The organism is Delftia sp. K82 (assembly GCF_002193035.1).
Classification (GTDB): Bacteria; Pseudomonadota; Gammaproteobacteria; order Burkholderiales; family Burkholderiaceae_C; genus Comamonas; species Comamonas acidovorans.
The window spans coordinates 1-55,935 of sequence record NZ_MYFL01000008.1 but is presented as its reverse complement, the minus strand read 5'-3'; the positions used below and the strand labels follow the sequence as shown (position 1 = coordinate 55,935).

65 protein-coding genes (1 of these 65 only partly in view) are annotated in these 55,935 nt (G+C 57.5%); 40 read left to right on the top strand and 25 right to left on the bottom strand.

What is annotated here, in order from left to right:
• From traC to KDK82_RS29980, 15 genes are all read right to left on the bottom strand, one after another.
• Positions 1-934, bottom strand: partial view of a type IV secretion system protein TraC gene (traC, locus tag KDK82_RS30050; protein ID WP_179218008.1) — the start only. Its footprint begins 1,508 nt before the window's first position; only the first 934 of its 2,442 coding nucleotides appear in the window; its start codon is at positions 932-934; its stop codon lies off the left edge, out of view.
• Between the two features lie 29 nt (positions 935-963).
• Positions 964-1,332, bottom strand: a complete 369-nt coding sequence (gene traA, locus KDK82_RS30045; protein ID WP_179218007.1) for a TraA family conjugative transfer protein — start codon at positions 1,330-1,332, stop codon at positions 964-966.
• Positions 1,333-1,369: 37 nt separating this feature from the next.
• Positions 1,370-1,858, bottom strand: coding sequence for a TraV family lipoprotein (locus KDK82_RS30040; protein WP_082138155.1), 489 nt, complete (start codon positions 1,856-1,858; stop codon positions 1,370-1,372).
• A gap of 3 nt (positions 1,859-1,861) precedes the next feature.
• Positions 1,862-3,361 carry a TraB/VirB10 family protein gene (locus KDK82_RS30035; RefSeq protein ID WP_256974582.1) on the bottom strand — a complete coding sequence of 500 codons (1,500 nt, stop codon included), beginning with the start codon at positions 3,359-3,361 and terminating at the stop codon, positions 1,862-1,864.
• On the bottom strand, positions 3,358-4,467 hold the full coding sequence (locus tag KDK82_RS30030; protein WP_047219460.1) for a type-F conjugative transfer system secretin TraK: 1,110 nt from the start codon (positions 4,465-4,467) through the stop codon (positions 3,358-3,360). Before KDK82_RS30030 ends, KDK82_RS30035 begins: the two co-directional genes overlap by 4 nt.
• Positions 4,467-5,291, bottom strand: coding sequence for a TraE/TraK family type IV conjugative transfer system protein (locus KDK82_RS30025; protein WP_082138156.1), 825 nt, complete (start codon positions 5,289-5,291; stop codon positions 4,467-4,469). Before KDK82_RS30025 ends, KDK82_RS30030 begins: the two co-directional genes overlap by 1 nt.
• Complete coding sequence (gene traL, locus KDK82_RS30020; protein ID WP_046988358.1) at positions 5,288-5,566, bottom strand: type IV conjugative transfer system protein TraL; 279 nt, start codon at positions 5,564-5,566, stop codon at positions 5,288-5,290. Before traL ends, KDK82_RS30025 begins: the two co-directional genes overlap by 4 nt.
• A complete protein-coding gene (locus KDK82_RS32425) occupies positions 5,566-6,117 on the bottom strand; it encodes a hypothetical protein (RefSeq protein ID WP_143343554.1) in 552 nt (183 codons plus the stop codon). Before KDK82_RS32425 ends, traL begins: the two co-directional genes overlap by 1 nt.
• A 195-nt stretch (positions 6,118-6,312) precedes the next feature.
• Entirely contained in the window at positions 6,313-10,065 is a 3,753-nt protein-coding gene (locus KDK82_RS33315; protein WP_256974581.1) for a hypothetical protein, read from the bottom strand.
• Positions 10,066-10,096: 31 nt separating this feature from the next.
• On the bottom strand, positions 10,097-10,519 hold the full coding sequence (locus KDK82_RS30005) for a lytic transglycosylase domain-containing protein (protein ID WP_088167047.1): 423 nt from the start codon (positions 10,517-10,519) through the stop codon (positions 10,097-10,099).
• A gap of 280 nt (positions 10,520-10,799) precedes the next feature.
• Entirely contained in the window at positions 10,800-11,486 is a 687-nt protein-coding gene (locus tag KDK82_RS30000; protein ID WP_088167046.1) for an EAL domain-containing protein, read from the bottom strand.
• Positions 11,487-11,488: 2 nt separating this feature from the next.
• Complete coding sequence (locus tag KDK82_RS29995; protein ID WP_088167045.1) at positions 11,489-12,100, bottom strand: DUF4400 domain-containing protein; 612 nt, start codon at positions 12,098-12,100, stop codon at positions 11,489-11,491.
• 2 nt (positions 12,101-12,102) lie between these two features.
• Positions 12,103-14,016 carry a conjugative transfer system coupling protein TraD gene (traD, locus tag KDK82_RS29990; protein WP_088167044.1) on the bottom strand — a complete coding sequence of 638 codons (1,914 nt, stop codon included), beginning with the start codon at positions 14,014-14,016 and terminating at the stop codon, positions 12,103-12,105.
• 17 nt (positions 14,017-14,033) lie between these two features.
• Positions 14,034-14,453, bottom strand: a complete 420-nt coding sequence (locus KDK82_RS29985; protein ID WP_074921742.1) for a hypothetical protein — start codon at positions 14,451-14,453, stop codon at positions 14,034-14,036.
• A gap of 200 nt (positions 14,454-14,653) precedes the next feature.
• Positions 14,654-14,986 carry an H-NS family nucleoid-associated regulatory protein gene (locus tag KDK82_RS29980; protein ID WP_047219468.1) on the bottom strand — a complete coding sequence of 111 codons (333 nt, stop codon included), beginning with the start codon at positions 14,984-14,986 and terminating at the stop codon, positions 14,654-14,656.
• Positions 14,987-15,514: 528 nt separating this feature from the next.
• Between KDK82_RS29980 and KDK82_RS29975 the strand changes: the two genes are divergently transcribed.
• From KDK82_RS29975 to KDK82_RS29950, 5 genes are all read left to right on the top strand, one after another.
• Complete coding sequence (locus KDK82_RS29975) at positions 15,515-16,672, top strand: AAA family ATPase (protein ID WP_088167043.1); 1,158 nt, start codon at positions 15,515-15,517, stop codon at positions 16,670-16,672.
• A complete protein-coding gene (locus KDK82_RS29970) occupies positions 16,659-17,942 on the top strand; it encodes a hypothetical protein (RefSeq protein ID WP_143343553.1) in 1,284 nt (427 codons plus the stop codon). The genes KDK82_RS29975 and KDK82_RS29970 overlap by 14 nt, the downstream gene beginning before the upstream one ends.
• 1,386 nt (positions 17,943-19,328) lie before the next feature.
• Positions 19,329-20,264 (top strand): hypothetical protein, encoded by a 936-nt coding sequence (locus KDK82_RS32420; RefSeq protein ID WP_143343552.1) that lies wholly within the window; start codon positions 19,329-19,331, stop codon positions 20,262-20,264.
• A gap of 1,072 nt (positions 20,265-21,336) precedes the next feature.
• Positions 21,337-22,236, top strand: a complete 900-nt coding sequence (locus tag KDK82_RS29960) for a hypothetical protein (RefSeq protein ID WP_143343551.1) — start codon at positions 21,337-21,339, stop codon at positions 22,234-22,236.
• A gap of 1,008 nt (positions 22,237-23,244) precedes the next feature.
• The gene (locus KDK82_RS29950; protein ID WP_088167039.1) at positions 23,245-23,436 is read left to right on the top strand and encodes a hypothetical protein; all 192 of its coding nucleotides are present in this window, start codon (positions 23,245-23,247) and stop codon (positions 23,434-23,436) included.
• A gap of 184 nt (positions 23,437-23,620) precedes the next feature.
• Here KDK82_RS29950 and KDK82_RS29945 read toward each other — a convergent pair whose 3' ends face one another.
• Entirely contained in the window at positions 23,621-24,325 is a 705-nt protein-coding gene (locus KDK82_RS29945) for a hypothetical protein (protein WP_143343550.1), read from the bottom strand.
• Positions 24,326-25,012: 687 nt separating this feature from the next.
• Here KDK82_RS29945 and KDK82_RS29940 point away from each other — a divergent pair.
• From KDK82_RS29940 to KDK82_RS32415, 3 genes are all read left to right on the top strand, one after another.
• Positions 25,013-25,984 carry an IS481 family transposase gene (locus tag KDK82_RS29940; protein WP_088167037.1) on the top strand — a complete coding sequence of 324 codons (972 nt, stop codon included), beginning with the start codon at positions 25,013-25,015 and terminating at the stop codon, positions 25,982-25,984.
• A 347-nt stretch (positions 25,985-26,331) separates the two neighbouring features.
• A complete protein-coding gene (locus KDK82_RS29935; protein ID WP_088167036.1) occupies positions 26,332-26,673 on the top strand; it encodes a hypothetical protein in 342 nt (113 codons plus the stop codon).
• 285 nt (positions 26,674-26,958) lie between these two features.
• Entirely contained in the window at positions 26,959-27,711 is a 753-nt protein-coding gene (locus KDK82_RS32415) for a hypothetical protein (protein WP_143343549.1), read from the top strand.
• Between the two features lie 347 nt (positions 27,712-28,058).
• Here the strand turns inward: KDK82_RS32415 and KDK82_RS32410 are convergent, their stop codons facing one another.
• Positions 28,059-28,271, bottom strand: coding sequence for a hypothetical protein (locus tag KDK82_RS32410; RefSeq protein ID WP_143343548.1), 213 nt, complete (start codon positions 28,269-28,271; stop codon positions 28,059-28,061).
• A 119-nt stretch (positions 28,272-28,390) separates the two neighbouring features.
• Here KDK82_RS32410 and KDK82_RS29930 point away from each other — a divergent pair, with 119 nt between their 5' ends.
• Positions 28,391-29,143 carry a hypothetical protein gene (locus KDK82_RS29930; RefSeq protein WP_088167035.1) on the top strand — a complete coding sequence of 251 codons (753 nt, stop codon included), beginning with the start codon at positions 28,391-28,393 and terminating at the stop codon, positions 29,141-29,143.
• 120 nt (positions 29,144-29,263) lie between these two features.
• Here the strand turns inward: KDK82_RS29930 and KDK82_RS29925 are convergent, their stop codons facing one another.
• Together KDK82_RS29925 and KDK82_RS29920 are read right to left on the bottom strand one after the other, a co-directional pair.
• Positions 29,264-30,049, bottom strand: a complete 786-nt coding sequence (locus KDK82_RS29925; protein ID WP_179218006.1) for a competence protein CoiA family protein — start codon at positions 30,047-30,049, stop codon at positions 29,264-29,266.
• A 46-nt stretch (positions 30,050-30,095) separates the two neighbouring features.
• Entirely contained in the window at positions 30,096-32,621 is a 2,526-nt protein-coding gene (locus tag KDK82_RS29920; protein WP_126313138.1) for a hypothetical protein, read from the bottom strand.
• Positions 32,622-32,724: 103 nt separating this feature from the next.
• Here KDK82_RS29920 and KDK82_RS29915 point away from each other — a divergent pair, with 103 nt between their 5' ends.
• From KDK82_RS29915 to KDK82_RS32385, 17 genes are all read left to right on the top strand, one after another.
• The gene (locus KDK82_RS29915) at positions 32,725-33,384 is read left to right on the top strand and encodes a site-specific integrase (protein ID WP_088167032.1); all 660 of its coding nucleotides are present in this window, start codon (positions 32,725-32,727) and stop codon (positions 33,382-33,384) included.
• Entirely contained in the window at positions 33,384-33,878 is a 495-nt protein-coding gene (locus tag KDK82_RS33025) for a hypothetical protein (protein ID WP_218827105.1), read from the top strand. The genes KDK82_RS29915 and KDK82_RS33025 overlap by 1 nt, the downstream gene beginning before the upstream one ends.
• Before the next feature lie 13 nt (positions 33,879-33,891).
• Positions 33,892-34,188 (top strand): hypothetical protein, encoded by a 297-nt coding sequence (locus tag KDK82_RS29905; protein ID WP_088167031.1) that lies wholly within the window; start codon positions 33,892-33,894, stop codon positions 34,186-34,188.
• A gap of 15 nt (positions 34,189-34,203) precedes the next feature.
• Positions 34,204-34,458 (top strand): hypothetical protein, encoded by a 255-nt coding sequence (locus tag KDK82_RS29900; RefSeq protein WP_088167030.1) that lies wholly within the window; start codon positions 34,204-34,206, stop codon positions 34,456-34,458.
• A gap of 22 nt (positions 34,459-34,480) precedes the next feature.
• A complete protein-coding gene (locus tag KDK82_RS32405; protein WP_126313139.1) occupies positions 34,481-34,717 on the top strand; it encodes a hypothetical protein in 237 nt (78 codons plus the stop codon).
• Between the two features lie 115 nt (positions 34,718-34,832).
• A complete protein-coding gene (locus KDK82_RS29895; RefSeq protein ID WP_011137959.1) occupies positions 34,833-35,804 on the top strand; it encodes an IS481 family transposase in 972 nt (323 codons plus the stop codon).
• 595 nt (positions 35,805-36,399) lie between these two features.
• Positions 36,400-36,945: a M48 family metalloprotease gene (locus KDK82_RS29890; protein ID WP_088167029.1), complete on the top strand. Its 546-nt coding sequence runs from the start codon at positions 36,400-36,402 to the stop codon at positions 36,943-36,945.
• Positions 36,942-37,415 carry a hypothetical protein gene (locus KDK82_RS29885; protein WP_088167028.1) on the top strand — a complete coding sequence of 158 codons (474 nt, stop codon included), beginning with the start codon at positions 36,942-36,944 and terminating at the stop codon, positions 37,413-37,415. Before KDK82_RS29890 ends, KDK82_RS29885 begins: the two co-directional genes overlap by 4 nt.
• A gap of 248 nt (positions 37,416-37,663) precedes the next feature.
• Positions 37,664-37,897 (top strand): hypothetical protein, encoded by a 234-nt coding sequence (locus KDK82_RS32400; RefSeq protein WP_143343547.1) that lies wholly within the window; start codon positions 37,664-37,666, stop codon positions 37,895-37,897.
• Positions 37,898-37,950: 53 nt separating this feature from the next.
• Positions 37,951-38,181, top strand: a complete 231-nt coding sequence (locus tag KDK82_RS29880; RefSeq protein ID WP_143343546.1) for a hypothetical protein — start codon at positions 37,951-37,953, stop codon at positions 38,179-38,181.
• Positions 38,182-38,196: 15 nt separating this feature from the next.
• Positions 38,197-38,457 (top strand): hypothetical protein, encoded by a 261-nt coding sequence (locus tag KDK82_RS29875; protein WP_088167026.1) that lies wholly within the window; start codon positions 38,197-38,199, stop codon positions 38,455-38,457.
• A gap of 14 nt (positions 38,458-38,471) precedes the next feature.
• Complete coding sequence (locus tag KDK82_RS29870) at positions 38,472-39,098, top strand: hypothetical protein (protein WP_143343545.1); 627 nt, start codon at positions 38,472-38,474, stop codon at positions 39,096-39,098.
• 12 nt (positions 39,099-39,110) lie between these two features.
• Positions 39,111-39,356 carry a hypothetical protein gene (locus KDK82_RS32395; RefSeq protein WP_143343544.1) on the top strand — a complete coding sequence of 82 codons (246 nt, stop codon included), beginning with the start codon at positions 39,111-39,113 and terminating at the stop codon, positions 39,354-39,356.
• Between the two features lies 1 nt (position 39,357).
• Positions 39,358-39,648 carry a hypothetical protein gene (locus KDK82_RS32390; RefSeq protein WP_143343543.1) on the top strand — a complete coding sequence of 97 codons (291 nt, stop codon included), beginning with the start codon at positions 39,358-39,360 and terminating at the stop codon, positions 39,646-39,648.
• Between the two features lie 15 nt (positions 39,649-39,663).
• Positions 39,664-39,990, top strand: coding sequence for a DUF6283 family protein (locus tag KDK82_RS29865; RefSeq protein WP_088167024.1), 327 nt, complete (start codon positions 39,664-39,666; stop codon positions 39,988-39,990).
• Positions 39,991-39,998: 8 nt separating this feature from the next.
• Complete coding sequence (locus tag KDK82_RS32900; protein WP_179218005.1) at positions 39,999-40,145, top strand: hypothetical protein; 147 nt, start codon at positions 39,999-40,001, stop codon at positions 40,143-40,145.
• Between the two features lie 18 nt (positions 40,146-40,163).
• Entirely contained in the window at positions 40,164-40,358 is a 195-nt protein-coding gene (locus KDK82_RS32385; protein ID WP_139093314.1) for a hypothetical protein, read from the top strand.
• 180 nt (positions 40,359-40,538) lie between these two features.
• Here KDK82_RS32385 and KDK82_RS29860 read toward each other — a convergent pair whose 3' ends face one another.
• Positions 40,539-40,754, bottom strand: a complete 216-nt coding sequence (locus KDK82_RS29860; RefSeq protein ID WP_088167023.1) for a hypothetical protein — start codon at positions 40,752-40,754, stop codon at positions 40,539-40,541.
• A 571-nt stretch (positions 40,755-41,325) separates the two neighbouring features.
• Positions 41,326-42,509, bottom strand: a protein-coding gene (locus KDK82_RS29850; RefSeq protein ID WP_088165044.1) for an IS3 family transposase whose coding sequence is annotated in 2 segments (ribosomal slippage) — positions 41,326-42,218 and positions 42,218-42,509 — 1,185 coding nt in all. Because the reading frame shifts where the segments join, the coding sequence is not laid out codon by codon here.
• A 34-nt stretch (positions 42,510-42,543) separates the two neighbouring features.
• Here KDK82_RS29850 and KDK82_RS32895 point away from each other — a divergent pair.
• The 13 genes from KDK82_RS32895 (at position 42,544) to KDK82_RS29810 (ending at position 51,207) form a co-directional block, all read left to right on the top strand.
• On the top strand, positions 42,544-42,711 hold the full coding sequence (locus KDK82_RS32895; protein ID WP_179218004.1) for a hypothetical protein: 168 nt from the start codon (positions 42,544-42,546) through the stop codon (positions 42,709-42,711).
• 18 nt (positions 42,712-42,729) lie between these two features.
• On the top strand, positions 42,730-43,164 hold the full coding sequence (locus tag KDK82_RS29845) for an HD domain-containing protein (protein ID WP_065345161.1): 435 nt from the start codon (positions 42,730-42,732) through the stop codon (positions 43,162-43,164).
• Between the two features lie 214 nt (positions 43,165-43,378).
• On the top strand, positions 43,379-43,732 hold the full coding sequence (locus tag KDK82_RS29840; protein ID WP_179218003.1) for a hypothetical protein: 354 nt from the start codon (positions 43,379-43,381) through the stop codon (positions 43,730-43,732).
• A 232-nt stretch (positions 43,733-43,964) separates the two neighbouring features.
• A complete protein-coding gene (locus tag KDK82_RS32380; protein WP_143343541.1) occupies positions 43,965-44,198 on the top strand; it encodes a hypothetical protein in 234 nt (77 codons plus the stop codon).
• Positions 44,199-45,024: 826 nt separating this feature from the next.
• Positions 45,025-45,513 carry a hypothetical protein gene (locus KDK82_RS29835; protein ID WP_088167021.1) on the top strand — a complete coding sequence of 163 codons (489 nt, stop codon included), beginning with the start codon at positions 45,025-45,027 and terminating at the stop codon, positions 45,511-45,513.
• A gap of 16 nt (positions 45,514-45,529) precedes the next feature.
• Positions 45,530-45,748 carry a hypothetical protein gene (locus tag KDK82_RS32375; protein WP_143343540.1) on the top strand — a complete coding sequence of 73 codons (219 nt, stop codon included), beginning with the start codon at positions 45,530-45,532 and terminating at the stop codon, positions 45,746-45,748.
• Positions 45,749-45,869: 121 nt separating this feature from the next.
• Positions 45,870-46,052 carry a hypothetical protein gene (locus KDK82_RS32370; RefSeq protein WP_143343539.1) on the top strand — a complete coding sequence of 61 codons (183 nt, stop codon included), beginning with the start codon at positions 45,870-45,872 and terminating at the stop codon, positions 46,050-46,052.
• Positions 46,053-46,065: 13 nt separating this feature from the next.
• Positions 46,066-46,215 (top strand): hypothetical protein, encoded by a 150-nt coding sequence (locus KDK82_RS32890; protein WP_179218002.1) that lies wholly within the window; start codon positions 46,066-46,068, stop codon positions 46,213-46,215.
• Between the two features lie 1,082 nt (positions 46,216-47,297).
• Positions 47,298-47,444 carry a hypothetical protein gene (locus KDK82_RS32885; protein ID WP_179218001.1) on the top strand — a complete coding sequence of 49 codons (147 nt, stop codon included), beginning with the start codon at positions 47,298-47,300 and terminating at the stop codon, positions 47,442-47,444.
• A 1,310-nt stretch (positions 47,445-48,754) separates the two neighbouring features.
• Complete coding sequence (locus KDK82_RS29830; protein WP_088167020.1) at positions 48,755-49,048, top strand: hypothetical protein; 294 nt, start codon at positions 48,755-48,757, stop codon at positions 49,046-49,048.
• Between the two features lie 342 nt (positions 49,049-49,390).
• Positions 49,391-49,813: a hypothetical protein gene (locus KDK82_RS33020; protein ID WP_218827104.1), complete on the top strand. Its 423-nt coding sequence runs from the start codon at positions 49,391-49,393 to the stop codon at positions 49,811-49,813.
• Between the two features lie 158 nt (positions 49,814-49,971).
• On the top strand, positions 49,972-50,400 hold the full coding sequence (locus KDK82_RS29815; RefSeq protein WP_088167018.1) for a hypothetical protein: 429 nt from the start codon (positions 49,972-49,974) through the stop codon (positions 50,398-50,400).
• Positions 50,401-50,571: 171 nt separating this feature from the next.
• Positions 50,572-51,207, top strand: a complete 636-nt coding sequence (locus KDK82_RS29810) for a hypothetical protein (RefSeq protein ID WP_143343538.1) — start codon at positions 50,572-50,574, stop codon at positions 51,205-51,207.
• Between the two features lie 1,720 nt (positions 51,208-52,927).
• Here the strand turns inward: KDK82_RS29810 and KDK82_RS32365 are convergent.
• From KDK82_RS32365 to KDK82_RS29795, 4 genes are all read right to left on the bottom strand, one after another.
• Positions 52,928-53,446: a hypothetical protein gene (locus tag KDK82_RS32365; RefSeq protein ID WP_143343537.1), complete on the bottom strand. Its 519-nt coding sequence runs from the start codon at positions 53,444-53,446 to the stop codon at positions 52,928-52,930.
• Positions 53,447-53,543: 97 nt separating this feature from the next.
• A complete protein-coding gene (locus KDK82_RS29805; protein ID WP_143343536.1) occupies positions 53,544-54,023 on the bottom strand; it encodes a hypothetical protein in 480 nt (159 codons plus the stop codon).
• 23 nt (positions 54,024-54,046) lie between these two features.
• On the bottom strand, positions 54,047-54,391 hold the full coding sequence (locus KDK82_RS29800) for a hypothetical protein (protein WP_143343535.1): 345 nt from the start codon (positions 54,389-54,391) through the stop codon (positions 54,047-54,049).
• Between the two features lie 192 nt (positions 54,392-54,583).
• Positions 54,584-55,069 (bottom strand): hypothetical protein, encoded by a 486-nt coding sequence (locus KDK82_RS29795; protein WP_088167014.1) that lies wholly within the window; start codon positions 55,067-55,069, stop codon positions 54,584-54,586.
• On the opposite strand from KDK82_RS29795, the gene KDK82_RS29790 reads away from it, so the two are divergent.
• Positions 55,064-55,783: a phospholipase D-like domain-containing protein gene (locus tag KDK82_RS29790; protein ID WP_256974580.1), complete on the top strand. Its 720-nt coding sequence runs from the start codon at positions 55,064-55,066 to the stop codon at positions 55,781-55,783. The two genes, KDK82_RS29795 and KDK82_RS29790, sit on opposite strands and share 6 nt — an antisense overlap.
• Positions 55,784-55,935 lie beyond the last annotated feature (152 nt).

Sequence of the window (55,935 nt, the reverse complement as noted above, 5' to 3'; positions counted from 1 at the left end):
AGCGAAGCAGCGGGCCGAACGCCTGGTAGTTGATCCAGCCAGCCTTTTGTTTGAGGCTAGTGCTCTTGCTGTACTGGTCTGGGTAGTGCAGGGTCAAATTGATGTGGTACGGCAGCTTGAGCTGGTTGTTCGCACCAAGCGGGTCACCGATGATGAAAGCCATGGTGCTCAGTGGGTTCCTCTCGGGCCAGCGGCTCACACCAAGCATGTGCGCAAAGGTGTTGTCGGAGAGCACCAATGCGTCCTTTTCCACATCGAAGCTCTCGCCCACATCGAATACCTGGGACTTGAGAAATTCGTCGGACCGCGCCGAATCAGTTTTTGGCGGATCGTAAGGGTGCGTGAGGCGATATGCAACGCGCAGATACTCGTCCTCAGTCATTCTCTTCGTCATCAAGCCGACGGTCTGGAGTGACTCAGACAGCTTCGCGCCAGACTCGGCGATGAGGTCAACATCCTCTTCTTCGGGCTTGTCACCCTTGAACGGGATCTTGATAGAAACGACCACAAGCCGGTCCAGCAATTTCACCCCGATCTGGGGCAAATTTGATTCCATGCGCGAGGCGCTGAGGTAGTGGGCTCTGCGCTCGGAATACGCAGTCAAGGCTTCACGAGCAAGCGGACTCTGGATCCGGCCCATGCCATTTTCACGACGCGCCCGGTACAGGGCCAGCGGCAAGTCAATGTCGGGCATTCCGAGCAGCGACACCTGGACAAAGCTGCCAGCGGGGAGCGACAGGGACAATGCCCCCTTGAGCATGTCCACTGTCGAGTCGTCGGCGCCCCGGATCGGACTGCCCCAGTAGCACACCCCCAGGTGGCCATCGTCGCATAGGAAGATCCCGTTCTCTTCCATGTACGCTAGCGTAGGAATGTACTCGTCAGGCGTGAAACGCTTACTCGCTTGACTCAGAGCTTGATGAACTGCCGACATTCAACCCCCCTTTTGCTTTTTTTGACGGCTTAGATCGGGGTGGTGATGGCCATGCCCGTGCTGATCACACCGTCGATCACGCCAGGGCCAAAACCTGCCGTCAGCGCCATGGCGATGCCGACGACGGCGGCAATCACGCTTTGCTTGATCACGCCAACGCCCAGGCCAACGAGCAGCGCGGCGATACCCAGCACCTTGCCGAGCGTGCCGTTGGACCACCCGGTCAGTTGGTCATAGACCTGGGTGAACTCGGTACCGCCTGCACCTGCGGACGCTTGCATTGGCGCCAGCGCAACGACCATTGCCAGCGCCAGCAGCACGGGGGCCACGTAGTCCTGGGCCTGTTTTGCCTGCGCCGACTGGAGAAGGCGAGGTTGAAAGTGGGTGAAGAACGTCATGAAAAAGCTCCTTGGCTTGGTGGATGAAAAGAGTGACTCAGCGGGGGACAAAACTAGGCGCCATCCCCTGGTGGCGAACTTCTTGTTCGCCAAAGCTCCAGCGCTTCGGCGTGATCTCGGTAAAGACGTAGCCCGACCAATTCAAGTTGTCTTGGGCATCGACCCAAGGGGATATCCAAATGCGCATGACCTGCGGTGCTTCACGCAGAGGGCGCGCGGCAGGCTCGCCGGCAACAACGAGCGCGGACTCGCTGGACAGCGCCAGCAGATCGGAGCGCAGTTCTTGTCCGCCAATCTTTCCGCCCTTTTCTTTTCCGCCCTTCCAGGTCGATGGCGTACGCCCTCGCTGCACGGAAGGTGCTGAGGCGTGCGTGTCCTCATACACCTCAAGAGGCGTCGGGCAGTTGCGGTTGCGGTCGCAAGCGAAGTCGGATGTTTCACCCGTGTTGAATGTGCTCGCACATCCCACCATTGCGAGGCAGGAAGCAGTGGCGAGCGCCTTGATGACGTGGTTAAACATGCTCATGCGTTACCAGGAGAGACCGTTGGAGAAATTGGGCGTAGCGCCGTCGGCGTTACCCATGGCGGATGAAGTCGCGTCGCGCGCAGCGTCCATCACGTGTCCCATGCGCTCGACAGGACTCGTGGGCTGACCGCTGACTGAGCCGGCAGCTCCGGAATACTGACTTGGGCTTCCTCCACGGTTTGCCAGAGTGGTACCGTTGCGTGGCTTCTCGCTAGGGTCAACGTATCGCTGCAAATTGGTAGACCCTTTGAGCGGCAACATAGAGCCTCGCGTCACGACGATCGTCACCGCTTCGCCTGCTGGCACTTCCACAACCGGGAAGGTCTCCTTCGCCATGTCGAGATAGAACTTGGCGATCATGTTTGTGGCGGACCCTATGCCACCAGCGACACCGGACTGAGCGATGGAGGAAACGGATTCACTCTGGTAGAGCGAACGGTCCTGCATTGGATCGATGTTCAAAGAGGGGACGCGCGACCGGTTGAGGGCTTGCCCAATTCCACCCAGGGTGCCTGCAAGCAGCGTTTGCGCGATCATCTGCCCCTGCTTGGAGACCAAAGTGCCGGGGATACCAGCCTTGCCGTCAGTTCCAACTATGTAAGCCTCCAACTTTGTCTCGATGACATTGCCGTCGTGGCGCACGCAGGAAAGTGCCTCAGAGCGCATCATTGCGCGATGCGTAGCGAGCTGGCCCCAGCCACCAATGACCGCAAAGCACTCCCGCACATCGATCGACGCATAGTTGGGCAGAACTGCTTCGCGCTTGATACGCAGTACGGCTGGAATTGGATTTTTCTGAGCGACCGCTGAGGTTGGCGCGTCCATACCAGTCAAGAGCACGCCGGTGAACATCGCGCCTGCGGGGATGAATGCTGTGTCGTTCGCCGGCGCCTTCTTACGGGTGTCCTCGGGCTTATTCAGCTTCTCGGCGGCGTCATCTTTCTTGAGAACGCCTTCGGGCCCAAGGATGCGAATACCGCGCGGCTTCGATGCGACAGGTTGCTGCGCACGGTCTGGTACCTGCGGCGCATGGGGGGTAACACCGTTGCCCGTAACTCCCGGCACGCTGGGCTGAGAAATCGGCGGTGCCGGAGGTAAGGCCGGCGCTTTCGACGCCGGGGCGTCGAAAACAGAAGTCTGGGGACCTAGTTCGGGAAGGTCGTCCTCTGCCTTGCGGGCGGGCTCGCCTTGTGGAGCACCCTCGGGCTTTTCGGAGGTGCGCCGCTCCATTGCCTCGGTCAGCTTTGCAATACGCTGGGCCAGGTCGCCCTGCTGCTTCTCCATCACGGCCATCTTTGCGCCGAACTGCTCGACACCCGTTGTCCGTGCCGGAGCCACGACGGTAACCTCTGGCTTCGCCGCGCGAGGCGTGCTCGACGATTTGCGATCGGCTGCGCTTCCGAGGAACCAGGAAACGAACAAGATGATGCTGATCGCCCCCGCCACCATCACGACGCGACGGGTCTTAGGCTGGAGATTGTTGAATTGCGCGGCGAGGCTCATTCGAACACCTCGCTTTGTGCCTGGGCGGACTTTGGCTTATCTGCAAGTAGGAAGACGTAGCCCGCTTCACCTGGCTGAAGCGAAATACTGGGAAAGAAGCTGACAGCCTTCACGCCTTTTCGATAGAAAGCAGTCTCTGCAAGATCTACAACTTCTTCGCTTGCGTTCTTGATTGAGTAGCGGTAAACGTCCACCGTTGAGCCTGTGAAGGCGTACTCGGGGGTGACTTCGATCGCACCCATCTTGGCCGTACCACCTTCGATCGGCACTGCAGCAAACCCACGGATTTTTCCCCGCACGGCCTGTGCCATGATCTGACGCACATTGCCCACGTAGTCTGTGGAGCGGGGTTGATTGATCTCCTGCTCCTCGGCCGAGCCCCCTCCGGCCAACGGCTTCACCGTGCGCAGGTCCTCCAGCTTGACGATCAGGTTTTGCCCAGGAATCTCAGGGGTAGGAATGATCGTCAGCGAAATGACCTGGCTGGTGTTTGCGCCATCTACGATGAACACGCCCATGGGCTGCTCGCCTTGCGGACGCAGATACACGTCGCTCCCGACGATTTGCTGGCTGTCGTCCTCGGGCACATCGCCCACCACCCTTGGGTCTTTGAACGGTGTCGCTATCCGGTTCGGAAGGCGGCTGGAGAGACGTACGATTTCGTTCACCCCGTTCCGCGTGTGCAAAACGGTCGGGCGCGTGGCCGGGTCGTCCTTCTTCAGGCCGGGGAGGTTGATTTCCTTTTGGTAAGCGTCCAGCGGCATGCCAGCCGCGCGCTGCGCATCGCCGATGACCCGAGAGATGTCGGCAGGAGCTTTGCCCAGCGGTCCGTCGGGCAACGTCACAGACGGGGCGGAGCGAACCGATTTTGCGCCGCCAGTCCCCGGTCGCGTAACGAAGCGGCTGCCGGTTGCCGCTGCCTTGTCAGGTGCTGCTTCCGAACTCAGCGGCGTGCTGATGGGCTTCGCGAGCTCGGCCTTGATAGCCGCCTCGGTCTTCTGCAGCTCTGCCTTCGCCTTCTCGGCTTCCGATTTCGAATCCTGTGCATAAGCAACGCCACAGGCAAGGGAAGCTGCCAGTGCAAAGGATGACGCGCGGGGGAACATCACGTGGGCTCCTTCATATCAACGGTTTCTGCGGCGCCTGCGGGCGCGGTGGAGGGCTCGGCGTGGTTCTCGCCAGTGGCGTTGGCATCGGGCGCGGCAGCTGGGTTCGGCGGTGCCGTTTCACGCATCACGGACAGATCCGCTGCAGGCTCAACGACATCGACTTTCCCTCTGGATTTGCGATCCTTAAGGGGAAGCGCGTATTCAGGAATTGGTTTGCCTTCTTTCTGCGCATGGGTGACATGCCAAGTGACGGTCCGGGGAATCGATCCCTCGTACGAAAGGAAGTGAGTCACAGATGGGCGACCGTTTCGAATCGAAGTACCCACCTCGTAAACGACTTGCTTTTGATACTTCTGCGCGCCGCTTGTGGAGGTAACGAGGGTGCCGGTAACAAAGACGCGACTGGTCTCGGCTTCGTACTGGATAGAGGCAGGCAGGAAGCTGATCACGGACCCAGACGCCCTGAAAACGGGGTCTTCAATCACAGCAAGGAGTTGTCGGCGGAAGTCCGTGTAGATGGACGGATCCATGAATGCCGACACAGCGTCCAGCACCACGGTAGACGACTTTGGCTGAATATTGCCAACCAAGTTCGCGATGAACAGGCCGAAGCTCTTGAGATACTCCCGGTCCGCGTAATTCCATGCGATCACCGCCTTGGCATCCATATTCGGAGGGACCAGAACAATGCGGTCGCGCTGGTTGTTAAAGTGGACCACCGCATATACCAGCCCAAGGGCGAGAATCGAATTGGAGATAATTATCCCCTTTGTCATGGCCTGGAGCTGGCCCATATTTCGCAAAGCATCTTTGAATTTCATTTCACAGCCTCGCGTACAGCGCCATTTTCAAATTTCTTGTTCATAGTCATCAGGCCAACCCACCAGACCATGTGAAATAGGACTCCCGGCATGTGATTGTTTTTGAAGCGACCGAAGAGCTTCACAAAGACAAGTGACGCTCCCATACCCATCAGCAACTGATCCCACATGTACAGGACAATAAATATCACCAGTGAAGGAAAAAATTCATCGACTTCCCAGAAAAAGAACTGGGGTTGATCGTCAACGTAGTTTGGAATAGGAACCGGAGTCATTATTTACCCACCCGCACCATCACAATGGCGTCAATTCCTTGATCATATTTGTTGCCACCGAGCATGACATTAGACATACCCAGTCCCCTGGATTTGAGTCGACTGGAAAGCGCCTTCCAGATGCTCAACATTGAATCAACTGACTCTTCAGACATCGGCGACTTATTCAGGAATTCAACGTAGTAGCGTGCCTTGGAGTTGGACTGAAACCGTTCAATTGCCAGTTGAGCTTCAACGCTCAATTCGCCACCCACAATAGGAAACTTGAAGATCTCAACAAGGGCATCCCCACGCTGCCCCGCGTCAGGCTGAAGTAGCGACGTCAAGTCGCTCCCGCGTTGGTGGATGCGTTGAAATCGACTCTTCTGAGGATCTACCCCAGCGACCCAAACCACGCGCTCGTCAGAGCTCAGAAATTGGCTAGTTGCAGATTCAATTCTGACAATCTCGCGGCTTGCAGAGTTTCCTATTACCGAGTGCTGGACTTCGGCCTCGCGCTCAACCCAAGCTGTCTTTGTCGGTTCAGGAGGAACATCAATGAAACGCGGCACGCATGCAGTGCAAAGGCAACATGCAACTACGGCCAGCGGCGTTACCGATTTCACTATTATTTCTCCATGCACATACGAACAAACGGTACATGGATACTATCGGGTCACATAGAAAAAATTAGGGCGAAAAGCTTCCGTTTTCGAAGCAATTCGCCAAAATTTTCAATCCCCCGCAGAAATCACGGGGGCCGCCCGTCACTGGATCAGCACAGGCTCTTCGGATTTAGCTCCCAGGTCCGATTCGATCGTCAGGCGCAGGTTGGAGACCCGGTTGGCCGCGAGCCAAGCTTTTGTCACCAAGAACGTTTTTGACGTTGCTTTTTGGGCGACGCCGTCCAGGTCATAGGTCCAAGTGAGGGACTTGATGTAACCCGCAGAGACCGTGCAAACCGGGGTCAGCAGCAACCCACTAATACTGGTAGTTTGTTTCAGCTCGCATTGCGGCCGTGGTGCTTCTTGCACGTTGACCTGCAGCGCTTGCTCGCCATAATTGCCCGCCTTGGTGATGGTCCGCAACAGCACCTCATAGTTACCAGGGTCAGTGAAGGAAACGTAGTTACCGCTCCCCGTAAATTCCCCGACCTTGGCGCCGTTGATCAGCACGTCATTGCGAAGGAACGAATCTCCTCTTGGCAGCTGCGAGATTTTCAAACTGATGTAGTACGTGCCGGGTGCGTAGTACGACTCACCGTATTTCGACACCATGGAAGCCTGGGTCTGGACAGTCGCAGGAGGCAGGATTGTGAACTCGTCGGAATAGACATTGACAACATTCCCGCGCGTGTCCGAGACCTGCAGCGCCAGCTGGTAGGTGCCTTGCGCCGCAACAGTGAAGTTCCCTGCCACGTCGTTACCGCTAGACCGGGTGATACCGCTTGGCAGTGACCACGTGTATGTCAATGGCTCGCCGTTGAGCGTCTTGAGGTCGAACCCAGGCGTCTCCACTTGATACTTGATAACCGCCGGAACATCGGTTTGCAGTGCGGACACGCGAATTTTCCAGTCTTGCGGCCAGTTGTATGCCCAGGTCTTGAACGGCAGGGTCGCGACAGTCGTCTCTTCGGGGTAGCCCTCAACGTAGGTGTAGTAGCTGAGCACCTTGTCTTCCGGGCGCGGGACGAACTGCAACTCGGTGCCATCCACACGCGTGCCATCCGGCAGGCTCCAATAGCCGAGCACCTTGTACGCCTTCTGTGCAGTAGTGGGCACCACGTCGTTGATCTGCGCCTTGAAAGCGTAGCTCTTACCGGCCTCCAGGTATGTCGGGCCGCTGATCGATGCGCGTGCGGCCAGCGGGTTCACCGCCTTCACCCCGAGCGTTTTCGTGACATCGGCAGCTGGGTTATCGGGAGCGCTCGCAGAGCGACCCTTGACCTCGATCGCATAGTTCTTGATCTCTGTCGGGGTGAAAGTAAACGAAGCGGAGTTCTCACCGCTAACGCCCTCATAGCCGCCAGTCGTAATGATGCGCCATGTGTATGCAGCGTCAAACCCATCGTCGGCCTGGACCTCCAACGTAACAGGTCGGCCCACCTGGACCACCCCGGGCGCAGTCACTCGGAACGAGGGCACGTCGAAAGCCGTCAGAGTCAGGGGATCAGTGGAGAACTCCGCACCGGAGTATTTGTTCGTCAGCACTGCGCGGTACGTGACACTTCCTGCTTCCGCCACCTGGGCAGTAAAGTTGATGCCCGTCTGCTCCACAGTTTCCGAGCGCATTACACGTGCCCACGTTCCATCGGCCTGGAGGAATTCCCAGGAGACTGCCTTCACGTTGGCCAACATCTTGGAGTTCTTGACGTTAGCGTTGATGGTCTGCACAAACGGTGCCTTGCCGCTGGTAGCGCGGGAGGACAGGGAGGCTTCAATGCGCTCGCCAGCAGCCGTGATGAGGGCGCGCGATTTGGAAAGCACCGAGCTGTTGGTGACCAAGCCGTCCGTGCTGATCATCTTTGCTTCGGCCACGACGTACCGCGTGCCAGCTGTGAGACGGCCCATGTTGACGGTGAAGGTGCCATCCTCTGTAACGGCGACAGGTGCGGACAGTTGGTTGTTTGTCTTGTCCTCGCGGATTACTACCTGCCACTTCCCCATCGAGGCGGGGTCAAAAACGATTTGTGTGCCCTTCGGTATTCCCACCTGGCCATGGATCACTGTGTCTGCTTGATCGTGTGAGGCGAATGCTTTTTCAAGATCTACGAGAGGCGTCGCAGGCACCCCGATGAAGTCCAAGGATTGTTCGGTCTTGAATTCTGGCGCACGCTGGTACCAAGACTCGACCTTCACCGGGTACGACTCCCACGGGTCGGTCGCTTGCATGATCAGTGCGACATTCGATTCGGCCACGGAAGAAAACACTTCTTTCACCACATCACCGGGGTAGACGATGCGAGTCATGATCTCGCGATAGCCACCTTTGACGTTCATCACGCCCAGCGCACGCGCCTGCGTCCGGTCCACTGTGGCAAAGTTCTTGCCAGGGTACTGATCCGCGTTCTTTGCATAAAAGGTGTCCAGCAGCTTGTCGTTCTTGAACGCCAGCGCGATAGGGGCCGGAACAAGACCTTCGACCGCCACTGCGCTTCGGCCTTTGCGCGATGGGTAGAACGCCGTCTGGCGCGTGCTCGGATCGGTATACACCACGCCAGGTGTGTAGTCGATGACGTTGGCACCAACCACGGGGAGGGATCCGCGAAGCGCGTTCGATGCGTAGGGGTTGTACTTCAAGCCCTCAGGCAGATCCCCGAACTGGATCGCGCAGTTCACGCCTGCAGTTTGCGACAGCATGTAGCCAGTACGCACCATGCTCAAGGTGGAGCAGGTTTCCTTGGTACCTCCTTCCAGCTTGGCGCTGATGTCGATGTCCTCAACCTTTATGGCTGCACTATCTTTCGACGACTTCACCATGATCTTGGAAGAAGGGTCCCATCGCTCAGTTGCCATGATGATGTTGGGACCATCTGGTAAATCAACCCATAGCTTGACGGGCTGCATCGACTCCACCGTTCCTGCATCCTTCACGACAGTGGGGTACAAGCCCGCCAGGTTAGCCTGGCGAGGCAGCTTCATGGCAGTACCCTGCTCCACTTTCGTGCCATTGATCTCCATCGACTCTACAGTCGCAGACTCGATGACCACAGGGATCTCAGCAACGTCCAGCGAACGGTTGTTCAGTGGGTTGGTAGGCGATATTTTGGCCGTCGTGCCAGGGAAGCCTTCGACGATCGGTAGCGATACGGGGACGCTCAAAATCGGCCGCTTGTAGGCAAAGGGGACCGACTTCACCACTTCGCCACCGACGCCCGGCAAGGAGGCGCGGATTTCGAAATTGTCATCGCGCAGCGCGGGGTAGCCCGTTGCATTCACAGTGTTCGGCGCGGTTCTCGTCATCTTCAGCGGAACGTTCGTACCGTCGGCCTTCACCAGCGTGAACGGGCTGTTGGCATCGGGGAGTTTGAAACTGCCCCTCTGGTCAGCATCCGCAATGGGAATCACGGTCATCCCGGCCACGCGCATCGACAGGCGAACATCCTGGATGGTGTAGTGTCCTGGCGGCAGGGATGCGGAGAACACCTGAGCGATGAACCCTGAGTTCACCAGGGCGTACTGCTCAGGCGTAATCTCCCCATCAATCTTGTCCACAATCAGATCCGGGCGCGCCTCGATCCGCTGGACGGGAAGCTTGTACGAGACCAGTGTGTCTTCGTTGCGGACGATGACAAAACCACCTGCAGGCTCGTTTGGTCTGTCGTTCGTTGCCATATCGAACGCATACCCACGGATCGTTAGAACACCCGCTGCAGGGATCGCAGGTGCGCTCGCTCCACCACACACCGCAATTCCGTTGACTTCGCAGACGCCCGCGACAAGCGCTGCATGCGCAGGCACTCCTCCGCAGACGAGGGAGATCGCTACCGCAATTTGGCTCAGCTGGTGTTTCCGAATCATTTTCACTCCAAGGGGCCAGTGGCCAGTTCATTCAGGATTGAGGTTTACCGCCCAGCAGCACGCGGGAGACTTTTCTGGCGTAGATGAGCCGCTTGGATTCGGTCGTGGCGTTGTAGGCACCAACGGCATTCCAAGTCATTCCGAAGCGGGCAACGTTATGGGCAAGAACCCAGGCGCCGATGTTCGTGTTGATGCAGGGATCCCGCAGCTTCTCTTCGTCGATCCCGTACCGAGCGAGTGTGGGAAGCCAGGAACTGTTGATCTGCATATGGCCGATATCGAAGGAGCCGTTGGCGTTCGTATTTCGGGCCTTCGGATTTCCGCCAGATTCGACCGTCGATATCGCCTTGAGCAGGCTAACGGGCACGCGGTAGCGCTCGGCCGCTTCATCAAAACAAGCAGCGCCAGCGCCCACAGAGCCAAGCATCAAAAGTGCAAAGAGAACGATCCGCATGGCACTCGATACTACGGAGGGACCCAGAAAAATTTCGGGCGAAAAGCTTGCTCTGGGAGCGCTGTTTGCAGAAATTTCGCTGCGCCTTCGGTCATACCGGCAGCGCTTTGGAAACTCGGTCAAGGCTCGCCAGCGGCGTGCTCGGTCGAAGGGATGACGATGCTCTTGTCCGACTCATGTCAGGAGGCTCGGGCTCCTATGCGGACAATGTGTTTGCTGGCTTCCTAGCGATCAAGTCCGGCGCCAGGTAAGCAACAGGCGCGCAGCTTGAAATTCAGCTCTAGGCCACCTTCGTCAACGCCATATCCCTGGCTATGACGCCTGGCGGCGTGAACTCGGCTGGAAACTCGTGCTCAACATGAACGTCGCACCAGTACCCTTGCAGTTCCGTAGCGCCGATCCGCTCGGCGTCGGTAGCTTGCTGCAGTGACTCGATGCGCTCCACTACGATCTGCGTGCCCAGTCCCAAACCGCAATCGGCTAGCTCCCTCAGATACCGAGGCTCGTTCACCTTGACAAACTCCGGGGTGAGTTCACGCAGCATGCCCATCTCGATAGCCTTCCCGGTCCAGTCGTCCATGGCCATGACACCACCCATTCGACGGACCCATTGCACTGTTTGGCAGATTCTTGAGAACGAGCGAGAGCATGTGAGGCTGTCATTGCGCTCAACTAGTTCGACCACAACGCCGGGACACATGTACTCAACCATGGTGTCGGTCCAGAGCAAGCTGCCCATGGAGGATATTTCAACGTTGCAGTGGACGCGCATTGAACCTCTGTAGTGGTTCGCCACCGCCCATGCTGCTTTGATGGCCTCCACGTCAGCCATCAGCATGCCCTGAGGGTCGTTGAAATCTAGTCGACTCCTGCTCAACAACTCCAAGCCCTTCACAGCCTTGGTCCGCGCGCAGATGATGGGCTGTGCCCGGAAGCGGCGTTGCGCCATCTGAAGTGCATCGGTCATCCTCAAAGCCTCTTTTGAAGGTTAGCCATCCACACCCACCATGCAAACGACATGACGCCTATTGCTACGGGAGCCACCAACGTCGAGACGAAAATCGGCGCAAAGATCCACGCCACGAGGCAGGCCCCCACGAGCATCGCGAGATCCACACCGCCCTTGTGCAAGCGAGGGCTCTGCGACGTGAACGAGGCCTTTGCAATCTGTCTCTGGAAGTAGCCATCAGAGAAGGCCGCCATCAGGCAAGGAAGTGCGAATGCCATCCACATAATGATCATTCCGAGCCGGTAGAACACGACATGGGACCAGATCGCTGCTGCGTGGATGCGATCGAGTAGCCATAGGTCGATCTTCTTGTTGCCGCTGTTAGCCGCCTGCTCCATGATCTGGCCCGCTTCGGCGTTTACCCAACTGAGGGTGTCCAAGATGCGATCCATGATCCACTGGTCCGTCTCCGCTCCGAGCCAGTCCACGATCTGCCGTTGCTCACGCATTCGAAGGGTCTGGAATACCTCAACCGGCACGAAGGCGAGCACCGCCAGCGAACCAAAGATGACGATCACAAGCACGATTGATGCGAACGAGTGCTTCCCTTCGCTTGATGCTTTCGTTGCCATGGTCAGCCGCGCTTCGCCTTGAGGTTTTCCGAAGTGCTTCGGCGCGCCCTACGTGGAACTTCCTTCCGTTCGCCAAGGATCGGAATACGCGCCTTGTAGGTTCGCCCACCGGACTGCCGTATGTAGCAGTGCAGTGGCGGAAGCTCGCTGAGAATTCCGGGCGGGATCAGTTCGGCTTCTTCTGCTGTGGCTTGTTCCTGATATGCCGCGCCGTACTCCTCACTCATGGTCGTCGTCAGGCTATGGCCGTAGCGGACGGACATGGATTGGGCTTTGATCTTCGGTATGCCGTCTGAAACGTACTTTTGCGTTTCCGCGTCCAGCACCCGGAGGATGATCTTGTTGTTGGTGTTGCCGAGCACCTGGCGCGCTTTGTTCTCGTCGCCCAGGCGTGCCGCGAAGTCCGCGAACGTCTGGGTTGCGATATACATCTTGAAGCCGGCCCCACGGCCCTTGTTGAGGAGCTGAATTGTCGGCGTGTTGATCACCTCTGCGGCTTCGTCGACAAAGACGTTGACGAGCTTTTTCGAGCTCCCTCCGTAGTTGTAGATGTCACCTGCCACAGCCGTCATATCTGCAAGCATCACCGACCCAATCGCGCTACCCACGGTGGAGTCGGCGAGGGAGTCGAGCCCCATGTACAAGACCATGTCGTTTGTGATCACCTTCTTCATGTCGGTCGAGATCTTGTCGTGCCCCGGCTCGAAATCCGGTGACAGCAGGTCCGCAAGCGGGTCCGTTGTGAGCATGGACAAGATGGGGATAAGCGAGGCGACCATCTTCGAAAAATGGTCCCGGTTATGCTCGAATGTAGAAATCAGGCCCGCCAGGTCTACGTTCGGGTGCTCGTGGATGACTACATCCTTGTAGAACTTGATGTACGCGCGCAATACTGGACTGTCATCCTTGGAGTTGCTCTGTGCCTTCTTGATCAGTGGCGCCAGCTTCTCCTCCCAGTTCTGAACTTTTGCTCTGAAGTGGAAGCGGAGAGCCTTCAGCAACAGATCGTCTGGGCCACCTTCGATGTATCGGCGTAGCTTCATCAAGTTGGGACGCTCTTCCGTTGTAATGAGAGCACCGCAGATGTCCTGCAGCACCTTCCAGCCGAAAGCCACGAATGCGTCGGTGCCAGTCTCTGAAGGGATCAGCGCAGCCACGCGTGACGCCAGTTCGGTTTTGCGGTTCCAGTTCCGCAAGGGGTCGATGCTTGCGGATTTGTCCGGGTGAGCCGGGTTGAAGTAGATGAACTTCTCGGGATGCCCCATGAACTCGCAGACCTTGCGCGCGTTGTCTGCAAGGCCCTGGTCACCTTTGGGATCGATGATCACGACCGGTTCACCGCGCATGATGCACTGAGCGATCAGGATGTCGAATAGTCTTGTCTTCCCCACACCCGTGGTGCCGACGATCAGCGTATGCCCTTCCAGCAGTTCCAGTGGAACTCCAACCGACTCTTCTTTGGCCAGGCCATGCAGCCAGTAGCTTCCGTCTCCATGGAGCGCGGTCTTGCCGAGCATCTTTGCGACACCGGCCCCCATCAAGGAATGCATCTTGGACGCCTCAATGTCCGTCCAGTGAAAGCCGCGTCCCATCCACATTTGGGGCGTCAACTCGCCCCGGCCGTTTTCCATCTGCGCGAAGGGAGCGCTGATTTTGCACAGGTCCGGAATGGTGATGAACTCCTTCTGTGCAAAGCTCGTCCGCCACTTGTCTGAGGCCCTCTCCCACGCCTTGTAAGCCCGCCACATACCGACCACACCGCACGCGCTCGCAGTAACGGTACCGAAGGTCGTTGGGAGAGGTAAGAGCGTAGCCGTCGCCATGCACCCAACGGTCGCACCCAGCCAGGAGGCTGCTTGCCGGCCCTCGTAGACGGGGCGCCACGGGTTGTCAAAATCGAAAAGTTCGCTGGCCACGGTGTTGCCTTCGGGGATCAGGCTTGCTGTGCCAGCTGCTGCGACGCCTCAGCCAGGTGAGCGTTGGTCGCCGGTGAAATTGAAAAGAGGAACTCCGCCTTCGAAAAAACGCTGTCTACAGAATGGGGTTTCGCCGGCCCCCCTCCCTGCCCTTGCGAGCCTTTCTCTTCGTCCACGGCCAAGCTGGTAGCCAGCAAACGCTTGATCTTCTCGTAGCGAGGATGCAGGCCGAGGACAACCACCCTTGCGAGGGTCGGTCCGTCATGACGAACTGCGTTACTGCGCCAATTGGCAACGTACTTTGCCGGGAAGCGTGTGCCGAGCAAGCGGATCTCGCCACCTTCCAGCACCAGCAGCATGACGTAGCCCCCCTCTTCGGGTTGCGCATCTCTTACTTTCAATTCCAGGTGCTCTGGCGCGCCGTCGTACAGCCACACTTTGCTTACTCCTCTCTATCAACGGGATAGAGTGAGAATATCGGCAAGTGCTTTTCAAAGTTCCCCCAAAAGCTTCCGATTTCGCAGCTGTTCGCGGAAATCCAGCTTGAGGCGTGTACGGCATCAACGCTTGCGATACGCCAAAGCACAAAAAAGGCCCCTACTAGGGGCCGCTTGGTGTTGATCGAGGCCGCTCAACGTCACTGTGGCATCTCGATCCTGTACTTCTCTAGGTCCTCGCCCTTCGCCTCGATCTCACGCACCCACATGGGTTTACGCCCTGGCCCACCCGACCAAGTCTCCCCAGTTGGGCTACGGTACTTTGCAGGCCGGTCCCTCTTGCTCCGCCCGCTACGACTTGCTGCAAGTTGGCTACGCAAACCCGGGTACAGATCGTCAGGAGCAATTTTGTACTCTTCAATTTGCTTCTTGATGGAAGCAACGACCTTTGGGACTTCTAAAAGGCGTGCACGCTCCAAATCGGATTGCATTGCCTCGACCTTTTGCTTGAGTTCCAGATAGTTGTTTTCCATTGCAATTCTTCAGGGTGTTACCTACCTAAATTTTAAGCGCAGATGCGTTGCAATGTTCAAGCAGCTAGCACAAATTCTGGCGGCAATGATTAATTGGCAATGCATTGCAATTCTTACGACGAAACAAATTGAGATTTTTCCACCCCACAGGCGTAATCCCAACATTCTCAATGCTGGCAAGGGGTTACGCGCCTCAGCAGCAGCGTAGGGCAGCGAGCCCTGAACGCAAAAACACAGCATGATGGGACAACATTTCCTCGAAAAGATGCGAAATCGCGCTCTTTTCGCCAGAAAATATTTCAAGTGGTTTCATAGAATCCTTGCTTCTGCCGTCCGACCAAGCAAGCCCCGACCACCAGAACCCAACCCATCTCTGATTGTTACAGGCAAGAACGCGTCTACTGAACTTATGCTCCGTGTGTCTGGTTTATAGGTTTTTTTGCGAATTTGCCACTTTTACCTATAAATTTGCTTGACCAGACCCTGCCGGAGCGTACAAAATTCGCCCCATCATCCATAGGCCGTGACATGACTCAAGACGCTCCACGCAACACGTACGCCAAGATCGACGCACTCAAGTACCGCACTCGCGCCGCTTGCGCGCTGCTGGGGGTCTCTGATGTGACGCTCCGCTCCTACTCGGAGAACTCAGGCATCGAGATTCAGCGCGCGGCGACTGCAGTCGCGGTTCGACTCTTCGACATCAACACGCTTTTCCGCCTGACCGACTGGCGCCGCGCGAGCGGCCTGGTGAAGGTGCCGAAGCAAGCGGGTAAGCCGGTCTTCGTGACCGTGGATGTGGTCAAGGGTGGGACCGGCAAGACTACAACTGCCGTCGAGACTGCTATTCACCTCCAGTTTCTCGGGTTGAGGGTGCTTGCGATCGACCTGGACGTTCAAGCCAACCTCACCCAATGTTTCGGCTACGAAGACGACATCGTGTTGGAAGAGATTGAGCACTTCGGCGTCACGAAGGAGGCGCTGATCGAGCAGACATTTGCGAAGCTGGTCAAGCCCTTCATCGAGTACAAGCGCACCCGTCGTGCAATGCCTGACCTCACCGGCATGATCAAGAAGCCTTTCGGGCAGCATGGTCCTCATGTCATCGGGGCCGACACGTACTTGGGCGACCTGGAGCTCGACATCGCGAACTCTACTGGCCCCCGAGAGATGCTCTTCAAAGCGATGTTTGATCTTTCGCTCGAAGGGAAGATTCCTGGTTTCGACTTGAGCCAGTATGACGTGGTAATCATGGATTGCCCCCCGAACGTCAGCCTTACCTCTACTGCTGCTCTTGCAGCAGCCGATCTCGTTATTGCGCCCGTTCGCATGGACTCCTTCGCCGTCAAAGGTCTGCGCAGGTTAATCGGTGAAATCGAATCCGTGGAAGAAAGCTACAAAGTCAGGCCCGAGCTGGTGATTTTGCCAACTCATTATTCGCCGCAGTTTTCGCGGATCAGTCGCATGCAAGCTAGCGTGAACCAGTACGCGGACTCGCTGGCCCCGCATCCGATTTCCCTGTCTGAGGAGTTCCCCAAGGCCATCGAGAACTATCTTCCTCTGGCGCTGCAACGCCCGACGTCGAACGCTTCCAAGGAGTACCAAGTGTTCGCGGAGTTCATCCACGGCAAGATCTTGCAGATCGCGGCGACTAAGGCCAAGAAAGCAACTCATGAAACGTCGTAAATTTGCGCCTGTCCCCGACCCGCAGGAAGCGGGTGCGGCGGCTCCCCCGCCTTCGTCAGCTGGCTCTCGGCCAAATAAGCTCGCAGTACCGATGCTCCTTCCTTCGTTCTCGAACGCCAAACGAGCAGATGAAGCTGGGCAGGACGGTAGCACGGTGCAAGGGTCCGACCCGTCTGTTTCTCCAGGCGAGCCGTCGCTCGTCGGTACCGAGCCGCATGACAGTCATCTTCAATCAGCGACGGCGCAAATCACGTTAGCAACCACTGAGCAGGAAGTTGGTCATGTGGAGCAGGGCCGGAGCGACGCAGAAGTGCCCCTTCCTCAAGCGTCTGCAGTCGAGCACTCTAGCACAGACACTGTACAAACATACAGGCACCCACTTCCGACGCCGACGCAAGATTTCTATTTTGTGGAGTTGGACGCGACCCTCATTGATCAAAACTCGCATCCCCCGCGCTCGCTCTATTTGGATGATGGCATCCGTGTCATTGCAGACTCCATGCGCGCGGACGGCCAGCGAGATGCGATCCACGTCATCCCGAATCCCGCAAAGCCCAATCGCTACATCATTGGCGACGGTTGGACTCGGGTTCTCGCGACACGCTCGTACAACTTAAACAATGGTGTTCTGCTTGCCAAGGTTCACACCAACCTCTCGGAAGAGCAGGCTTCGTGGCTTGGATACTCACAAAACAAGGATCGGAACGGGGCAACCGACTACGACCTAGGGGTCTACTACCAGGGCTGGAACGCCTCTGGTATGGATTGGGAAGAAATCGCCACTAGAGCGGGGGTATCCAAAGCGCAGATGGCTTACTACGCCGCATTTTCCAAGCTGGAGTCTGATGTGCTTTCGCTTGTGAAAGCGACCCCCCAGCGGTTCTCGGCCAACGTTGCTTATCATTTGTCACGTCTTCAAGCCCAAGCAGGCGTTTCGGTTGCGGCAAACCTCGCGAACAAGTTCCTTACGAATGAGCAAACGATCAAGTGGCTCAAGGAACAGGTTGATGACGCTCTTGCAAAGCTCGGACGACAGGGCCGTAAGCGCAACGATAGCAACACGGTGATGTTTCAGCGCCGCTTCTCCGTTGGACACTATCGGCAGCGAAAGAATGGTCAGGTGGAGATGGCCATCCAGATCCCTGACACATCCCGGGTTGCAGAGTTCAACCAAGCTATTGAAAGCTTGTTGAAGCAATATCTGGACCCTAAGGATCTGCCAGATGGAGGTCCTACCGGCGCGACTCCTCCAGGCGACGCGCCTGAGTAGATCCTCTGTTATGCGCGTGTCCAGCCGCCTCACCCCTGCCAAGCCGCACCCTCAAGGTGTGGCTTGCTGTCTTTCAACCACTCCATTCCGGGAGTGGTTCATACGTATGAACTGGCACCACTCTTGGTTCCCGGTTCATACGTATGAACTGGATGAAGCCTGCCGGCCTTCACTGCCTCCGGCCGTGGTCGGCAGCTCACCCGTTGCTCGCACCTTCTTTGCGGGCCCGGATCGAGTCCTTTTTTCTGGATTTCGCTTACATCCACTTGATGATGGGTGGGACGTGCTCCCACGCGAGTCTGCCTTGTTCGACGTGGTGCAGTTCATACGTATGAACTCGGATGGCAAGGACCGTCCAGTTCATACGTATGAACTTGGGAGGGGATCGCCCGCCGAGGCTTCCGGCCAGCGGAGGGCTCATTCCCGACGCCGCTCCGAACGGTCCGAAGCCCAAACAGCTGGAGATTACACAAGCGGTTCGAGCACTGTTGTTGTCGGCGGCTACATGCCTGATGACTGGCTCCCGTCGCAGTTCATACGTATGAACTCGGGTGGCAAGCGCCGTCCAGTTCATACGTATGAACCGGAGGTTGGATCGCGCATCGAGTCGTCCGGCCAGGCAACCCTTTGCCCACCCCAGTCCGAACGCTCCGCAGCTCAAGCAGCTGAAGATTACACAAGCGGTTCGAGCACCGTTGTTGACGGCGGCTTCCTGCCTCATGGCTGGCTCTCGTCGCAGTTCATACGTATGAATTGCTCGTCCGCGCAATTGCCTTATGAGCAGGCCTTTGGAAATGAGTTCGAACCTGAATCTGATTCCGGTTCGAGGTGCGCGACCTTCGTCCTGAACGCGGCAAGTTCGGAGAGTGACGAGACTTCCTCGGCTATCTGGGGAAGGCGCACTCTAAGAACACAACATGTGCCGAAGACCACCAGGAAGCTTCCAGTTCATACGTATGAATCTGGCTCCCCGCCACCGGGGTTCGCCTACAGCTGCGCAGGAGCCCAGTTCATACGTATGAACCATGGCCCGGGGGGCACTTGCACCTTACCGACGTTGATGGTTCATACGTATGAACCGACAACGAGGGCGAGAATGCCCCACCTACCACCATCAGCTTCCGCACTTCCCCCAACCGAACCCCGCCACCGAGCGGGGTTCGGCGTTTCTGGAGTCCACGTTTTGGAGATTAGGCCCATGACTTAGCACAGGCAATAAAAAACCCCGGAAGCGCCAACTACCGGGGTTTCTGCACTCGTTAGACGGGTGCTGTGACGGAACCTGACTTCTACCGACGCCAATCGGAAAAAATCCAGACCACGGATTCAATAGTAAGTCGTTCCTCCAGCTCCGTCAAGGAATCGTGTCCTTATTCGGAGACTGCGATGGAAACGCTCGCACCTACAAACTTCCCGTACCTGATCACCAGGGCTTGCACGGCTCTGCCGCATACATCGGCCTTCCATGCAATGCCAGATGGATTCCTGCGCATCGTACTGCGCATAGTTCAAAAGATTGACCTGAAGAGCCCATACACGGGGATCTTTGCCTCTCGGGCCACCATTGCTGAAGAATCTGGGAAATCCATAGACTCGGTGCATAGAGCTGTCAAATGGCTCGAAGGCAACGGTTTCATTGAGCGCGAGCGTAGAGCATTCTTTGGAAACCGTGGCTCGACATCTCCTATAACACCAACTCGAAGCTTTCTGCTGGCCTTGAATTTGGTCGATCAGGAGGGAAAGCCTATTGCGAGTGCACAAGATCGGACTGGCCACCCTCTTAGGACTAAACAAGTCGAACCACCTAAGTCTCCAAGCTCTCCGGCTGAGTCCACCAAGGCTGGGCGCTCCGCCTTCGTCAAAGTGGGTAACGCACTTCTTCCGAAGGAACTTGCCTGGCTCTGTGAGAAAGGTGTCAGTGCATTTGGTGTTCTCGCCCTGATGCGAGCGGCGAAAGATGCCCAACAGCGTCTTTCCGACATCATGCTGACCGCTAGAAAGTACGTTGAGGAGCTTCCTGCGAGGGAGATATTCGCCTATCTGCGAAAGCTCATCGGATCAGGAAGGGATTTTGGATACTCAGCGAGAAAATCCGAAGAAATTGAGAAAACTACCAAAATTTCCGAATTTTTGGCAAATAAGCTTGAAGCCATGGAAGGGCGCCATTACATCGGTCGCAAGAACAACCGGACGTTCTGCGTGGAAGGAGGGGTGCTGTATGAGGTGCAGCCAAACGGCACGCGCCTGGTTCACATCATCAGTGAGGCATTCGTCGAGGCGATCCATGACGGGCGGATTGTTCCCAAGCGAGACACCGAGTAAAGCCGGCGATCATGTGGGAACCTTGCAGCTTCAGTATCTGTATTTATGCAATCCTTCGGAAAACATCCCGTTGGGACCTTTAAAGTTATCCACAGGTCAAATTCCGGACGAGTCCCCATCGCTCAGACAATGCTGCGAACTGCAGCGTGCAACAGCGAGGACTTCAATGCTGTAGCAGACAACGGGTGGGCCTTTGGCATGGCTACCGAGACGCATGCGATGCACCAGCTGAGTCACCCAGATGCAGGCACTGACCCATGCCTTCCAGCTGCAGTGGCAGGTTTAGAGCGCGTAAAGTCCAGCTCCAAGTACGCCTGCACGGAAGGCTTAACAGAAAGGGGCGTTTGTGACTGAGCAGCGACTGAGAGATGAGTGGCAACCTGGGCTCTCTATCAGAGGGATTGCGTGCTGCTGAAAGGCGACAGAGGACATACAGAAGCACAACTGAAAGACAACTTATGGCGATACCGCTACTATCCGATCACTGGGAATGCACTGGCCAGCAACAGGCACAGCGATACCCTCATCCCCATGTGAAGGCTGCAGGGGTCTACATCCGACATTTGCCATCGACCTTCAAGACCTCTGTGGGCGCCTCCCTGCCAGTTCACCTTAAACGGTGGCCTCTGTTGTCCCATGCATTTCAGGGGCGTCACTGGCTCCTGACGTGGAAGACCCTTAGCTGGGACGGTGTCTTCGGACCGCTCCTTGATTACAAGCAATCCCGCTAGTGGGTAGACGAATGTGCGAGCGGGGCGCCGCCTGGCAGATCTCCCGTAATACGCTATCGCTGTTACGCTTCTACCAGAAGGCGGTGCAACTCCCCTAAACAACCACACGCTCAATGCCGCATCGCTAACGTGCTGAATACATTGACTATTTTTGCAATTTAATTGTTGCAGATTGGCAATTAATTGTTATCCAAATATTGACTTAGGCAATTGTTGTAGTAGGATTGCATTTACAGTCAACAGCTCTCGTGGGCTGTATGAGGAGCTTTATGGCGACAGCCGCAACCCCAACCATCCACAGGTCTTTCAAGGCCCAGGCCTCGCATTCGGAGCAGACGGGCGTGAAGAAGGACGATGTCTTCAAAATCCCGCCGCACCTGCTCTTGGAAGAACCAGGCTTCAATCAGCGGGAGTATGACGATCCTCGTGTGGTCGCCAAGATCGAGGAGTTCGCTGAGGCGTACGCCGAAGGGCGGTTCGTGCCGCACCTGGTGGTCCGCATCGACGCCGGCACGGGGAAGTTCTTCATTGTCGAAGGCCATCAGCGCGCACGGGGTGCCATGCTTGCGATCTCGCGCGGCGCATCCGTCCCGTTTCTCGTGTGCATCCCTTTCCGGGGCAACGATGTCGATCGGGTGAACTGCCAGCTGGACAGCCAAAGTGGGCTCAAGCTCACGCCTGTGGGCATCGCTCGCAACTATCTCAAGCTGGTCCACTTGGGCGCCACCGAAGAAGAGATCGCGAAGCGACGTAACAAGGAACTGTCGCATGTGCAGGGCATGCTGGTGCTGGCCGAGGCCCCGGCTGAGATTCAGCGGATGGTCAACACAGATAAGGTATCGGCTACCACGGCCATCGAGGTCTTGCGCGAGCGCGGCGACGGTGCTCTGGAATTCCTGCGCAAGACCCTGGAAGAAGAGCAGGCCAAAGGAAAGACCAAGATCCGGCCTGCGGCAATTCGTGAGTGGTTTCCTCCCCGCAAAATTGCTGGGGGCATCATCACGTCAGTGCAAAGCGTGGTGGAGTCATTGGATTCGAAAAAGCGCCGCGAGCTAGCCGAGCTTGAGAAGCTTCCTCCCTCAAAGTTGAAGGGCCGGAAGGTGGAAATCGACGCAGCGGTGATGCTCGAACTCGTTAAGAATTGGGGCAGCGCGATGGATGCACGAAGAGCAAAAGAGCAGTCAAAGAATGTCGAGAAACAGCGCCGAAGCCAGCAGACGATTCCTGGTACCGATGCCTAGTTCATCTCGGTAAACAGGAAAGGGCTCTCTTTTCGAGTACCCGGAACGCCAGCGTCCTACCACCCGTCGTTGCTACTCTCGGCCGCTCCTGTGATGAACCCGCCGTGTTGGAAGCGAGGGCCTAGAGCTGAGCACGATTCATCTTCTATCCCGGTAACCTCCAGGCGCCCGTCCAGCATCTGGATCTCCTTGCTGGTCTGCAGTAGTTTTTGCCCAGTGATGCAAGCCACGTCCTCGACAGATCCCTCACTAGCCCTCTTAGAGGAGACAGCGGCCTATCTGCGCCGCTTACCACTCGTTCCGTCCACGCAGGAACTTATCCGCAAGATCGAGGCCCACCTGGCCAGTCCGAGCAGCCAGGCTGCGGCTATTCCCGCTCTCGAACCATCCGCCTGGGAAGGCCAGGTCATGACTGTTGCTGGGACCGTGCTGTTCAGCGTCTCTGTTGAAAATGGCCAAGCCTCCTTGCTGGCCCCGGTCACAAGGCAAAGGGAGCATGACATTTGTGGGCAGCACGCCGCTTCTCGGCCGTTCCGGCCCACCGCTGGTTCCTCTCACCGAGACGACCCGATGGGAGGTTTTCAAGGCCCTCCGCTTGATGCAATGCAGGCAGAGGCGGAGTTGGATCGCGCGCGGCTCCTGCGGCTTCACATGGGGGTGACGGTGGAATTGCAGCCTTCACGATTCCCTTCAAGCCACGCTCTCTTGGTCGAGGAGTCACGGTCCAACATCAAGGGTTGGCGATAGCCGACGCCCCTCTTCAAGGCGCTGGACTAGATCTCTCATCCAGCTATCAACGCTGACGTAGCGGCGACAGGGCGTTGCACTGCTTCTCGCTGGAGGTTCCAATACGCCGGGCAGCATTCATCGACAGCCTATGCAGGGACCCACACCCCGGGTGATCCGAGAGATGAGGGCGCAGCTGCCCTCGGATTTCCCGGAGCATGTGGCCGAACCCATCTTTGCCGGCCTGCAGACCGCTGCCAGAAAACTTGAACGAGCCCCAACATGATCATTGAAAGAGGCAAGCTCTACATCTTCACGAAGTCCGGCAACGAGGTGCGAACGATTTCCAGGGACGAGCCTTGGCTGAAAAAGCCATGCTGGCTAGTCGAGCGGACGCAGGGAAAGAGTGTCGGAAAACGCATGATCGTGCTGGAACGCACGCTGGTTGCACGTGAGGTCTTCGAGGCCGAATGAAGGCCGTCTACGGCGAACCTACCCTCGCTCCGACCTACCCCTACAAGGCCTCGCGAACAGTGGATGCACTAGGGCTCACTGCTACTGCACCGAGGTGGGTCCACGCGAGACCCATGCCAGTCGCATGACAGATCGGCCAATGGATGCTCGTTCGCCGAACATCAGCGCCAGCGGCATCAACTGCTCAAGCGATCTCCCCTGCACTCCGTAGCGCGGACTCAAGCATCTCGCTAAGCCTACTCATCACAAGCCCCGTAGTAGACGGCCACAGGGCTCCTAGCGAGTCATTTGCACGGCACAAAAGCCCTTGGATCGCCCTCAAGGGGACGACGACCTCATCAGCCATGTGATGTACGAGCCTGTCATTTTGGATGCTGTATTCATATCGCGCCCAGGTGGCATGTTTTTCAATGGCAACGATCTGATGCACGGCCTCGCTCAGAGGCTGCGGGATGACGCCTACCTGCATGTCTCTGAGCATAGCGCCGAGATCTTTCAGGAGGAGCATGAGGTTGTGAGAACTATGAACACGCTTGGCCTGGCCTGGGGTTGGAAAGCGAGAAGCCGGAATGCCCAGCCTCTCACGATGCTTCTGCACTTCGACTGCAAGCGAGAGCGGCGCCTTGAGCAGGAGCTCTGCCGCGTGACGCTGAAGGTAAAAAATGGGCAATGCGTGATGGTCAAGCAGCCTCTTGTTCATCGCGGTTTGCAGCAATTCTCCCGCGCTCCAAAGATAGGCCTGGCAGTAGTTTGGTGTCCTTTGACCGCCCAGACGGGCGACACCCGCCAAGGCGTCACTCTCCGTGAGTTGAGGGGCCTTGCCCCAGGAGAACACACCGGCAGGCTCATCAGGCCCAAGTGGGTAAAAGGTATACGGTAGCGTTGCCATCTATCCTCCGTGTTGTCCGAGCGGGCACATGATCACCATCGAATGCTGTCAGTCCGTCAAGATCGCTCCATAGAACTCTAGAGCAGGCGCGGGACGCAGTCTCCACGCCGACGTTGAAAACGCCCATCGCTATCTGCACACAAACTATCCACGGGCTGGAACGACGCAACAGAGACAGTTGCTTTGGGCGCGTCTCGCTCTTCGTGTAGGATTGACGCCCGGTCAGCATGCGACTTGGCAACGATGGCTTACCCAAGCCACACCTCGGAAGAGGGGGGTTAGGCAAGTCTTCGGCCTGCCAGCGTGCTGCTGGTGGTAGATACGGTAGCTGCCGTGCCCTCGGGTGAACAAGCACTTTGCAGCGACGAAAGTCGCTTTTTCAAACCCCAGATAGGCACTTGATGCCTGATGGGGGCCAGTGTCTGTCACCTGCAACAGGAGACGGCACGTGAAACATGCCCTCCACCGCGTGGACCATGCGGGGGGGGGGCGGTACTGGAACAAGCTGCACAGCAATGCGTAGGCTTGCTCGCTGGCGCCTTCCAAAGCGATGACGCCTGTGCATTCGTTCAGTAGCTGTCGCATCCCGGACGATTGCATAGACTCTAAACGCTATCCACTCTTCATGGCCCGAGCCGTTCTAAAGGAGTTGATAGAGTCCTTGCAATCCACCCAGGGAGTGAAGCCATGTTGATAGCCCTGCACAAGAACGCCCGCACCACGCCCGCCGTGCGTGCCGAGATCGCAGCCAGCGATGAACCAGCCAGCATCCTGGCCCAGCGCTTTGGGATCACTGAGCAGACGGTCTACAAGTGGAAGAAGCGCGATGTCTTTGCAGACCGCTCGCACACGGCCCATCGCCTGCAGACGGTGCTCACGCCTGCGCAAGAGACCGTGGTGGTTCACTTGCGCCGTACCTTGCTGCTACCTTTGGATGACCTGCTGGCCGTGACACGGGAGTTCATCTGTCCCCATGTCTCGCGCTCCGGGCTGGACAGGTGCTTGCGCCGCCATGGAGCGGGCAACCTCAACGCCCTCAAGCCCCAGGAGCCTGCGGTAGCCCACAAGGCCTTCAAGAGCTACGAGCCAGGCTACGTGCACATGGACGTGAAGTACCTGCCCCAGATGCAGGATGAGAGCAGCCGGCGCTACCTATTCGTGGCCATCGACAGGGCCACGCGTTGGGTGTTTGTGCAGCTCAAGTCCAACAAGACCGCCGCCAGTGCACAGGCCTTCCTCAAGGCGTTGCACAAGGCCTGTCCGATCAGGATCAACAAGCTGTTGACCGACAACGGCAAAGAGTTCACGGACCGTCTGTTTGCCAGCAAGGAACGCGAACCCAGCGGCAACCATGAATTCGATCAACTGTGCCGGGAGTTGGGCATAGAGCACCGATTGACCAAGCCCAGGACGCCCAGAACCAACGGCATGGTGGAGCGGTTCAATGGACGCATTGCGGACGTTCTGAAGACCCACCGGTTCAACAGCCGCGAGGACATGGAGGAGACCTTGCTGCGCTATGTGGCCTTGTACAACCACCAGTTGCCGCAGTCAGCGCTCAAGAGCAGTACGCCGATGCAGGCCATGAAAGATTGGTACCAGACCCACCCGCACCTGTTTCACAAGCGACCATATGATCGTACGGGATGCGACAAGTAGCGATACTTCATACCCTATCCTGCCAACGATTCAGGCCTGTACCAGGTTGTTGGATCAGGAGGATAAAGGCCCGTTCGAGGCTCAATCGCCGATATAGCTTCCTGGCAGTCTTGCTTGGCGGGGAGAAGGTGTTGAAACCTGCTGAAGCTGATTCGAAAACGGATGCACTACCTTCCGGTATGTCGATGCCTTTCGGATGCCCGAGGAAACTCATACGAGTCCATTAAGTCTTTAGACGTTCAGTCTATTGACCGATCGCAATAATCCCAGCGCCAGCTGGTTTTTAACCCTGACGGGCCACAGCCCAAGGGGGCATGGTTCGTCGTTTCTGTAAAGGAGCATGAATCATGCAAGCAACTCAATTCCAAGGTGAAAATTCTAACCCTGCCAACGTTCCGAATCAACTCTATGCGGTGATTCGATTCAAGCGCCGTATTGCCCTTCCTCGCTTCACCATGGAAGCGGGCGAGCTCTGGGGCTTTGTGGTTTATGGCAAAAGCGAGAAGAGGTTGGAGCAGATAAAAAGCGGCGAACGCTTTGACTTTGCCGGTGCCCAAGTCCTGGCTCAGGATGTCGAAATAATCTATGAGGGTCAAAGCGGTCTCGAATACAGTGTCGCTTTAGGCTATATCACAGATTCTCGAATCATTGCGTCTTTGCGTAATAGCGAGAGGAAACATCTCCGCTGAAGCTCGGCGCCTTCTAAAATCCCGGCAGGAGCCGCAAAAGACACTTCTGCCCAGGCTTATGGAAGCAGAAAACTTCCTGAGGGTCCGGTTATGTCGAATCAACTGATAGCATACCAAGCCTCTGAAGAATTCAGCAAAAATGGTGACCTCTGCTATTTACTATTAAATCTTGATAGCGACTCAGCTATGAAGTTTTAAATCATTAATCGGATACGACCGATCATTTTAAACCCTGACGGGCAAGGCCCGTTAGGGCTGCTGCCCGTCTCTCTTGGAGATGAAGCAATGTTGTTTGAAGAAAATCCGTGTGCAGAAGTAACATCCGCATGTAATGAAGCGGTCGGAAGGCTGATCATGCCGGAGGCGAAAAGCATCTCGATTCCTTCGCAGGTTTGGGCTGAGGCAGCCGACGCCTATTGCGGAGATCGTTTAAGCGACACGGCTGTTGGCGATGTCGTGACGGTAAAGGAGTTCACGCACGGTGGCTTCCTATACGCCGTCTTTGCCACCAAGACAGGTGGATGGTCTGGCGACTATGTTGTGTATGCTTGGCAGCTTCATCCCTTGCAAGCCTATAGTGGGAGGACCACTGGGGCAATTTGTGCCTCAGAGTGGGATCGCCTGCGAGCGCGTGGGGACAAGACCGGAATGATCGTTAAAGTCCGAGGGAAAAAAATGGTCTGTGCCAAGCCGGTCAATTTTGTCCGCTCGCTTCCGACTGTAACGCCACTTTCGATAGAAGAGGCCATGACCTTTGAGTTGTCACTACGAAAAAGCGGCTGGCGAAGCTACAGTTTTCGCGATGCCACAACTATTTGGTCAAGCCTCGCCGGTCACCCGGTCTGTACGTATGCTCGTACAGATGCCAACCCGGAAGTTAATATCCTTTTCTGGAAGGGAAGTGGGCCTATTCAGGAGCACATGCTCCAAAGGCGCGAACTGCTGAAGCTCCGGCAGGGAGGTGAACATCCCACGCCCACCCCGGCTTCCGTTAAGGAGGCACCTACTCCCAATCTTTGTCAAGCCTCGCTATTCTGAGAGCGCTAGGCATATAAAGGGAAGACTGCTGCCGGCGTCCAAGCACGTAAAAAGGAAACGTGACTATCGAATCGAGTTGAGTAAGCCCCGGCTCGCAGACGCCGAAGCTCTAACCGTCGATTTTTAGGGCGAACACCTTTAGCTCCCCCTAACTCCTAAAAACAAAAAGCCCTGCGAACTTCGGTTCCGGGGCTTTTTTCTTTTGTGCAGCCGATTCCGGAGTTCGCTTCACGGAATGGCTTATTGATCGATAGGTCCCTGTCCAAGTAGAAAGGAAAGTAGACGGCGGTTCATTTGTGAAGGAATGCTCGCTGTCGTAGTCCAAAAAGCCTGTGGAGTTCCCGCTCTCAGGACGTCTTGCCTGGCGTCTTTTCCGTGACGGGCGCTGCATCGATCGCCGCACGGAGCCACGCGCTGCCCAGGTGCTCGCGGAACTTGGCTTTCTGCGCGGCCGTCACGCTGCTGTTCAACGATACCAGGGGTTCGCCATCGTTGGAGAGAGTTTTACGGCCCTGGCCGCGACCGGCGCCGCCATGAGTTGATTTCTTGTGTGGTTCCATTTCATGGATTCTATTTGAATTAATGCGCATGAAAACAACCCTGCGAAGGAGTCGGAAATGGGTGATCTTGATTGTATGCGCATACAATCAAGTCATCGATTCTCCACCAGAGGTAGCACATGAAATCCACACACGACATCACCACATATCGCGGCTGGCTGGCGCTGGCGAGCGAGCTCCTTGGCGATAAGCCAGATTGGACTGCGCTTAGTCAAGGCGACCTTGGTTTCGTTGTGATCATCAACGGCCATGTTTGTGGTTTGGCGACTGAGGATGAGGGCCACATCTACAGCGAGCGCGATTGCTATGACTTTGATGCCAGTGCGTGGGACAGTGAGCGAGGATGTTGGGATGGGAGCACGCCCGAGGTGACGGCTAGTAGTGTGCTGGCACCCAGGTTTGTGAATCTGGCGCACACTGGTGCCACTTTGGCTGCGCAGCCTATACTGCAAAAGTCACAGGTCGTTGGCGATGGCCGTGTCACGCGTTTGACGCTGCCGTCGCAACTTTCATGGTTCACTGCCGAAGAGCATCCTGCAATCGGTCTGACCATCGAAGACTATTTCGTGACGGACCCATACTACGATGTTGGTATGAGAGATAAGGTCGATCCGCAAGAATGCTGGGGCCTTAACGAGGAACAGGCGAAATTCATTGTGGGTCTCAATGAAGAGCTGCCTCTCGCGGTTCTTGATGCAATTAATGCTGGTTGCCAGCGTTTGCAGAAGTTCGCCGGAGTCTCTAAAAGCGTCTATGCCGATGGACACTTCGCAAACTCAGACCAATTCAATAAATTGATGGAAGTATTCGCTTCTTACATTGTCGGAGAAATCAACAGCCATACGTCGACGAGCATTAGTGAGATCGTTTAGCGAAACCAGCTTTACGATGCTTCCCGATCGCAAGGAACGGCACGACATCGTTCCTTGCTCAACAGGCCGGCAACGGGAGCGAAGCAGCCGAGTTAATTCAAGCCGGCTGTCACCGTTTGGTCAACCGAATGATATGAAAACCTCGGGCGCCTTCGCGCTGTCCCATAGCCATGCTGGCCATGAGCGCGTGCCGCCCACGTGCCTGTCCTCACCCATGTGAAGTGCGCCGCCAGCGACACCGGCACCGAACACTTCCAGCGGAAGCCTCATTACAGTCTGCGAAAGATCAGCTGGATGGACAACCACCTTTTGCTCTTCGTCGCCACTCGCTGACCCAACAAGAGGGATGCAGGGCATGTCCTCCAGGGCACGATTCATCGCCTCGTCCATGGACCAACCTTGGGTCATCAGGAATCGAATCCTGCTGTTGCCCAAGGCGTTCACATGCGTCCCACGCACAAGCCAAACGACTGAGACTCCACTGGCGTTGTACCGCGCGGTCCTGCTCCTGTACTCGTCCCAATGCTGCTGGGCCAGCTGCACCTCGACGGCTATCGGTCCCCGGGCAGTCTGCACCAAGACGTCTGCCTGCCATTGCTCACCTGATGGGGAAGCTCCGGGTTGCTCTACTTTCGCGTCGTGCCCAGCGGCCCGCATACCGAGTACCAATTTGATTTTTGCGATTTGGTGCTCGACGGACTCCGGAGCCGTTGCCCCGCCCGCCCCTGGCGCAGCTGCGAAGAACTGAAGACCACGCGGGCTGCGCTTGAGCACGGCCGGCGTTCGGAGGTGACCGATGACAAACGAGCCTATCGGAAGCTTGCGCCACTGAGCCCAGACATCCGGTGGGGCGGTGAATGATTCGACTTCCAGGCCTGTGGCCGCGACGGTTGCAATGAGAGTCATGCGGTGTTTGTCCTGCAAGCCTATGCTGAGAGTGCCCCGCGCGATTTCAGTCCAGCAGATAGTCCTTGCGCACTGGCGGGGCTCCATCAACCAGGTGGCCGTTCACCAGTACAGGTGGAATCCAAACATCGTAGGAGAGCGCGCGGCCGGTGCCAAAGTGTTGCGTGCGATAGAAGCCCCGGCGCCAATGAGGTTTGATCCCCCGTGCTTCGAGGGCATGCGCGACGCGCAACTCTGTCGCCCCCTCGCTATCCATTGCTTCCTCAGGCCCGATGGCGATGTAGTCGTATGCCTGGGCGATGCGGGCACGCAATTTGTCGCGCTTGTTCCCCTTCAGATTGCGCATCTGGTCCAGCAGGCGGCTTCGGTCGGTGACTTCTGTCATCCTCGCGTTTCGCAGTGTCGTGTAAAGCACCACTTTGGCGGCAGTCACCAAGGTGTCGTTGGTGAACTGGAGGGACTCTTGATCACTGTCTGACAGAGAAGCTGCGGTCGAGTCGATGCGGGCTCGGCGCTCGGAGACCACTTCCGTCAAATCGCGGGCGTCGTTGGGCTCGATGGCAATGGTCACATCCAACCCCCCTACACGCATTACCTCACGGTCGTAGAGGTACGTATAAGTCAGCGTCATCACACGCATGCCAGAGCCGTCACTCGCTTCTTCCTCGCTCGCATAGAAACCTGTGAGGATGAAGCTCAGCCCGTCCTGCCTCTGGTGTTTGATCGGCTTCTCGAAGTGGAAGTAGATGTCCGGGTAGGGGAGCTTCAAGGATTTAACCGGGAAGCCCTTTTCAATGGAGGTCTCCTCCAACCTGTCCATCAGAGAGCGTTTGGCCACCATGAGCACGCCGCCGACACGCTTCCAGTGCGCCGCGCAGTACACGCCCTCGGGTGGAGATATCCCATCGGATGGCGCATACCAATCGGTGTCGAAGCTCATGCTCTGGCTGAGCTGCATGTCGTTCAACTCCGCGATCTCGGGCTGGTCAGCCATCAAATGCTCTATCGCGCTGCGCGAGGCACGGCCTGGACGCTGCATCTGGGCTTCGAGAGCTACTAGGAGGTCCTTTTCGTAGTGCTCAGAGAGCGCAGTTTCCACCCCGGCAACCTGCATGGCGACGGGGTGAGGCAGCTGGCCCAGCTTTCGAATCGCATCATCGGACTCGAAGGCTGGCCCGTCAAAGTTCCACCCAGCATCCCAGTCGAAACGCTTGAAGCCCCAGGCCCGCCTGCCAAAGTAGGCTACGTTCATGTTCCGGTAGCGGCCATCGGCGCAAGGCAGCAGCATGGTTTCTTTGCTCAGGCGGGGGATTGGCGCTCGGGGTTCAAGGACCACGGCCCTGGCCGTCAGGCCTACCCTGTCCAGCGCCGCGACGGCTCTTTCGGCGACAAGAGAGAGCGGGGTCCCCGGCAGCAGAGAGGCAAAGCCGTTGCTGACAATGCCTCCTCCCTCAGGGGCGAAGAGCGGGAGGAATGCTGCTTGGCCAGGATTGGGGTGCTCGGTGCGGACAGATCCGCACACTAGGTCAAAGCAGCCAGGGAAATCAGCGCGGATGCGCTCCACCGCCTGAGCGACAGTCCAGTCCTTGGTCTTGCCCAATAGCTGCACCAACATGCTGGCGGCAGCTTCGGCCTCCCCGTCTTCGACCACGCTAGACATGCGGGACCAGCCGCCATCGAAGCCCAGAAGCAGGTGGGGCATCTCCTTCATAGCCTGCTGTAGTGCTGCATCAAAACGCTGGCGAAGGCCTTGGGCGTACCTGTTGTCGGGAATGGACCGGGAGGGGTCTTGAAGATCCTGCGCTTGCGTCGTGTCATCGGGGATTGCCGCGCACACCATGAGCTGACCCGGCTGGGTCGAGCCCTCCTCAGAAAATGCGGCAATGGTCTCGGTCTGCATGTTGGTGACACAGTGGAATGCGATCCAGGCGCGAACATCTCCTGTGCATCGCGTGGTGGCGTGCAGGACGGTACCAGGCCAAGTGGGGACGCCAGGTCGAGAAATGCCGGAAGTGATGTAGGCACTCTTGCGGAGGTCGCGCACCTGCTGATCGAGAAGCTGCCACAAGCGGCGCGCTTCCTGTGGGGTCAAAACACCGCGTGTTTCGTCACGCATCGCCTGCTGGTCTCGGGCGGTGACCGTCAACCGCAGACACCCGATCCAGATGAAGCCAGTGAGCGCGCCGGGGAGGGCCATTCGATGCGCGTCTTGGGCGCGCAGCAGGATTCGTTGGGCGTGCGTGCGGTCTTCGTCGGTGCCAAGGTGAAGAATGGCCTCTTCAACTGCAAGCAGGGCTTCTGGACGCTCCCCGCTGACCACTACCGCGCGGTCGGCCATGGGGATGAATCGGCGTTCTATGGCCATCCGGCCGAGGGGGAGGGTGGTGTTGGTTGCCATCTGCTTGGTGATTTCGCGGGCCGGATTGATTGATGCGAGAAACCCGGAGCATATTCTGCGCCATGCCCTGGGTTGAGTCGTGGGCCGCCGAGCCCTGCGCGTGGCATCCAGAAGCAGTGCTTCAATTTCAGGCGAAAGCAAGTTGTTCGGTGACGCGGTGCTCAAGCCTGCCATCCGACTTTCCTTGATGTGGCGCCGGCTCTCACGCTGCCAATAGGCAGGCACGCGCTCTACCGATACACTCTATGTAATTCGTCAACTAAGCACAATTGCAAGAGTGGCAAAACCTCCGGTCATCGAAGACAAACAGATCGAGCACCTGCTCAAGGCGACGGCTGCCTGCAGCCGCGTCCCGCTACGCGATACCGCATTGCTCCTGACCCTATACGGCACGGCCATGTCGGTTACGGAGCTAGCCACCATCACGGTTTGCGACTATCTCGACGCCAAGGGCAACGTCCGCGTCACGAGCGCAGTGCGCGTCGATGTCGCGCATAACGGGGTAGAGCGCCCCCTTTTCTGGTCGAATAAGCGCGTTGTAGCGGCGATGGATGCCTACTTGGCGTGGCGCTTGGAGCGCAAGCATGGCGCCACCGTCAGGAAGGGTGCGTACCGTGGTCTTGATCCCCAAAGCGCCTTGTTCCTAACCGAAGACGGCAGGCCCTATACCCTGACCAAGCGAGTGCTCCCCTCTGGCGTCTGTAGCTACTCGTGCAACTCGCTCGGTGCCTACATCTCCCGCCTTCATACGAACGCCGGCATCGATGGCGGCAGCGCCCAATCTGCTCGACGCACCTTCGCGGTAAAGCAGCACCGCCAAGGCCGCGACCTGGTGCACATCGCGGCGATCCTTGGACATAAGAGCGTCAGCACTACGAAGCGGCTTGTGGAAGGTGATCCTGTTCGGTTGGCGGACATTGTGGCGCGGGCTGTGTGATGGTGGCTCCGCACTATCCAAAGGGCGATCTGCGCCGCATGCTGGCCGTTTTAGGCGCAATTGAAGCAGGCCACGGCACGCTTGTGCGAATCGTGGCAGCTACTGGTCTAGACAAGAAGACGATCACCACATTGATCGCCCAAGCAGGCGAGCAAGCCGGCGTCTCCGTTAGAAAGACAGGCGCAACATATGTGGTTGAGGACTGGGGGCCTGCACTGAAGAAGGCGGGCGCGCGAATGGCATTGACAGGTGCGTTAAATGCACCTAATATGCCCTTGAGAAATTGTTCCCAAGGAGGCATTGAAATGACCATCGACGTTGACGTTGTTAGAGGCTTGAAGCGATTGCATCTCCATCTTGAGGCCGCTGGCCAGAAGAGCGACGATTGGAGTCTTGCGCGCACGCTTGAAGATCGGTTGGGTGCCGGGCAGGGCGCAGCTGGTGACCTGGATAAGGCGCGTGCTTTGCTGGCGAAGTACCCGAAGATTTCGTAGCAAAGACCAGACTGTGCCGCGCTACAAGACCCCATCGTTCCAGGCGACATACGACGCCATGCTTTCGGCTGCGCGCGACCCATCGAGCGAGCTGTACCACGACGGCAAGCCGCATCGTGGCGCGGGCCACCGCGCGGCGTTCTGGGACGGCTATGGCGGCTTGGCCAAGACCGCGAACGTGATCCCTGGAACGCTCAGCGCTGTCTGCTACGCGGCCGGCAAAGAGTTCGCACGGACGAACCCGGGGATTGCGATCGAGGATGCAGTATGGACACCCGGAGTGACCCGCCAGGGTGGCTCCAAAGTTTGATCGGAAAAAAGCAAGATGAACCACACAGAGGCCATCGCGGCTTTACGAGCCGTGCAGGCCCATCACAACACCGCCCAAGGGGTGCAGATTGGATTTCTCATGAAGGACGCTACGGCTGCGCTGGGCAGCTTTGCGCAAGCATCCAACACCCTCGCCATGTTGATGGTGGACGGCTTGATCACATCGGCTCCTGCGGTGGTGGACGGCGACGTGCAGACCATATACCGCATCGCTGACGCCACGCCACCTGCGTCCCGTTCTTTGCACTGAAATCAGGATCAAGGAAAGAACCATGAGCACGTTCCACCCAAGGGCGACACCACCTCATAAGCCAACCACCCTACGCGTCGTGTGCGAAGCTGAAGGTGGCCGTAAGGGGCGCCGCCGCCTGACTGCCTACGATGGCAAGCGGTGGGTGGCGTCGAGCTATTCCGCCTGGAACGTCTGGGAAGGCCATTGCTGCGGGCAACTGCTGATGGACGATTTCCTGGCTTACGCTGAGCGCCAAACTGCGGCCCAGGCCGCGTAACTAGGTGTCGCATCCCGGACGATTGCATAGACTCTAAACGCTATCCACTCTTCATGGCCCGAGCCGTTCTAAAGGAGTTGATAGAGTCCTTGCAATCCACCCAGGGAGTGAAGCCATGTTGATAGCCCTGCACAAGAACGCCCGCACCACGCCCGCCGTGCGTGCCGAGATCGCAGCCAGCGATGAACCAGCCAGCATCCTGGCCCAGCGCTTTGGGATCACTGAGCAGACGGTCTACAAGTGGAAGAAGCGCGATGTCTTTGCAGACCGCTCGCACACGGCCCATCGCCTGCAGACGGTGCTCACGCCTGCGCAAGAGACCGTGGTGGTTCACTTGCGCCGTACCTTGCTGCTACCTTTGGATGACCTGCTGGCCGTGACACGGGAGTTCATCTGTCCCCATGTCTCGCGCTCCGGGCTGGACAGGTGCTTGCGCCGCCATGGAGCGGGCAACCTCAACGCCCTCAAGCCCCAGGAGCCTGCGGTAGCCCACAAGGCCTTCAAGAGCTACGAGCCAGGCTACGTGCACATGGACGTGAAGTACCTGCCCCAGATGCAGGATGAGAGCAGCCGGCGCTACCTATTCGTGGCCATCGACAGGGCCACGCGTTGGGTGTTTGTGCAGCTCAAGTCCAACAAGACCGCCGCCAGTGCACAGGCCTTCCTCAAGGCGTTGCACAAGGCCTGTCCGATCAGGATCAACAAGCTGTTGACCGACAACGGCAAAGAGTTCACGGACCGTCTGTTTGCCAGCAAGGAACGCGAACCCAGCGGCAACCATGAATTCGATCAACTGTGCCGGGAGTTGGGCATAGAGCACCGATTGACCAAGCCCAGGACGCCCAGAACCAACGGCATGGTGGAGCGGTTCAATGGACGCATTGCGGACGTTCTGAAGACCCACCGGTTCAACAGCCGCGAGGACATGGAGGAGACCTTGCTGCGCTATGTGGCCTTGTACAACCACCAGTTGCCGCAGTCAGCGCTCAAGAGCAGTACGCCGATGCAGGCCATGAAAGATTGGTACCAGACCCACCCGCACCTGTTTCACAAGCGACCATATGATCGTACGGGATGCGACAGCTAGGCATAGGACTGTCTTTGATACTCTTTTGGTTGGTGGGGCTTGTTTTGCAATTCAGTAGTGAGCAGTTGAAGCTCGACTGGCCAGCGCTGCTTGCTAGCCCAGGCCTAACCTTGTTTTTTATCGTCGGCCTGCCCATTGTGGGAGCTGTTCAGATTACCAAGGGATGCAAGCGGGTCCGGGAGTCTAGGCGTGCAGCACGAGGAAAACAATGAATCAGGCCTGTCACCCTGACCAGGTGCACGTGAGCACTGACTCGTCGATCGCGTAGTGATTCAGCACCAAGGCCAGTCATGCGCCGCGCTCGCCCGGTACTTTGGGGCCATTCGTCAGGAGCGGGCGCCGCTCGCGCACTCCCTGGAAGCCAAGAAGCTGCACGCGCCCGACCAGTTGCAGGGCGACTGGGTGTCAGCAAAGAAGCTGATCATCTCGCGGCGGCGCGCCGTCTACGCCTGCGGCCGGTGCGGCAACGTGTACACAGCGCTGGCGAAACCCCTGTCACTCTGTACACAGAGGAGGGGGCCGGGAAGTGCGGGGCCTGCATCCCCAATACCGGTAAGGGTGGTCAGGTTATGTAGACGGCGCTGGAGCCCAAGCCATGAATAGCGTCGTTGTTCACCTTGCGCTTGCTCTGTTTGGCACTGTGGGCTCCTGCATCCTGATCTGGCGCCTTGCCGATCCTGACCCCAAGCACCTGCGAGCGGCGCTGGGACCTCAGGAGTTACTCGCGGCCGAGCGTCGAGTGCAATGGGCGGAATCCATGTTGGCAGCCTTGGCAGGCGCCGCCAGCATGCACAGGGCACCATCGCTCGGCATGGCGAACGTCGGCGCCCACTACATCCCGCTTCGGCATCGTGTGTGCGTATCGCATGCATTCCTGGCCAGACTGTCGGATGCTGAGCTGCAGCTGATCCTGGCCCATGAGGTCGGGCATGCTGCGCGCAGGTGGAAAACCTTCTTCCGAGCTGGCGGGATCAGCGAAGAGGTTCTTGCGGATCGTCTGGCACTTCGTATAGCTAGCGCTACGCCGGAGCAATGGCTTCACACCGTCCTTGCATCGATAGCGGCTGAGCCCAGCCTGGCCATGAACCTGGAATTGGAGCGCCGCGCTTTGGCTCTGGGCGTGGTTTACTCGCCGCTATGACCAACCTGTTGACCTACGCCCGCGATTTCCGCGAAGTAGTCTTGCAAGGCGATTCCAGCGAACGGATGTGCGTGGCGCTGTCTGCCCCACTGCACGCTGCGTTTCATGCTCAGGGTATTCCAACTCAGCTCGTGGTCTCGGATCTCGGCGAGTGCGAGCACATCTTCCTGCAGCTTGCCGACGGTCAGGTGTTGGATCCCACGGCGGACCAATTCAACTGGTGCTCGCGCCAGAAGCTGCCGGGCGTCTACCTGGGAGCCCCGGCCTTGATCCACGAAGGCGCGGAACCGTGGCCAGGTGGCCAGGAATGGCACGAGCTGATGACGGTGTTGAAGCGCCTGTATCCTGCGCTCAACGCGACCGTCGTGGGCCGCACCGTCTCCATGGCGCTGCGGACGCTTCCGCCAGGCCTGTGCGAATTCACTCCGGCCACTGTCCTGCGGGCTGCGGACGGGCGCTGGCCCAGGTAGGCTGCATCGACCAGCTGCAGCTGCTGGTGCCCGTGGCAAGTCCCAGGTCCTGGGCCGCCTGGGGCCTAGGCTTGGCCAGCCTCATGACCACCGCCTGCGAATCGTCGTGGACCTGCTGCCGGCGCCCTGGTGCCCCCTGTACGCGCGCTTGCTCAGGCGGGCGGCATCGAACAGCTGCATATGCGGCTGGTGCCTCGACTATGTGCGCCATGTTTGCCGACGCCCTATAGCTTTGACACAATGGGTACATGAACCCCGCTAAAACAAACAATGACCGCCTGCGCGAATTAGTGGAGGCAAGCGGCCTCAGCCAACCTGCAGCACTTGCTGTTTTCAACCTGGGACTTGGGCCCGCTGCATACTCAATCAACACCTTCAAGGCATTCCTGGTTCGTGCAGATTCTTCAAAGTTCAGGCCTCTAAAAGATGAGCTTCTGGCTCATGCCGAAAGGAATTTCAAGCAGCACATCAAAACACCTTGACGCGGGGTACAAGTACCCTAACAATGGAGGCATTCAACATAGCCAGGAACGCCATGAACGCACAGCGCCGCAAAGAGATAGAAGAGGTGCTCAACGAGCTTGCTGATTTGCGGAGCCGCATTGATGGGCTTCATGGAGAGGAACAGGATGCCTATGACAACATGCCTGAAGGTCTAAAGGCGTCTGAACGGGGTCAAGCAAGCGAGGCCGCGGCATCTGCGCTGGATGACGCTTTGACAGCCTTCGACGATATCGAATCCTCGCTGAACGACGCGATGGCCTAAAAGGGAGGAGCGACCATGGCAAAGACGAAAACTCGCCCCTCCGAAATTCTCCGCCGTTTAGGCGGGTGGGTCGGCGGTTCCATCGGTCAGGCTGAATCCCTGGCTGGCATCAACGTGCAGTCGGAAGCAGAGCGCAAGGCGCTATGGGATCAGTTCAAGCACTTGTACTCAGGCGACTCGCAAGTCTTGATTGATACGGTGGTCGATCATTGCGCCGCCATCACCCTGGGGCGTGTCCATCGTGGTGAGCTTTCGCTGCTGGGCACTCGGAGTTGAAGCGGGAGCACACAATGCAAACCTACCCTGTCGCAGGTCCCAGCATTTTGGACCCTATTTGGTTCAACTCGGTGCGGTATGGCCAGCACTCGGCTGAGGTCGCAGTAGATGGGAGCCTGACCGTCGCGGGTGTCGCACTTCGGTTGTGCAACGCTACCCTGGCTGCCGGCACGGCCGTAAATGTGTGGCTCAACGGCTCGGGCCACTTTGTCTGCGCCACATGTGACGAGATGGAGCGCGAGGCGCAAACTTGGCGTGATGCCCAGGCGGCGAGGGCCGAGGACAGCCGGCGCAAGCTCAGCTCGCTCCGCGCCGAAGCCGAAGCCTTCAATGCGCGGCTGGTTCTGCCGGTGCGCTGGGATGTGGGGATCAAGGATGTGCTTTCCGGCCTCTCGGAGACCTCCTGGGGCGATGGCCGAAGCAAAGCAACCGTGGAACATGTCTACCTGCTTGAAGACCTGCAGGTGGGCCGTTTGAAGCGCCGAGCCGGCGACCTCCTGTGCACCACGGCCAGCGGCACGAACGGCAAGCGCTGGTCATCCACTGTGGCGCAAGGCCTCGATGGCGACGGCACACCTTTTCAGCCCAAAGTCACGTGCAAAGCCTGCCTGGCCCAAGCCAAGCGTTGGATGCAGACTTAAGTCGAGAAAGCTATGCCTGCGCCCACCATCCGCCAGATGCGTGCTCGAATGAACAGTGGTCACCGTCAAGTATTAGAAGCGGTGCGTGATGGCCGCAAGCTTGTCGCGGCGCGGATCAGCGACGCCAACGGCCTGATGACATGCCGCGCAACGCTGATCGGCTGGGGGGCAATCGAAGACGATCGTCTGACCGACGTTGGGCGGGAGCTGCTTGCACTACAAGCGGCAAAACCTATCGAGGGACAAAGCTATGCCTAGTATGAAAAAAACGACTGAAGCGTTCCCGCCTCGAATCCTGAAGCTCTTGAAAGAGGTGGCTGATCGGAGAGGCACCGCGACGAGTGGGCCTTGGGAAGACGAACAGGGAGAGCCTCTGCAAGATGACGCCGAGGCGGCGTTGAATTGGATCAATGCCAAAGCCGAATTGGTTCAGCTGGCCGAGCGAGTTGCTGGGCTTCACGCTTCGGCTGGCGAGATAGGTGCTGGAATGCTGGCCCAGCTTGTTCAACAGGCAAATGCGGCTCTGGCTGAGCGACGCCTTGCAAACTGAAGGGATTCCAAGAACGTGCCCATCACCAAACGGCCCTGTGCCAACTGCCCTTTCCGTTGCGACGGTGCGGGCGTCGAGCTGAACCCTGGTCGGTTGGAGAGCATCGTGTCCCATCTGCTGGCTGACGACCAGCAGACCTTCGTGTGCCACAAGACGCTGGAGAAAGAGCGCATGACGTGCGCAGGAGCCGTTGCCCTCATGTCCAAGCTGGGACGCTTGCCGGTAATAGCGCGACTGGGCTTGGCCTATGGCGTCATTACTGAGGACGACATTGTGGCCAGTGCCGCGATGGTGATCGATCCAAGCAGCTTGACCCTGTCATCGCAGGACGCCACAAACTGAACGGAAAAATGAACTTGAAGCCTCTACTGACAGTTGCATTCGTCGGCGGCATTCTGCTGGCCGCATATGCCTATGGCGAAGGCCATAACAAGACCGCCGTGGCAAGCATGGCCATTACGCTGGCGAGTGTGCTTCGCATCAAGCCAATGAACTGAAGACGAAGGAGAGCAGGCATGCACCACGAGTTGAAATCGGCAGGCGTTGATCAAGTTCAGCGGGCCCTCAGTGCAGGTGGATCAGTGGTGGCGATGCCAACCTCGTTTTACAGCGGTGGATTCACCTACACCCATGTGCTGACGACGAAGAGCGGTACGCAATATCGCGTCAGCAAGCAAGTCATGCGCGCCGTGGGCCCGTCAACAAGGTGAAGGAAAGATGATCTTGGCTTCGTACCGTTGTTTCGCATGCGATCGCGTGATCCGTCGGCCGACCCCGTTCTTGGCTGACACAAGAGATGACCAAGTGGTTCATGTCGGCCCCGAGTGTCTACGCAAGATCGAGGCGGCGGGCGACGCTGGCTACCAGCCGCCTGCTGGTGGGCCTCGTCTTTACCCGGTCTCGGCACTGTCCCCGGAGATGCAGTCGCGCATCGGCCGAACAGTTTGAACATCAGAGAAAAAAGGATGGCAAAAAAGCTCACCAAGGCGGCGCAGAAGCTGCTTGACGAGGCTGGCTGCAGTGAGATCGCTGATGACTAGGTGGTGCTCGGTCAAACCGATCTGCGAATCCTTTTGCCAGACGCTGCAGTCGAGGATCTGAACCAACAGGCCCGCGAACAGGCCGATTTGAACAAGTGAAGGAAATCAAAATGCCACCCTCGATCGACGCCTCACCACAACTTGCACAGCTGGCCTCGAAGATCGCACAGGCCCGCACAAAGGCGACCGAGGCGAAGTCGGAGCTGAAGAAGGCAGAGCGCCGCGCCGACCGTGCCGCCGATGTCGTAGCCACACTGCAGGAGGCCTACGACCACGAGCGGCTGCGCCTGTGGGGCGCCAAGCCAGATGTGGCCGCGCTGTTGGAGTCGGAAGGCAGTATGGCCTTCCACTATGCCGGCGAAGCACTGGCGGGAGCCTACGGCCTTGGATGGGGCATGAAGTGGGCGGATACCAATCAGACGGTGCTGCATGTTCGCCTGAATCGCGGAGAGCTCGGCGCGGTCCAGCGCAGCAAGGCGGCGGTGCTCCACTTTGCTCCGTTCATTAAGCCCAAGAAGGGGTATGTCCGCTTTGGCGTCCAGCACCACGAGAGCAGTGAATTTGCCATCGAGCTGCGCTATTCGCTCAAGACCGGCGCAGCGCAAGTTGACCCTGCCTCGTTTCCACGTACACCAAGTCATGCAGCCAAACGAGCGTTCTCCCAGGTCACTGGGGGCAGGAAGCCGTTGGCCGAGTGCAGGCGCTGGCGGTTGTACCAGCCCTCGATCCAATCGACTATGTCCAGCCTGGCCTGCGCTCGCGTGTCGTAGCGTACCTGATGGATGCGCTCGACCTTCAGCGTCTTGAAGAAGCTCTCCATCGGCGCGTTGTCCCAGGCATTGGCCTTCCTGCTCATGGACATCGTGATGCCCAGCTCGGCGGCCAGTGCCCGGTAGCGCCCGCCGGCATACTGCGACCCGCGGTCGGTGTGGACCAGCAGCCCCTTGGCAGGTTTGCGCAGCCACCATGCCGACTTCAAAGCGGAGCACACCAGCGTGGCGTCGATGGTCTCGGACATCGACCAGCCGACGATGCGCCGACTGGCCAGGTCCAGCACGGCGGCCAGGTACAGCCAGCCCTCGCAGGTGGGCACGTACGTGATGTCCGCCACCCACGCCTGGTCGCTCTGCCAACCATCAAAGCGCCGATCCAGCAGATTCGGCGCCACCGGCAAACGGTGCGCCGAGTCGGTGGTCGTCACGAACGGCTTTCTGTACACCGGGCGCAGGCCCTGGCGCCGCAGGCTCTTTCGCACTCGCTCGGCGCTGACGACCTCTCCCTGCTGGCGCAGCTTGTGAACGATCCGAGGGCGGCCATAGCTTCGACGGCTGGCATCGTGGATGGCCGCCACCTTGGCGTCCAGAGCCTGGTTGGCCAGCGTGTTGGGACTGGGCGGGCGCACGCGCCATTGGCAGTAGCCGCTGCGAGACACCTGCAGCACGCGGCAAAGCCGACTGACGGTGTATTGGTCGCGATGCTCGTCGATCCAGGCGTACTTCATCGCGACCCCCTGGCGAAGTACGCCGTCGCTTTTCGAAGGACTTCCACATCCAGCTTCGCGTCGGCCAGTTCTCTGCGCAGGCGGCTGTTCTCCGCCTCCAGTTCACTCACGGGGCGGCGCGCAGGCGCCTCGGTGGGCGGCACAGCCGCGCCACTGCCGCCGCTCGCTGCGACACCTCGCCTGGACCAGTTGCCCAACGTTGCCACCGGCACGCCCAGGCGACGTGCTGCCTCGTGTCCGCCGACTGACGCCGCGAGTCTGACGGCCTCAGCCTTGAATTCCTGTGTGTACTGCCGCTTGGGCAGCTTGCCTTCTTTCATTTCGATTCTCCGTACCTCTGAAGTTATCAACTTCTTGCTGTACGTGAAATCGAGGCAGGGTCAAGTTGACCGTCTGCACCTTGGCCATAAAGACGGCGTGCAGTCTTTCAAGACCTTAGACGCTGCGCTGGCTCACATCCAGGAGAACCACTGGCTCGAAGACTTTATTGAAATGCCTGGCGCGACCGTGCTGCTCGGCTAACCCTATGGAATTAGACGCATGGATTTGATTGAGGTGTACCAACTAGCTTGCCGCTTGCACACGGGCCAGGTGGACAAGTCGGGGCGCCCCTACATCGAGCACCTGTCGAGGGTATTTCTTCGCGTCCAAGCGGCGGGAGGCGACCTCACCCAGCAGATCGCCTCACTGCTTCATGACGCAATCGAAGACGGCAAGGTGAGCGCCGAGCAGCTGCTGTGGCTTGGCTTGCCGTCAGATGCGGTTGAGCTGGTGGTGATACTTACGAAGCGCAAGGGGCAGCGCTATGAGGATTACCTGGGCGGTGTGAAACGCAGTCCTGCGGCACTCGTGGTGAAGCTGGCCGACTTGGACGACAACAGTGATCCCGAGCGTCTTGCGGCTCTGCCAGAGGCAGTAGCGCAGCGTTTGCGGATGAAGTACGACCGAGCCAGGCAGTTCTTGGCGGCGGCGTGAAAGGAACGGAACTTGGCCCTTCTCGACCCCGACGAGTTGCACATTCTGAGGCGAGAGCTTCAGCGTCCGGAGCTGCGTGTGTACACGGCAGTGGTCTTGGCTAGCCGCGATCTTGACAATGGAGATATTCCTGGAGCCTTGGCTAGGTTGCGTGTCGATGCAGACAAGCTACGCAGCCACGAAACTCGAATTACACAGCTGCTACGAGCGGCAAGTGAAGTTAGGACAAACCGTGCGTAAATTCAATCTGAAGCGTGAGTCGTTGGATACGATCACGGAACTTGAAGTTGCCTTTGGAACCACCAAGCTCCTGCCGCCTTTCGACGTGGTGCCAAGTGAGTTCAAGCGCGGAAACGACTACACGAAGTTGCTGGACCACTTGTTTTCTGGCCAGCCTTTACCCCAAGGGGACATCGTGTTTCGTGAAGGCTTCGACGATGCGGATGCGCCGGCACTCCTGAATCGCGTGGTGATGGCTCATCTGCGCTCGTTCGAGCCCAAACACGAACACAAAATCGCGGGTCTCGGCTACCTCATCAGCCAGGCATGCGAAGTCAGTTTCATCTAAAGGAAAACCATGATCGTCGCCAGACCCGTAAGCGATGACGAGCCGGCTTTGCTTAGTGGACACGAGCACTGCACCCTTCGTTTTTTCACAGTGCCTGGCGTCCATGAGCTGGCGCCCCTCCAGCTTCCCCAGGAGGCTGGACGCTAAATGCTCTCGACGAAGTCGTTCTGCCCACTGTTGAACCCGGGGAAGCGTTGCTGGGAACCCAATGGGTCGAGAGTTCTGAGATCTGATGACCAAGGAAATCAAAGCAGTGAAAAAATCCGCACGTGACTTTAATTCTACTGACAATAAGGTGAAGCTCGCTTGTGGTGGGGCTACAGCAATTGCGTTCTCCTACATTTTCCTTTTTGTCCAAGGAGCAGGCCCTGCTTTTTTCGCGTTGGCTTGGCTTGGAATGCTTCTCTGCGCCCCCTTCTGCTATGACGGGTTAGCCTATTTGCACAAAAAATGGAAATTAGACTAATATGAAAACCGGGCGCTATCTGGCCTGAAGTGGAAGCAGGAAATGAATTGGAGTGACGCGTCTATCTTAGAGAAAGCCATTCGGCTGGTTGCCATAGCGATAGGCACCATATTTCTGCGGTACCAAATATCCCTCGATGAGGGTACCGTCTTTGATGTTTTCCTTATGATTTCAGCATGGTGCCTACTTCTGGCTGGGATGTTTCTATTCCGCGCAAAAAAGCAGTTCTGGCCTGTACTGGTTGGTATAGGAGGCTGCGTTGTAGCAATAATCTCAGCCATTTGAGATTAAGAAATGCATCCATGAAACGAAATCCATCTCATGGTCGACTCGTCGAAGGCTTGAAGCGCGCTGCGCATCATGCAGGAAAATCCGCATGCTAGTTTGCACTAGCTAGCCGCACATAAACCATAGGACAGAAAAGAGTGGAATTGTCAGTATTTGGGCTTTTTGCGGTTTTATCTGGCATGGCGATGGATCGGGGAAACTCCTGGACTGCGGTAGCATGCCTGAGTGTCGCGTTGCTATCCTTAGCATTGGCCGCAATTGAGCGATTTCAAAGCAGCCGTAAATGACTGCAGTTAGAATTGAGGCCGAAGCCGTCTACAATTGCTGAGGAGGCACTCCTTCGACTGTGGCCGCCTATATATAGATCCCGTTATGGATCAAATGGCTCGGCAGAGGTACTTTGAATTTGCAAAGGGCCTCGCGGCAGGGTTGCAAAGTCGGCTCAAGGAATGGATGAGGGGGGGGAGCGCTCCAGTCGCCACGGGCTCAAGTACGCAGAGACCCCTGGATGTAACCAACTTCACGAGGTAAACAGTCAATGAGGCTGACCGTTAAACAGCTTGCGGCGTTGCATGAGGCAGATAAAGACAAGATCTTTCAACTCCCCGAGCGTCGTAGACATAGTCCTGGCGTATTGGCCACGCTCGTTAGGGCTGGGCTCCTAGAGGCAACGTCTGTGGGTGTGATCTGGAATATCACAGATGCCGGCCGAGCCAAGCTAGCTTGCCCTCGATCGGAGACGGGAAATCCATCCGTTGCGCCCCGCACGTCCCCAACCGTTGCTGCGCTTGAACAGACAGAGTGGGCCAAACAGTTCAAGGTCGATTCCCCGGTCAGCTATAAGGCTGCGCTCCAATACGCACTCCAAGACGGGCTCACGGTGTTCATCGGGCGCTCGTTCGAGAGCGGTGATCCGGTATGGGCTGTGCGGGTGTTTGATGATCCTGAATTCTGGATGGAGGCAATGCCCACGAAGGCACAGGCCATAGCCTTGTGCCGAGAAATGGGTTGGAAAATCGTGGCCTGAGAGATCGGAGGGCGAAATGACAGCATTGGATATTTTTAGTCGCGCGGCACACTGGTATTGCATCGGGCTGCCTGAGTTAGGCCTGACCACTACGGAGCGGGATGAGGTAATCGAGAGCGCTCAATGTTCGTATTTGGCTGAGCATGTTGCAAGTACGGAAGATGAGTTGCGAGCCATGGATGACTGTTCGCTGGTTGCGGCGCATTATTCGGCCATGGTCGATGCTTCGCGGTAAAGAGAAATTTGAATAGACAAAGAGAACGCGTAAAAGTGCGCAATGTCATCGATATGATTACTGCCCAAAGGCCCGCGCAGTGGTTCGCGCAAGCACAGCACAACTAAACGGGAGTAGGGACTTGGACAAAGTTGAGTTCGATTTTGAACCGTGGTTTGATAACCTAGCGATGCTGGTTCTCGATGCATGCGGCGTTAAGTTTCTTGACACAGAGTCGGTCCGTGCAGACTATGATGCAGGAAGAAACGTGGCGGACGTTGCAGACGAAATCTCTGCTGAGTATCTATCTCTAGACCAGGAATAATGGGAAAGGAAAAATGAATTTCTTAGGAGAATTTCAAGATGTTCTGGTGCTTGTAGCGCAAGACCTGCCGGGCGGGCTTATTTTCCTCTATGCGTTCCTGTTGGCTGGCTGCATTTCCGTTCTTACTGGCGTGCTAAAGATAATCAAAAAATACTACTATTGATATAGGAGGGCAAACCATGAAAATATGAGGCCGTCCTCTGTCTGTGAGAAGGCGACAGGGAGAGCTTTCAAGGTGTGTAGTCTAACGACGGCTATTTCAGCAATCTGCCTGCAAGATAATCATTGGCCCCTGAATGGGAGACCTTCATTCACGTGATCCGTATGTAGAGAGACATGCACGGCGGGCGCCTGTATTGCAATGGAGACTATATGTTGATAACTCGCAGAATTAAAGAATTTACTGTTTACGCGGTAGCATTTGTTGTTGTGGCAACTTTTTTCTACTGGATCGAGATGCCAAATGGTCCGATTGTGTCAACGCTAAGACCTTTAGGTAGCGTTTTGGAGGTGAAGGGTTGCAATTCCGGAAAGTATTCATTAAATTGCACCGTGCGCACTTCTACGCACGTATGGGTGACGGATATCACCGATTGGCCTGGTAACATTATCCAAATTGGTGATGAACTTGCCTACCGATTCGACGAAACAAAGAGCACGCAGGAGCAATGGGTATGCAGGAATGGTGTATGCAGGCAGAAGTCTAGGTCCTACTGTTCGAATTGGTCGCCATGCGCGAAGCCTAAAACCTAAGTCTACTGCTCGTTGGTGAGAAGTAATTCTCTCAAGGGAAACTCGATCGCAGCTAGTGTTGCTGGATATAGGATTGTGGGTCCAGAAATCTCGGCCTGGAAGGTTGTATGTGTGGCGCCAGAGATTCTGGAATTACAGCAAATGTTGGGAGCACGATTATCTTGATGAAGGTACGAGTTGTCATTGGTGCGGAGATTGACCTTTCTGAAGTCTATAGCATGTGCACGCCAGTAGACAGACCGAAGTGTCTCGCAGCTATCCGTGAGTATGTCGCTTTTCAAATAAGTATGCGAGCGGGGCCGGACGGCGGATGGCTGTATCCAGAGTGCGAAATGATAGTACAATACCTAATTGATAAGGGCCTCGCGACACACCGAGGCGGTGGTGCCGTGGAATAGCATTTATTCTTGTCCTAGGTGCCGCGTTGGGGTCAGAGGGTAGGTCTCCGTTCGATGAAGCAAGTTCGGAGCAAAACAGATAGGACATATGGGTATGAACATAGTATTTTGTATATTTGCTTTGCTGTCTTGGTTTGCTGGAACCGCACAGTTCATGATGAATAACCCTCTGGCCGGTGCGGGAGGGTTTATTGCCTCCGGGCTGTTCGCAATCGCTTGGGCTATCTACGCAAAGAAGTAATACGAAGAAGGTGCACCATGCGTTTCAGAATGTCTGAGGAGCCTTAAAGGTGTAGAGGGGCAGCGCTGCGATGAGAAACATAGACCTCGTAACCCCGCTTGAGCCATTGAACCCGCTTCACTATGACGAGGATCGAGTGATGATTGGACATCCAGTAGACCCCATGGAGCAATTATCCGACGGGGTGTTTTGGTGCCGTGTCTGTGGCGGGCACCCAGACGACCCTATTCATCAGCCAGGATTTCTAGCTTAAGGGAGTGTGTTCCGATTATGGTGAAGCAAAGTAGGACTGACCGATTGTTGAGGCTATCGGAGGGCCGTTGCCCAATCCACGGGATACCAATGGTGCAAGTGGGCCTCAAAGGTTCGCTCTTCGTCGCTCTTTGTCCGCGAAGGGACTGCGGTATTTCCGGTACTGCGTTGGTGTCTCATGGGCCTGTGACGCTGAATCAAGAGCATCAAGAGTGGCTCAATTAGGCTGCTTTATCGTGCTATCTATAAGCCCGCTGTCGATGAGATGGCGGGTTTTTTGCTTTTATGGGCAGAGAGGGACGTGACGCGCTCCCGTCGTTGAGCTGGCCGACACGCGGCCAGCGCCAGCCTGGATGACCGTGGGCACGGGCGGGCTGGCGCTGGCGCGGATAGGAGTCTGATAGCTTCATCCGGCCAGGTAGCCGCGGCGCCAATGTTTTTTGATCCGCTGAGCCTATAGATGTTCCCGGCCGCTGGCCAGCTGGGGATGTCGCGCCCTGGCATCGAGCTGGCCAGGGCGTGGGGATCGCCCCAGGCAAGCACCGGTTGCGGCACGTGGATGGCTGCCCACTTGCTGGGGGAGATCCCTGGGTTGCCCGATGCGAATCGATGCATTTGTGTGCGGCATTAGGCCTGCTGCAACTGACCGAGGGTTGCCCCAATTTCTACTACTGGGCAGTCTAGGGAGGAGCTACTGTAGCCTGGGTAGGCAGCGGCCATGGCCATGCGATCTGGCGTGTCGTGCTGGCGCTGCGCAGTGTTCCTGACTCCTCCGCGCGATGCACTTCGCGGCCAGGTACGAAGTCTGTCTGGGGAAGCCCTGGCCGTACGGGGCGCTCCGCTGCGGGAGGGGTGTGGCCACGGTAGTGCTCGCAGCCGCGTGTTGTGCCTTTTCTATTCGGGTCTTGCACCAGGTTGGCTCAGTGAGCCATGGAAACCCTCCGCGAGCGTCGTGGGCAGAAGCCGAGCCTTGCGTCGAGTCGATGGTTGCATGTTTTCCATGTTGTACCTATTATTAGGTACATCGCAGGGCCAACCGGGCTGGCGAAATGCTAAGAATGGGCAACTTCATGCAGGTACTCCTCCAGACCAATGCCGCCGACCTTCAGCCCGTCGAGCTGATGGGCCACTGCGCCTCCAACCCGCAAGCCGCCGTGCTGCTCGGCGTCCACCGAGCCTCCGACTACAAGGGCGGCACCTACGAGGTGCACAGTGTCTACATCGGCTTCTTGCGCAACAAAACAGTTGGTCGCAAGCACAGCCAGTACTACGAATGGTTTATGGGCGACGCTGGCTGCACTTTCCCCACGCGCGTTGAAGCGGAAGCTCATGCCGCAAAGCTGATTGCCTAAGATGCAGATCGTCCACGCAATTAACACGTACGGCGCGGAGGCTGTCTATGTGGCAGCGGACCGCCACATGGGTGGGGATGCGCGCGGAGGCCTCGCCACTGTGGGGCTGGAGCCGCGCACAATGAGCGCCGCATACGCTGCGCTTGGCAGTGCTGCGCGTGCCCTTGATTGCGCACAGGCTACGGCAGCATTGGAGACCATGTGAGAGTTGAGACTGCAGACAAGCTGAGCGACATGTACGTACTGGGTCAAATAGCCCGAGTCGTGTACGCAGCCAATGAGCGCGGAGTACCCCCCAACGTCCTCGCCATGTTGCTATCGCGGCCGAGTGTGGGGCTTGGCATGATGCTTCAATCACCCGAGGCACGCACAGCACTTGATGAGCGGCGGGACGCGTATGACGGACGCCTGCGGTCGTTGGTTGACCGTTTGCCGGCATCGTTGCCCGACTCCGTTCGGCTTGAGGAGCAAGGGCCTTTCTGGCTAGGCTGGTACCACACGCCGCCATGGCCTATCAAAAGGGACATAGATGGCCTGCGCGAAGCTGGTGAGGCGCTTTTCGGCCCTCAGTGGCAGACGGCCCTGGCAGGCGCTCTTGGTCTGTCGGACGCGCGCAGGGTGCGCCAATGGTTGTCTGGTGAGCGTCGTATCCCCGATGGAATCTGGGGCGACATCAAGCGGCTGCTCAACGAGCGGGCGAACAAAGCCGTCGCGGTATCGGAGGGCCTCGACACCGCTCCAGCCAGCGCAGATGCCAAACGATGAGTCTGATCCTGGTGCAATTTTTGGCCCTGGAGCGTACGCGGCATGCATGCTCCTGGATTGGATCAGACGATCTCAGGAGGGTTGGGTCGCACAGCTGCAGCAGTGCCGGCTTCGAGGTTGAAAGTGCAGGGCGCCGTTTGCGCCATAGAAGGAATGCGATGCAATTGAAGGCAGAACGGGCGATGATTGCCCTCGTAAGCTATCTCCATGGGTTGCGTGATGGGGGCGTAGAGCTGGGCCATGCCAGCTTTGCGTTCCCTCAGTTCTTGGACGAAGCGATCGAGGATGTGATGACTGAGGCGGCGCAGACGGATGAGAACGCGCCTGATCCGGGTCGTGATCCGTTCGATCGGTGGGGCAAGTGGCACAGGGCGGCGAACATCTTGACGGTTGCGTTGGATCGTGTGTCGAAGCAGATGACGCAGGGCTATGAGTACCCGGAGGGATTGCCCAGGAGTGACAGGCTGCATGAGGCGCTGATGGGCTCGATGCGTAGACACAAGCAAGCCGATTGCGATTCGGGTGGCGCTGTTGGCGAAGCCCGAAGTGGTGGTCTCGATGCTGACCCAGATGTGCCACGGCGCTAAGGTAGTGCTTACAGGCAAGACCGCATGACTCGGGGCTCTTCACCTTTTCCTCGGAATCACCCGTTGTTTCTTCACGTCATGGTAGGTGGGCGTCCCTGGAGTCCGAGAGGCACCTATCGCATCACGCGCGTCTACTTTGGGCCATCGCATATCAGGGGCGGTGATTGGTGGATGTTGTCTAGTGACGTGAAGAGACAAGGTCCATCCCAATTTCCCGAGCTGACAGATGATCAGCTCCTCTTTTTTCCTGCAGGTTATTGGGATGTTGATCTGGAGGAATGGATGCTTGACCCTCGCTTCCACGCGCAGCTGGCACGTGGATGGGACCAGCAGGCGTATTCCGCGTTCATGTCGGCTGCACTGGAGAGACGAACCTTCGCTCCTATGCGTGCGCCCAAGGAGGTGCCTACGCGTGACGGCTTTCTGATGGAAGCAGGGCTGGAAGTGATGTTTGTGGGTGGCAAGGTGCTGCATCGACATCACTGGGACACCGCCAAGCTGCTCGGCCGCAGGATGATCGCTTGGCATCGATTTGGCGCTTGGGATTTTCGCCGCTCTCCCTGGCGAAGTTATGGCGATGGCTACATCAAGGTGCTGGAGCATGGCCCGCATACGGCGCCGCTCGCTTGGTGCGTGATCCCGGACGACGAAGAGCGGCCTTTTCTCATTGAGGGGCGCAACTTCGTCTGCGAGCTCAGTTCCCTGTATATCGAAGACCCAGGCGTCTCATTGATGACAATTGACGGGCGCAGATTGTCACCAATCTGCCCTCCTGCTCCCTATGCCGAGCACCCTATGCCCGCTTGAGCCATTTGCTTAAGGGGCTCGTACCCAGCTGCACCTGGTGTGGCGGCGCGCCGGGTAGTCAGGCGATGGTGGCTGGCGGCCCCTTGTCGGCGCCAGTGCCACACCCATATTGGATGCTCCTGGGGGCGGTAGGCGGGCGCAGGCGCGATTTTAAGGATAGGGAAACGCATCCGTCAGGGCGGTGCGACGCTTTGCTCTGATGCCCGCTGAACGACGCGGCCGAGGAGCTCACGGTGCTTGGTAAAGGCACCCGACACGCTTTCGGAGCATGGCGCAACACCCTGTGACGAGCCCCTGCCCAACGGGGCGAGCCATAGGTGCTGATGCTGTAACTCCGGCTGATCAATCTGAAGTGGCGGGCCCGCTTGATGTTGCGTTCGCATTGGTCGGAGCGGCGCCAGAGCACTTGACCGCGTCGCAGGTAGCCGCCAGGTAGGTGTTGCTGGTCGATGCTGGCAGCGCCAGCCGCGTCTTGTTCTGGTGCGCAAAGCGCGTGGCGAGTCCGACGACCAAAGCTGTTCCGATGCAGCGTACGCACAACGGTGCGGAAGAGCTGCGCCGGCCTGCTGCCGGGGGATTTGATGCCCGATCGTCGCCTTGCTGGTAGGCGTATTGCACGCGCGTTACCGCAGAAGATGCCGCTTCGCCTGAACCAGCCTGCAGGCGCCGCGCGCCCGGGGCATACCCGGTGTGCGGAGGCGGCGGGGACCAACCCCCTGCCATGAGGGGCCTAGGTTGCTGAACAAAGCTGGCGCTGGCCGCGTGGGCGGCGCGTCCCTCATCACCGATTCGCGAAAAGAAAAGGGCTGAACGGCGGCAACCGTCAGCCCTTCGGCGAAGCACCTGCGGCGGCAACCGTACGAGCTTCTTGATCTAGACCCTTACCATAGGAAACCGAATCATGAATGCGATTATCGTGTAACGACCCGCTTTTTACAAGTGCGCGTCACCATGGATGGCTTGTCAACGCCCAAAAATTAGCGCGGCCTTCGGTGCGTACGCCTCGACCATGTGCCATGCGAATTCTGCGTGTGGCCAAGCGCCTCCATTTGCTTCGACGCTAGCCAGACGCGAAATTCCCACAATGGCATGGCGCTACTTGAAAAGCTCCCCCAATGGATCAACGCCGGTAACACGGCGCGCGATCCAAATGGAGAGAGGTAAGCTGACAAAGAACATCGTCAGCATCATCCAGCCAACTGAAACATCGAGAGCAGCCTGTGTGAAAAATATAGCAGCCTATACAGCGAAGGATATTCCGGCTGAGAGCAATTTCTTCTTCATCAAAAGTCTCCGCGTAATTATTGACTATCTGGATTGGTGTTTAATAAATCGCAGTAGTCGAAGAACAAATGGGTCGAAGGCCGCATGCGCGCACAAAGCGAACGCGAACAATGGAATGACCCACCGATAAAAAGGATACAACACAGTTTCCCAGGTCTCAACCGGGTCATCGGGCGGATACCTCCAGATAGTCCAGCTCAGTGCGCAGGCACAGGCAAACAATGCTAGGATCGTGCATCCATGAATCAATTGGACGCGCTTGTATTTAGTCAACGCCACGGTAGTTCCCTCCAGCCATTGCCAACGGTGTTTTCACTCTACCCAAGACCATAAGCACCTTCGCAGGCAATGGAAGGCGTATTCTCGCGTTCTGCATTTCTGGTTGGATTTGCGGAGTGCATTTCATGCTTCGTGCAAAGATATGACACTCTAACGATTAGAATAGGAGGCCGCCAATCATTACCCCGGCGAGAAATGGGACAGCTCCGCTGGCGCGACCATGACGTGTCACACTGTCTGCAGCCTTTAACTTTTGCGCATACGCCTCTACCGCGCGTTCAAGTTCATGTACGCGTAAGGCCAGTGCCTCGTGTCCAGCGTCTTTATGAGTTACTCCTGCACTTACGAGGATTTCCTGCAGCTGAGTTGAGCGTATTTCAGCCTTCCTTCTTTCATTCTCTCTGGTGGCAAGCGTGGCAGTAAAATTGACAAACTCAGCACGAGTGACAGGAATAAGTGAGTCTGAAAGAAACGATTTGACCTCTTGCAGCAGGTCAAGGTTGCCTTTGTGGCTATTCTGATACTTCTGTATCAAGTCTTCAATGTAGACCCAGTCTCCTTTGGGCTCATAGCCGGCCTCTAACAGAAGTTTTTGAGAAAGCGCTGAAACAGTCGCGGGCGCGCCGGATGTCGTCTTAGCTTCAACGTCTTTGATCCCCTCAGAACTATTCGTCATTTCACATTGCCTTTGCTATCAAATACTTCCGCTGAATCTACAGACGCTTCTTACCAGACGCAAATCATCCGCTGTGGGCAGGTCAGGAAAGTATCTTTCAATCTGATTGCAGCTCAAACCAAAGACGATGTAGTGTCATGACACAGAGGATCATTGGAAGAACGAAAACCGCTATCCATGCAAACGCCTCTACTAAACCAAATGCGGCGCCGGTCAGGTTTGCATCCATTTCTGCGAGACGTGAGGGTCCTTGGTCCGGAAGCGCAGGCAAGTTGGAAATGGCAATCACCATTGCTCCGGCTATCAGAAGCAACAGACCTACGATTTTGGCGGCAACGAAGAATGTTTTCAGCAGACGCTCTCTAGGCCCTTCTCGCAGGAGAAGCGTCAGCAGGACGGCTAAAATGCTTGCCGCTGCCCCGCAAGCCAAGGCCCACGTGGGGAGCGCGAATGCCTGGATGCCGTAGTGCACAATAGCCACGACTGCTGCGAGTGCGGCCATTATGACGGGAAGCAATGTCCATGCACCCCATATTAGAAGTGCACCGATAGAAATTGCCTTTGCCTGGTTCTTCATGGTGATGGCTTCTCTCCTCTCGGTCACTCTCGTTCACCATACGCTCTGCGCATTTCGTTCTGCCTCTCGACAGACTCTTCCGATGGGTACGAGCCATTGCAGCAAACAATAGCTATTCCCAAGAGCACGATTCCAAAAGGAAGGAAGCACAATGCTCGCATCCAAAATGGAAGCTCGATGAATGTGACTTGCCATGCGTCGATGTCGTATTCACCGGTATGGGCCTCAAGCAGAAAGTGTCCCAGTGGGCCGATCAGCCATGCCATAAGCGTTGTCGCGACAATTAGTGCCGGGACAGCGAAACTCATCACTTCAAGGGCTTCCTTCCACCACCGTCTGCGCGCGTCACTCAATGTGTCCATTGCCATATTGCATTCCTTTTAACTAGGCCATCCTTCATCGGTGTGGATGTGCATGGCGCGCCGCGCCGCGCCGCGCTAGCACCTATCGACAAGGTCGCGACAGGAGGTGCAGAGCACAGCTACCCTAGCAGGGCTAGGCTCGCAAGTTTGCTCCCTCGCAGTGTCGCAACCGATCTCTAGCTGGCTGCAGCTACGCGATCAGGGCTGCGTGGGCGCGCCGGTTTTGATTTCTCGGGCGGCAGTTCGGGCCGTCAACTCCGGGTACTTTGTCAGGTTAGCAGGCCACTTGATCTTGAGGCTGTCTGCATAGAAGACCCTGTACGTGTCGCCCACGACGAAATTCATTTTTTTCGTGTATTCGATGGGGGGAAGCACTGCCACGCTCCCATCAGGCTTTTTGAGATGAAATTGGTAGCTGTACACAGCGCCGGAGCTAACAAGCGATGCTGCATTGATTGCAGCACCCACACCGCCCAAAACGCCATGCGTCGGCAGCGCCTGACCAGCAAGGTCAACAACGTCGGATGTGGTCTTCGACTCGACGGCCTCCACTAGTACGCCTTCGTGCCATTCGTTCACTTGGGGCGAACCAATGTAGATCTGAGCCAAATCGGACTGACTTGCCTTTGTGCTGCAACCAGCCAGGGCGACTACGGCAATGGCAGGGATGAGGAAGCGATGCATGTGGTCTCCAACAAAAAGTGTCTTTGTGTAATTATATCATCAATTATTTGGGTTAAGATAATTGCATCAATTAATTTCAATTCCATGCTCAATTATCGAACTCTCTCCAAAGCTGCGCTCGCGTTTACCGCGACCGCGTTCGTCACATTGGCTGCGGGCTTCGACGGTGCTGATCTGCGCAGTGCAGCAGGGCGGGTTGCCCGCTCGATGGTAGATGCCCCGGTTAGGGTCCCGGCGGCGGGGACTGTCGAAACAGCGTTCAGTCCGAAGGGGGGCGCAGAAGGTCTTGTTGTACGGGTGATCGATGCCGCCCAAGTAGATATCAAGGTGTTGGCATATGCCTTCACCTCGGCCCGCGTCACTCAAGCCCTGCTCCGCGCGAGAAAGCGAGGTGTATCTGTCGCGCTGGTGGTGGATGAGAACCACAATCTGTCTCGTGAGTCGGATGGACGGGCCCGCGCCGCCTTGAGCGCTTTGAGCACCGCTGGCGCTGATGTACGCGTGGTGTCGGCGTTTGCAATCCACCATGACAAGCTGATCTTGTCGGACAGCAGACATGTGCAGACCGGCAGCTTCAACTACACGGTGTCGGCAGAGACCCGCAACAGCGAGTACGTGATGGTGAACTGGGACAACCCAGCGCTAGCCGAGGCTTTCCTCCCTCATTTCAAGAGAAATCAATCTCTTGCTACGCAATTTTCCACCAAATACTGATTGGCACGAATTGACAGTAGTTGCTGCGGGGCCGGGGGATCCAATTTGCGTTGATCCGGTAGTTGCCGGATTCACGGCGGGGGTAGGGCGCCCCCCTCGTTTACGCACCGCTTTGGTGCTGGCGGTGCATCAAGGGGTCTCCTCGTTTTCAG

Coding starts and splice junctions, on each gene's coding strand:
- traA (WP_179218007.1), bottom strand. CDS start 1,332: ATGACGTTCTTCACCCACTTTCAACCTCGCCTTCTCCAGTCGGCGCAG.
- KDK82_RS30040 (WP_082138155.1), bottom strand. CDS start 1,858: ATGAGCATGTTTAACCACGTCATCAAGGCGCTCGCCACTGCTTCCTGC.
- KDK82_RS30035 (WP_256974582.1), bottom strand. CDS start 3,361: ATGAGCCTCGCCGCGCAATTCAACAATCTCCAGCCTAAGACCCGTCGC.
- KDK82_RS30030 (WP_047219460.1), bottom strand. CDS start 4,467: ATGTTCCCCCGCGCGTCATCCTTTGCACTGGCAGCTTCCCTTGCCTGT.
- KDK82_RS30025 (WP_082138156.1), bottom strand. CDS start 5,291: ATGAAATTCAAAGATGCTTTGCGAAATATGGGCCAGCTCCAGGCCATG.
- traL (WP_046988358.1), bottom strand. CDS start 5,566: ATGACTCCGGTTCCTATTCCAAACTACGTTGACGATCAACCCCAGTTC.
- KDK82_RS33315 (WP_256974581.1), bottom strand. CDS start 10,065: ATGATTCGGAAACACCAGCTGAGCCAAATTGCGGTAGCGATCTCCCTC.
- KDK82_RS30005 (WP_088167047.1), bottom strand. CDS start 10,519: ATGCGGATCGTTCTCTTTGCACTTTTGATGCTTGGCTCTGTGGGCGCT.
- KDK82_RS30000 (WP_088167046.1), bottom strand. CDS start 11,486: ATGACCGATGCACTTCAGATGGCGCAACGCCGCTTCCGGGCACAGCCC.
- KDK82_RS29995 (WP_088167045.1), bottom strand. CDS start 12,100: ATGGCAACGAAAGCATCAAGCGAAGGGAAGCACTCGTTCGCATCAATC.
- KDK82_RS29980 (WP_047219468.1), bottom strand. CDS start 14,986: ATGGAAAACAACTATCTGGAACTCAAGCAAAAGGTCGAGGCAATGCAA.
- KDK82_RS29975 (WP_088167043.1), top strand. CDS start 15,515: ATGACTCAAGACGCTCCACGCAACACGTACGCCAAGATCGACGCACTC.
- KDK82_RS29970 (WP_143343553.1), top strand. CDS start 16,659: ATGAAACGTCGTAAATTTGCGCCTGTCCCCGACCCGCAGGAAGCGGGT.
- KDK82_RS32420 (WP_143343552.1), top strand. CDS start 19,329: ATGGAAACGCTCGCACCTACAAACTTCCCGTACCTGATCACCAGGGCT.
- KDK82_RS29950 (WP_088167039.1), top strand. CDS start 23,245: ATGATCATTGAAAGAGGCAAGCTCTACATCTTCACGAAGTCCGGCAAC.
- KDK82_RS29945 (WP_143343550.1), bottom strand. CDS start 24,325: ATGGCAACGCTACCGTATACCTTTTACCCACTTGGGCCTGATGAGCCT.
- KDK82_RS29940 (WP_088167037.1), top strand. CDS start 25,013: ATGTTGATAGCCCTGCACAAGAACGCCCGCACCACGCCCGCCGTGCGT.
- KDK82_RS29935 (WP_088167036.1), top strand. CDS start 26,332: ATGCAAGCAACTCAATTCCAAGGTGAAAATTCTAACCCTGCCAACGTT.
- KDK82_RS32415 (WP_143343549.1), top strand. CDS start 26,959: ATGTTGTTTGAAGAAAATCCGTGTGCAGAAGTAACATCCGCATGTAAT.
- KDK82_RS32410 (WP_143343548.1), bottom strand. CDS start 28,271: ATGGAACCACACAAGAAATCAACTCATGGCGGCGCCGGTCGCGGCCAG.
- KDK82_RS29930 (WP_088167035.1), top strand. CDS start 28,391: ATGAAATCCACACACGACATCACCACATATCGCGGCTGGCTGGCGCTG.
- KDK82_RS29925 (WP_179218006.1), bottom strand. CDS start 30,049: ATGACTCTCATTGCAACCGTCGCGGCCACAGGCCTGGAAGTCGAATCA.
- KDK82_RS29920 (WP_126313138.1), bottom strand. CDS start 32,621: ATGGCAGGCTTGAGCACCGCGTCACCGAACAACTTGCTTTCGCCTGAA.
- KDK82_RS33025 (WP_218827105.1), top strand. CDS start 33,384: ATGGTGGCTCCGCACTATCCAAAGGGCGATCTGCGCCGCATGCTGGCC.
- KDK82_RS29900 (WP_088167030.1), top strand. CDS start 34,204: ATGAACCACACAGAGGCCATCGCGGCTTTACGAGCCGTGCAGGCCCAT.
- KDK82_RS32405 (WP_126313139.1), top strand. CDS start 34,481: ATGAGCACGTTCCACCCAAGGGCGACACCACCTCATAAGCCAACCACC.
- KDK82_RS29895 (WP_011137959.1), top strand. CDS start 34,833: ATGTTGATAGCCCTGCACAAGAACGCCCGCACCACGCCCGCCGTGCGT.
- KDK82_RS29890 (WP_088167029.1), top strand. CDS start 36,400: ATGAATAGCGTCGTTGTTCACCTTGCGCTTGCTCTGTTTGGCACTGTG.
- KDK82_RS29885 (WP_088167028.1), top strand. CDS start 36,942: ATGACCAACCTGTTGACCTACGCCCGCGATTTCCGCGAAGTAGTCTTG.
- KDK82_RS32400 (WP_143343547.1), top strand. CDS start 37,664: ATGAACCCCGCTAAAACAAACAATGACCGCCTGCGCGAATTAGTGGAG.
- KDK82_RS29880 (WP_143343546.1), top strand. CDS start 37,951: ATGAACGCACAGCGCCGCAAAGAGATAGAAGAGGTGCTCAACGAGCTT.
- KDK82_RS29875 (WP_088167026.1), top strand. CDS start 38,197: ATGGCAAAGACGAAAACTCGCCCCTCCGAAATTCTCCGCCGTTTAGGC.
- KDK82_RS29870 (WP_143343545.1), top strand. CDS start 38,472: ATGCAAACCTACCCTGTCGCAGGTCCCAGCATTTTGGACCCTATTTGG.
- KDK82_RS32395 (WP_143343544.1), top strand. CDS start 39,111: ATGCCTGCGCCCACCATCCGCCAGATGCGTGCTCGAATGAACAGTGGT.
- KDK82_RS32390 (WP_143343543.1), top strand. CDS start 39,358: ATGAAAAAAACGACTGAAGCGTTCCCGCCTCGAATCCTGAAGCTCTTG.
- KDK82_RS32900 (WP_179218005.1), top strand. CDS start 39,999: ATGAACTTGAAGCCTCTACTGACAGTTGCATTCGTCGGCGGCATTCTG.
- KDK82_RS32385 (WP_139093314.1), top strand. CDS start 40,164: ATGCACCACGAGTTGAAATCGGCAGGCGTTGATCAAGTTCAGCGGGCC.
- KDK82_RS29845 (WP_065345161.1), top strand. CDS start 42,730: ATGGATTTGATTGAGGTGTACCAACTAGCTTGCCGCTTGCACACGGGC.
- KDK82_RS32380 (WP_143343541.1), top strand. CDS start 43,965: ATGACCAAGGAAATCAAAGCAGTGAAAAAATCCGCACGTGACTTTAAT.
- KDK82_RS29835 (WP_088167021.1), top strand. CDS start 45,025: ATGAGGCTGACCGTTAAACAGCTTGCGGCGTTGCATGAGGCAGATAAA.
- KDK82_RS32375 (WP_143343540.1), top strand. CDS start 45,530: ATGACAGCATTGGATATTTTTAGTCGCGCGGCACACTGGTATTGCATC.
- KDK82_RS32890 (WP_179218002.1), top strand. CDS start 46,066: ATGAATTTCTTAGGAGAATTTCAAGATGTTCTGGTGCTTGTAGCGCAA.
- KDK82_RS32885 (WP_179218001.1), top strand. CDS start 47,298: ATGAACATAGTATTTTGTATATTTGCTTTGCTGTCTTGGTTTGCTGGA.
- KDK82_RS29830 (WP_088167020.1), top strand. CDS start 48,755: ATGGGCAACTTCATGCAGGTACTCCTCCAGACCAATGCCGCCGACCTT.
- KDK82_RS33020 (WP_218827104.1), top strand. CDS start 49,391: ATGATGCTTCAATCACCCGAGGCACGCACAGCACTTGATGAGCGGCGG.
- KDK82_RS29815 (WP_088167018.1), top strand. CDS start 49,972: ATGCAATTGAAGGCAGAACGGGCGATGATTGCCCTCGTAAGCTATCTC.
- KDK82_RS29810 (WP_143343538.1), top strand. CDS start 50,572: ATGTTGTCTAGTGACGTGAAGAGACAAGGTCCATCCCAATTTCCCGAG.
- KDK82_RS32365 (WP_143343537.1), bottom strand. CDS start 53,446: ATGACGAATAGTTCTGAGGGGATCAAAGACGTTGAAGCTAAGACGACA.
- KDK82_RS29805 (WP_143343536.1), bottom strand. CDS start 54,023: ATGAAGAACCAGGCAAAGGCAATTTCTATCGGTGCACTTCTAATATGG.
- KDK82_RS29800 (WP_143343535.1), bottom strand. CDS start 54,391: ATGGCAATGGACACATTGAGTGACGCGCGCAGACGGTGGTGGAAGGAA.
- KDK82_RS29790 (WP_256974580.1), top strand. CDS start 55,064: ATGCATGTGGTCTCCAACAAAAAGTGTCTTTGTGTAATTATATCATCA.
- KDK82_RS29795 (WP_088167014.1), bottom strand. CDS start 55,069: ATGCATCGCTTCCTCATCCCTGCCATTGCCGTAGTCGCCCTGGCTGGT.